This is a genomic window from Butyricimonas sp. (assembly GCF_019423355.1).
Taxonomy (GTDB): domain Bacteria; phylum Bacteroidota; class Bacteroidia; order Bacteroidales; family Marinifilaceae; genus Butyricimonas; species Butyricimonas faecihominis.
In genome coordinates, this window is sequence record NZ_JAHZBP010000005.1 from 57,672 (window position 1) to 115,342 (window position 57,671).

The window sequence follows — 57,671 nt, forward strand, 5'->3', positions numbered from 1 at the left end:
ATTAAGTCAGCTATTCCCTTCGGCTATCGTGGGGATGTTCACGGATAATCACGAGTTGATGGAATTATCTAAATTCGGCTTACGAGTGACTTGCCTGATGTTTCCTCTTGCGGGATGCCAGATTATTATCACGAACTTTTTTCAATCTATCGGGAAAGCTAAAGTCTCCATATTTTTGTCTCTTTCCCGACAATTACTATTTTTGATACCGTTTTTGTTAATATTGCCTCGTTTCTGGGGAATTACAGGCGTGTGGAGTAGTATGCCTATGGCAGATTTTATTTCTTTCATGACCACGATAGGTACGTTCATGTATTTTGTCAGAAAAGGGCTTTTGTTTAAAACCAATAAAATAGTGGAATGAAAATAGTTAAATTATTACTTGGCGTGTGGGTAGGGTTATGTTTTGGGGCGTGTGACAAAAAATCCGATTTTTTTACCGGGGAGGAACGGGAACGTATCGGGCATTCGGAAGAGGCGGGAATCATGCCCCTGTTTCTTGTCACAGACCGGGCCGATTCATTGTTTTTGCGTTTACAGGCAAAGGAATTCGGGAAAGAAGATATCGAGACGGAAACTTTTCGTGTTTTAAGGTCACGTATGCTTGCTACCGTGAGGGATTCTTTGAACGAGGGAGTGGGTATTGCGGCTCCTCAAGTCGGTATATCACGTCAATTAGTTGCCGTGCAGCGTTTGGATAAAGTGGGAGAGCCTTTTGAATTTTACGTGAACCCGGAAATCGTTTATTTTTCTCAAGATTCAGTTTTAGGAGAGGAAGGTTGCTTGTCGATCCCGGATCGGACGGGGGCGGTATATCGGTCTAAAGAGATTATCGTGCGCTATCGGGATGAACTTTCTTTCGAGTGGAGACAAGATACGGTGAGAGAATTTACAGCCCGTATTTTTCAACATGAGATCGATCATTTGAATGGAATCCTGTACACAGATTATCTTCTGTAAGTTTTAAGGATATAAATAATAAACGGGTTCTCGATTTTCGGGAACCCGTTTATTAAAAAAATGTCTATTCGTCGAGCGTTACGGCTCCTGAAAGAGCCACAGCCTCTTTATTACGGAAAGTCATGATCGGTGATACAGCCTCGTAAGCTGACATGATGTACTCGAAGAGTTGTGCCGTCACCAGTTTTCCGCGTTCAGCTAATGAGAGTTTCAATTTAATACCCGTGTCCTCGTCTTCTGAACTTTGTAATTCGGAGAGTTCCCCGAATTGTTTGGTTTCTAATAGATATTGCACCCGGTGCAATTCATCTGATTCGAAAAATAACTCGTAATTTTTCTCGTCCCGGTTCTTACTGAATAAAGTTGTTTTCATCTTCTTGTGTTGTGTGTGTGTATATATATATACAACGTTCCCAGCGTTGCTCTGTTTTTTATATCAAAGGATAACACTTAATCGTGTAAACATCTTGTATTAGTACAAGATACGTGCCATATTTTCGAGAAGTTTTAAATAATTAACAAACAGAGTTCATGGAAATATCGCTTGGGGTGCGATATGAATACTTCGTGTATTCCCGTGTGATCTGTTTCCTTGTTAATGGTAAGACTTTCATTTGCCTGTTTGTAGACTCCGTCCAGCATCACTCGAACCCGGCAGGGTAACTCTGATCTTGTCATGCTGACAAGTGAAGTCCGAATTAACGGGCTGGGATATTGACTCTGAAAATCAAGGCTTTGTCCCTTGTTTATGGAGTCATGTAATTGTGCTAGTTGGTAGGTCACTGCCGTATGTTGAGATTCAGTCATGATCAGTCCCATGGCAACATTACTGAGTTGTGTTACCACAAGAATAAGAATACTATGCAATATGAATCTTATCATACTTAGTGTTTGTTTCAAATTTAAAGAATATAAATTGCATTTGCAATGTTTTTCTTCTTTTTTTCTATCGATCTATATAAAAATAAGTATTTTTACTACCGGAAATTGTTTTTTTGTTTCGAAAAGGTTACAAATTAACATTTTATATACCCCATTATTCTACAATTTATGTGGATTTATTACTCATTTATAATCTTTTTTACGATAGACGTTGAAAAAAGATATAGAATAATAAATAATTTTGAAATTTGGATTGCATTATAAAGCGGACTTAATGGAAATAAGAAGTAAACAGGAAAATTTTAGGTTACGGGAGTGGAAGTTGACGGATATAGACTCGTTAGCGAAACATATTAATAACGTGAAAATATGGAATAACGTGCGGGATGGACTTCCATACCCGTATACAATGTTGGATGCCGATAAGTATATCCGGATGGTACAAGCCCAGCCTTATGTCCAAAATTTTGCCATAGAGGTAGTGGGAGAGGCCGTGGGTGGGGTAGGGATCGTACCCTTGACTGATGTGGAGCGTCTTAGTGCGGAGGTCGGTTATTGGCTGGGTGAGGACTATTGGGGGCGGGGAATAATGGGCGAGGCTGTTGCGTTGCTGGTTGATTACGTGTTTCGGGAAACCGGAATTATTCGTTTGTTTGCCTCTGTTTACGAGTATAATCCTGCCTCGATGAAAGTGTTGGAAAAAGTTGGTTTTACCAGACAGGCTATTTTGCGTGATGCAGCGATTAAAAACGGACGGGTGATAGATATGTATTATTATGATTTAGTAAAGCGTGAGGTATGAAAAAGCGAGTGTTGATCACCGGCGCCGCGGGAAATTTGGGAGGATTGCTCGCCCGTCATTTGTTGAAAGACGAGATGTTGTTGCATCTTCTCGTTCATTGTAAAGATGTAAGTCAGGAATTAAAGACGAAAGATAATGTGAACGTGTTCCGGGCGGATCTTGCTGTGCGGGAGAGTTTGAGGGATGCTTTGAATGGGGTCGATACTATCGTTCATTTTGCCGGGGTGCTTTTCAAGCATAATCCGGAAAAGTTTTTAAAGACGACAAATACCCTATATTTTAAAAATTTATTGGATGTGGCCGTTCAAAAAGGGGTAAAGCGGGTTATTTTAATTAGTTTCCCGCACGTGGAGGGTGAGACAACCCCGGATCATCCCGCTAGGGGAAGATTGGACGGAAATCCTATTTCGATGCATGCCCGGACTCGCTTGGAAGAGGAAAGGTTACTATTCGAGTATGGGGAGCGAAGAGGTTTTGAACCTGTCGCTTTAAGAGTCGGGATGGTTTACGGGAAAGGGATCTTGATGATTGATGCGGCCCGTTGGTTTTCTCGTCATGCCCTGCTGGGAGTTTGGAGAAAGCCTACTTGTATTCATTTGATCTCCACGGATGACTTTTTGGAGGCGACGAGGGCGGCAATCATGAATGAAGGGGTACGTGGAATTTATCATGTTGGGGATGAGGGTATTCAGACCTTGCAAGAATTCTTGGACGAGGCTACAAAATACTGGCACACGTGTAGGCCTTGGCGAATGCCTTTATGGATGATTAACACAGCGGCACGAGTGTTCGAGTTGGTTTCCCGACTGTTCGGGGTTAGAAGCCCGTTAACTATCGATTTTATCCGGATTGGGCGAGTGTCATATTACGGTGATACTTCCCGGATGAGGGAGGAGCTATTACCTCGTTTGAAATACAAGAATTTCAGAGAAGGATTGGAAACACTATGAAATAAGAATCATGATAAAGTACGGCGTTTTATTGATTTTAGTGGTGATGGCTGTTTCGTGTGCTACTCCCAGTTATATGCATTTATATGAGTCCCCGAAAAGTTTGGATTTCACGACTGGCAAATGGTTGGTGACGAACGTGGAAACTCAGTTACCTCTCATGTACAGGGAAGGGTTGACACGTGATCTATTAAAGGAATTGAAAAAGATGGGAGGGGATTCTATTTATTTTTTGAATGATATATCCTTGAAATACTTGTCTCATGACAAGCTCTCTTTCGAGTTGTCTCCCGAAGTGATGGAGACGTTGAAGAAAACAACGGATTACAAGTATGTGGTGACTGCCACGGCTCGAAAAGTGCGTAATGAGGTCAGTGATTTGATTTATCCCGGGGGACCACTTTCTTACCAGAAGAGCGAGTCGGAAGTCTGTATTGCCGTGTATGATGTCTTCTTGGGAGCCCGGATTTATTTTCAGCGAATAATAGCATCCGTGACACTGGATGCGGGAGACGAGCAAGTTGTGTTTGCTCGTTCGGCTGGTACATTATTATATAATGCGATGAAAAAAGGGCTGAAGGATATAAAAAAGAATTCCCGGAAGGTAAAAAAAGAACGAGGTGGGAAGTAGTGGTATTGACAGTCTATTTCGCCCGTGTCTTGCCGTAGTCTCGTTAATATGATGATTGTATGAGAACATGATGTCAGGAACAAATTAATTCCCCGTATCGTTGACCTATCGTTAATCTATCGTTAACCTATCGTTAACCTCTTAGCGAGACATAGGTGGGATACCGGTGTATTTACCTTGAGATATAGTGAGATCCAAATGCAAGATTACCGTGAAATCTCGTGATAGACTAAATACTAATTAACAAATAAAAAAAGACCGCAATCCATGTTGCGGTCTCTTTGTATATTTAGAAAGTCTTATTACCAAGCGAACATAGGTCTGTCACTCATCATGGCGTTTACTTCTTTCTTTACTTGTGCGATCACGGCTTCATCGTCCGGGGCGCTCAATACTCTGTCGATCATGTCCACGATGATAGGCATATGCTCCTCTTTCAAACCACGAGTGGTGATTGCTGGAGTTCCTACACGAAGACCTGAAGTAGAGAACGGGGTGCGGGTATCAAATGGAACCATGTTCTTGTTGATTGTGATGTCAGCTTTAACAAGCGTGTTTTCAGCTTTCTTACCAGTTAATTCCGGGAATTTGGTTCTCAGGTCAATCAACATGGAATGGTTGTCGGTACCGCCGGAAACCACTTTATAACCTTTGTCCACGAATGCTTTGGCCATCGCTCTGGCGTTTGCTAACATTTGTTTTGCGTATTCCGAGTACTCGTCAGACAATGCCTCGCCGAAAGCAACAGCTTTAGCGGCAATCACGTGTTCAAGCGGTCCACCTTGTTGGCCCGGGAACACGGCAAAGTTGATCACTTGTGACATCATCTTGATCTCTCCCTTCGGAGTTTTCAATCCCCAAGGATTCGGGAAATCTTTCGGAAGAAGGATCATACCCCCACGAGGTCCGCGAAGGGTTTTGTGAGTGGTGGTTGTCACGATGTGGCAATATTCCATCGGGTTGTTCAACAAACCTTTGGCAATCAATCCGGCAGGGTGAGACATATCGCACATTAGCAAAGCACCTACTTTATCAGCGATTTCGCGCATACGTTTGTAATCCCAATCGCGAGAATAAGCGGATGCTCCAGACACGATTAATTTCGGTTTGTGTTCCAAAGCCAGTTGTTCCATCTCGTCATAGTCAACCATCCCGGTTTCTTCTTTCACGTGGTAAGCTACCGGGTGATAGTTAATACCGGAAAGGTTCACGGGTGATCCGTGTGAAAGGTGACCGCCATGAGCCAAGTCAAGACCTAAGAACGTGTCGCCGGGTTTCATGCAAGCAAAGAACACGGCAGCGTTAGCTTGTGCGCCGGAATGCGGTTGCACGTTAGCAAATTCGGCACCGAATAGCTGGCAAGCCCGGTCGATAGCCAGTTGTTCCGTCTGGTCAACGATTTGGCAACCACCGTAATAACGGGCCCCGGGGTATCCCTCTGCATATTTATTGGTCAGGCAAGATCCCATAGCCTGCATTACTTGCTCGCTCACGAAGTTTTCAGATGCGATTAATTCAAGTCCTTCTTTTTGACGATGACATTCTTTGTCAATCAGGTCGAAAATTTGAGTGTCTCTTTTCATTATTTAGATTTTTAATACTATAGACGTTTATAAATCTAGGCCAAAATTATACTAATCGTGCATGTAAACAAAGTATTTGTCAACTTTTTTTCATCTCTTGTTTTTTAATTTTCGAATATTTGTGTACGTTTGTTGTGTATAAAATTAACTTGATTATGGAAAATCCTTTTAACGTAGAGAAACCGGTCAGACCGACTTTTCTAACTGTACTTTGCATCTTGACATTTATTGGTAGTGGTTGGGGTTTAATTAACAATTTATTCCAATTAGCGATGTTTACACCGGAACGATTGGTTGCTCAAATTCAACAGATAACGACGATGGCCGGGACCGAAACGCAACCTTCTTGGGTTTCTTCCATGCTGAGTTCATCCTTGGAGGTGTTACAAACTACCATCATGCACGGGAAAGCAATCTACTCGTTGGCAGCCTTGTGTGCCGTGATCAGTTTGATAGGAGCTTTCATGATGTACAAGCTAAAAAGGAATGGTTTCTATTTGTACGCGGTTGCGCAGATCGGGCAATTATTTATCATGCCGATTTACTCCGGTTGGAACAGTGCCGTGATAGTTTCCATGGCAATGTCCGGGTTCTTTGCTCTCTTGTTTATTATTCTATATGGACTGAATTATAGTAAGTTAAAATATTAATATTTTGAAGTAAAACTCCTATCAATAGGGGTTTTTGTCTGATGTAATGGATGTCAATAAACGATCGTTTATTGACATCCATTTTATTTGCTCACAAGGAGGTGGGAAAAAGAATTAAATAATTGAGAATGAATTTTTAAGAAAATGATTGAAAAGTCGATTTAATGCTTTTTATTTGCAACTATTATATGATCATTTCTTAATACAATCGTTTATGACATTTAATGATTCTAAATCAATGGTTTACGCTGGGAAAGTGAATTATTTGAAGAGGGGGTTTCTGTTATATATGTGTGCCTCTTGCCTGTTACTCGTTCAATTTGTGATTTATCTCGTGAATAGTAATTACTGGGAATCCTTGAATTTCGTCGGGGGTTTTTATTATTTGATAGCGGCACTGGGACAAGCTTTTCTTTTCAATTTGATTCCTTGGGTTGTTTTATATCTTCCCTTCGCGTGGTGGCGGCAGATGCGGAAGGTCGGTACCATGCTGTTTACTTGTGCTATATTTTTATTGAACGTGTTGGCCTATCTGAACGGGATTGTTTTCCAGTTGTATAAATTCCATATTAACGGGTTCGTGCTAGATCTGGCTTTTGGCGGGGGAGGAAACCAAGTATTCGTGTTTAATGATACCTTGGTCCTGCACGGGGTTTTTATCGGGTTACTTATTTTATTGTTTACTTTGGTGGTTATTTTTATTGCTTATCGATATGCCCGGTATGTTACTTCGAAACAGGTGAAAATCGGGATTTATCTGTTTCTGTTTTCCTGTATCGCACCCCAGTTAACCCATGCTTATGCAGCGGCAGCTAACGTGAATTCGATCACGGAAGTATCGGCTTGTTTACCGCAATATTACCCTTTGACGGCCAACCGTTTGATGTTGAAGTTGGGAGTGGTCAAAAAGGAAGATTTGTATGTGAATAACCCGGATAAGGGGAAAGGGCATGGTTTCGTGTATCCTCTGCATCCGCTGGAAAAAACGGATAGCGTGAAACCGTTGAATATCATTTATCTTATTTTGGATTCGTGGAATTTTAGGACTTTTACACGGGAGTGTTGTCCTAACATCCGGGCTTTTGGCGATCGTTCTGCGGTGTTCAATCGTCACCTGAGTTCCAGTAATGGTACGCGGGGTGGGATATTCGGTTTGTTTTTCGGTATTTCCGCGACGTACTGGCAAGATTTTGAACGTACGGGAGTACAACCTTTATTTATCGAGAACTTACTGGAAAATGGGTATGATATAGAGACGTTCGCCAGTGCGACGCTTGTTAATCCTCCTTTTTATCGCATCGTCTTCGGGAACGTGAAAGATATTCGCAAGGAAACACCGGGGGCAACTCCGTTTGACCGGGATAACAGGATCACGGAAGATTTTCTGAATTATCTGGATGAACGAAAAGAAGTGGATCAACCTTTCTTTTCGTTCGTGTTCTACGATTTGTTGCACGCGATAGATATTCCGGCTCCCTATCGTAAGAAATTTCAGCCTTCGTGGGATTATGCCAATTATTTGGCTTTAAATAATAATCTGGATCCGGAACCATTCTTTAACCTGTATCGAAATTGTGCCTATTATGTCGATTCGCTTGTGGGAAAGGTGGTGAATAAACTGGAGGCGAACGGGTTGTTGGATAATTCCGTGATTGTCATTACCGGGGACCACGGGCAAGAGTTTAACGAGAATAAAAAGAATTTCTGGGGGCATGGAAGTGATTTCTCGAACGCACAGGTGCATGTTCCGTTTATCCTGTACTATCCGGGAAATACTCCCGGTGTGTACTCGCACAGGACATCTCATTATGACGTGACACCGACTTTAATGAAACGGGTGCTGGGAGTGAAGAATCCGGCGGAAGATTATTCCATGGGAAGGGATTTGTTTGATCCTGAACGCCCGCCTTTTCATCTGGCCGGGGATCCGCAGAATTATGCTTTTATCATGGATAACGTGATCTACGAGAAGAAGGTGGCCGGGAACATCCAGATGACGGATTCTCTGTTGAATCGTCTTCCCCGGAATCAAGTAAATTCGGGATTACTGCTTGAAGCGATTGAATTTAAGAATATGTTTTTGAAAAAGTAATTTGTCATTTGAAATAAAAAAAGCTGCTTGTAAAAGCAGCTTTTTTTATTTTGATTATCCTCCGAAGTTATCGTACATTACGTTTTCATCCGGAACTCCAAGGTCGTACAGCATTTTGGTTACTGCCGAGATCATCATGGGAGGACCGCAGAGGTAGTATTCAATATCTTCCGGGTTTTCATGATTCTTCAAATAATTCTCGAAGATTACCTGATGAACGAAACCCGGTTTGTAAGCCACTCCGGCTGCGTCAGCCACGGGATCCGGTCTGTCGAGAGCCAGCGTCCAGTGGAAGTTCGGGTTCTCTTCTTGAATCTTGTTGAACTCGTCCACGTAAGGAGCCTCTTGCAAAGCACGCGCACCGTACCAGAAGGTAACTTTACGATTGGTATGCATCGTGTGGAAGAGGTTAAAGATGTGTGAACGCATGGGGGCCATACCGGCACCACCACCGATGAACATCATCTCGTTGTTCGTGTCTCTCAAGAAGAACTCTCCGTAAGGTCCGGAAATACTTACCTTATCTCCCGGCTTGCGAGAGAAGATGTAAGAAGAACAGATACCGGGATTCACGTTGGCAAAACCACCGATAGCTTTGTCAAACGGGGGAGTCGCGATACGAATGTTCAACATGATAATGTTACCTTCTGCCGGGGAGTTGGCCATGGAGTAAGCACGGTAGGTTGCTTCCGGGTTGTGCATTTTAAGATCGAACATTTTCATGCGTTCCCAGTCAGCCTTGTACTTCTCGTCAATATCGAACGTCTTGAAGTCAACGTCGATTGCAGGCACGTCAATCTGGATATATCCTCCGGATTTGAATTTCAGGTTTTCGCCTTCTGGTAATTTTACCACGAATTCTTTCAAGAAAGTAGAGATATTTCTGTTGGAAACCACTTCGCACTCCCATTTCTTGATTCCGAGAACTTCTTCCGGAATGTGCATCTCGATATTCTCTTTCACTTTTACCTGACAAGCCAAGCGCCAGTTGTCGTGTTGTTGTTTGTAGGAGAAGAATCCCGTTTCTGTTGGTAGGATAGACCCTGCTCCGGATTCAACCTGACAACGACACATACCGCATGAACCTTTACCTCCACAAGCCGAGGGGAGGAAGATTTTGTTGTTTCCAAGGGTGGCCAACAGCGTGGACCCCGGTTCGGTTACCAATTCCTTTTCGCCATGATTAATGTCAACTTTCACCTCTCCTTTGGGAGTCAGTTTGGCCTTGGCGAACAAAAGCATGCCCACGAGAATCAGTGTTACGATGAGGAACACGATGACCCCTGACATGACAATTGTTGTATTTATTGCTAATAACATCATTTTTTAATTTTAGATTTTATGATTTTAAATTTTAAATTGAGGACTCCAGAGAAATTTACAATCTAAAATTTACAATTTAAAATTATTTTACAGGTTAATTCCCAAGAAACTCATGAATGAAATAGCCATCAATCCGGTCACGATAAAGGTAATACCGATACCTCTAAGCGGGGCGGGGATATTTGAATATTTCAGTTTCTCACGAATAGCGGCAATACCCACGATGGCGAGCATCCAACCGATACCTGAACCCAAACCGAAAGCCGTTGCCTCTCCAATGTTAGCGTATCCTCTTTCTTGCATGAACAGGGATGCTCCCATGATGGCGCAGTTTACCGCGATCAACGGAAGAAAGATTCCTAACTGGTTGTAAAGTGCGGGGGCAAATTTCTCAACGACCATTTCCACGAGTTGCACGATAGCGGCGATAACTGCGATGAACATGATGAAACTCAAGAAACTTAAATCGATGTTTGCCGCACTTTCACCCAGTAACCAGCTTAAAGCTCCAGCTTTTAGCACGAAGTTATCCAGCAAGTAGTTTACCGGGACGGTGATTAATAACACGAACACGACGGCAATACCTAATCCGAATGATGTTTTCACGGTCTTTGATACAGCAAGGTATGAACACATACCCAAGAAGTAAGCAAAGATCATGTTGTCAATGAATACGGACCGTACAAATATATTTAATAGATTTTCCATATCGTTATTTCACTTTTAGTTGACTATTTCTGTTCTATTAAATCCTTGTTCTTGGAACGGTGAACCCAAATGATCAGCCCCACCAGCATCAATGCCATCGGGGGAAGAATCATTAAACCGTTGTTTTGATAACCCCAATCGTAGAATATTTGTGGGATTACTTTTACCCCGAACAAAGTTCCGGACCCCAGTAATTCACGGAAGAAAGCTACGATCACGAGGACTAACCCGTATCCGAGACCGTTACCGATACCGTCCAGTAATGAAGGCCACGGTTTGTTACCCAAGGCGAAAGCCTCGATACGTCCCATGATGATACAGTTCGTGATGATCAACCCGACGAACACGGATAACTGTTTACTTACCTCGTAGGCGAATGCTTTCAGTACCTGATCGACGATGATTACCAATGCAGCAACCACGACCAACTGCACGATGATACGTATACGTGTCGGGATTGTATTCCTCAGTAGCGAAAGAATCACGTTAGAGAATGCCGTTACGGCTGTAACCGAAAGAGCCATCACGATGGCCGGTTCCATTTTCGCGGTTACGGCGAGAGCAGAACATATACCCAGAATCTGTACCAGAACGGGGTTATTTTTGCTCAAGGGACCGAGCAACAACTCTCGGTTCTTAGCTGAAAATAATGTTTCTTTATCGCTCATTATTGTATTTGTTTTAAGAATTGTTCGTAACATTTTAAGTAGTCGGCGATCATCGTCTCAACTGCTTTTGACGTGATGGTACCCCCGGAGATTCCGTCAACTTCGTGTACTCCGGTTGCGTTACCGCCTTTCTTCACCGTGATGGCTTTTAAAGAGGAGTTTTCAAAAACGGTCTTTCCGCTGAATTGCTTCTGGAAAAACGGTTGGGTGATCTCGGCTCCAAGTCCGGGAGTTTCTCCTTTGTGGTCGAACAGAACCCCGTAAACGGTATTTTTGTCCTCATTTAAAGAAATATAACCCCATACCGGACCCCAAAGTCCAACCCCGTATGTCGGCAGGATGTATTTGGTGGCTCCGTCAATGTCGGCCACGAATACAGGGAATTTAATGTCCGCTAATGCTTTGTCATCTTTGATTGTTTCTGAAAGCAATTTTCCGTCCTTTAACGCTTTTTGAAGTTCGGGGTTTTTCATTGCTTTCTGAAGTTTCTTACCTTCGGTCGGGATGTCCACGGCGAAAGCGTTTCCTTCGATAGCCTCACCCTTGTAGTTCAGAATGAATTGTTTTGTGATGATTTTGTTGAACAATTCAGCCGAAGTTTCCGGGGTAGAACTAACATTTACAGAACTCAGAATGTTTTGTCTCTTCTCGTTCTCAATATTCTCATCTTGGTATGGCTTTAGTGAAAGAGACACTATCGCCAGAATGGCTGCAACTACGACAACCAAAACGATGGAATAGATAAAGGTATATGTATTTCCTTGTTTGTTCATCTCATTAAAGATTTAGTGATTTACGATTTATGATTTACGATTGTTTTTAGGTAATCTGAAATCATGAAATCTTAAATCTGAAATTGTTTAGCTCTTTTCAGTCTGCGCTTGATGTTACCTTGAACGACAAACCAGTCAATAAGCGGAGCAAAGGTGTTCATTAACAGGATGGCTAGCATCATACCTTCCGGGTAACCGGGGTTAAGCGTACGAATGAGGATGGCCATGACTCCTAAAATGAAACCGTATATCCATTTCCCTCTTTCCGTTTGTGCCGATGTTACAGGGTCTGTTGCCATGAATACGGCTCCGAAAGCAAAACCTCCCATGATTAAATGAGTAATCGGGGTGATTGCCGCGTACGGGTTGGTTGCGGGTAACGTGTAGTTCAGTAATAAAGCCATGCAGTAACCTCCGATGAAGGTGGAAAGCATGATTTTCCAGCTCCCGATTCCGGTGGCAATTAACAAGATGGCTCCGAGCAATATACAGAAGGTTGATGTCTCACCCACGGATCCCGGGATCAATCCCCAGAACATGGAAGACATATCATAGGTCGTGGGCAGGCCTTGGGCAGCCTCGGCAAGCGGGGTTGCTTGCGAGAACCCGTCGGGCATTCCGGCGATCCATACTTTATCCCCCGAAATCATGGAAGGGTAGGAGAAGAAGAAGAACGCACGGGCTAATAAGGCCGGGTTCCAGATGTTCATTCCTGTACCACCGAAGATTTCTTTACCGATAATCACAGCGAAGGCGGTGGAAACTCCCACCATCCAAAGGGGTGCGTTAATCGGCATAATCATTGGGATTAATAAACCGGATACGAGGAATCCCTCGTTGATCTCGTGTCCCCTGATTTGTGCTGCAGCAAACTCAATACCCAATCCGACCACGTAGGAAACGACGATCATGGGTAACACTCTCCACAGTCCATAGAAGAATAACTCGAAGAAGCCGGTATCGGCCAGAGTACCCATAGCATTGAAATGCTGGTATCCCACATTATAAATACCGAATAAAAGGGCCGGAATCAAGGCCATCACGACAATGATCATGGTTCTTTTCAGATCAATTGCGTCCCGGATATTACAGCCTGAAGATGTCGTGCGGTTAGGCACGAAAAGAAAAGACTCAAAACCCGTGAAAACGGAATGCAACTTGTATAGTTTGCCTCCCTTTTCAAATTTTGGCTTTTGCTTATCTAGATAGTTGCGTAAAAAATTCATCTTTATAATTTTAAATTTTAGATTTTAGATTTTAAATTTTGAATCGTGTCCCATCAAGGAATTGACAATTTAAAATTTGCAATTTAAAATTAGCTTAGTTCTTTTATCATTAACTCTATACCTTTGTCCAGTATTTCCTGTACCGGAGTTTTAGAGGTACAAACGAACTCGCATAAAGCCATATCTTCCGGGGCAACCTCGTACATACCGAGTTGTTCCATCTTGTCCAGGTCCTCAGCCAGTACCGCTTTTAGCAGGTAAACGGGAAGGATGTCCATGGGAAGAACTTTCTCGTATTGTCCGGTCACCACGAAGGCTCTTTCTTCCCCGTGATAGTTGGCATCAAGAGTGTACTTCTTGTTCGGGCATAAGAAAGAGGGGAAAGTTTTTGATATGGAGAATTTGTTGAAACCGGGAGTTGCCCAACCCAAAAATTCGTAATTATCACCCTCAGGAATAACGGTTACCATATTATTATAGTATCCGAGATAGTTTTCTTCAGTTACTTTGTAGCCCGTGAGTACGTTACCGGAAATAATGCGTTGATGAACTTGATTCTTCAGTTTTCCGTTCACGATACAACCGATTTTTGCCCCCAGAATGGTTTTGTAGTAAGCAGGCTTTTCAACTTCCGAACCTGCGAGAGCGATCGTCTTGCGAGCGTCGAATTTTCCGGAAGTGAATAATCGTCCGATAATGGCAAGATCCATTGCGTTTACCACCCAAACGATTTCCCCTTTGTTGATCGGGTTCAGATGGTGAATCTGGATTCCTGCATTTCCTGCCGGGTGTGGTCCCGCAAAATAATTCACATCCACGTTTTTCAACTTGGCGAACACGGATGTTGAAGGCGTCCCTTCTTTCAAGTTCAAATTCACGTTTTTACCGCATAATTTTTTTAAGCAATCGATTCCGGATTGGAGTGCGGTTAGCTCGTCTGCAAGAGTAATGTCGAAATCCGGAGCGAGAGGAGCGGAATCAAAACCGGACACGAATATCGCCTTCGGCATATCAGCCGGGGTAGCGATGATGTCGTACGGACGTTGTTTGATCATGGGCCAAACACCGCTGTCAAGTAATTTTTCGATGATTTCGTCTCTGGAAAGTTTGTTCACGTCTGCTGCCCCGAAATCCTTGTATTGGATTTGGGCATCCGCTTTAACCACGACCTCCAGCAATTTCCTTCTTTCTCCTCTGTTTACGGTTTCGACTGTACCGCTAACAGGTGATGTGAATTTGACTTCAGGTCTGTACTTGTCGATAAACAACACGTCACCCGCTTTCACTTGATCGCCTGCCTTTACTGCAAGTTTGGGAGTAAGTAGACGGAAATCTGTCGGTTTTACCGCATAAGAATCACATCTCTCGATGTTTTTCACCAGATTTTCGGCTTCTCCTTTTAACTTGATATCAAGGCCTTTTTTCAGTTTTATAACCTTGGACATTGTTCTATTATGTTTTTGATATGTAGATAATTATTTCTAATTCACCCTGTAATTGTTTATTTTAAAAACACGTGCAAATATATAATCAATTATTGAATTTATTCAGTAATTCAAAAGTTAATTCATCCCTTTAGATGTTTTTTTTTACTGCTTGATTTTTCAAATAAATGAATGTTTGAATGAGGTGAGGTTTATTGATGAAATTCCCTTTTGGCATGGTATTTGTAGAAAAGAATGAGAAAACTAATGAGTACTAATTATCCAAAATGGTGATTGAATTATGAAAGGAATATTTTTTTATTGTGTATTAGCAATATGGATGACTTCGTGCAAGTCGGCAAAGGAGAGCGTTTCTCTGACCGGGGTGAAATGGGTTGCGGAGAGTTTGAACGGGAAAGAGATTAAGTTCAAGGAAGGTGGGAGCGAGGTGTTCATCACGCTTGAAAGCAGTGATAAGAAAGTATTTGGAAGGGCGGGATGTAATCGCTTTTTTGGAGTTTACGAACAAAACGAGTCGCAATTAACTTTTAGCGGTATGGGAGCAACCAAGATGGCTTGCCCTGATATGGATATTGAAACAAGTTTTTTCAAGGTTCTGGAAGATACGAAGAGTTTTATCATAAAGAATGATAAGTTGACGTTGAAAGATAGTAATAACGTGATTGCGGTATTTAAAGCGCAAAAAGAAACTCCTAAAAAGGAATAAGACAAAGTTTATAGTTTGATTTTTCGTGTAGTAAAAAGAGTGTCAAAATTTGTTTTGACACTCTTTAGTTTATAAGTTTTTTTAAACCACTTCCGCGACGACAAAAGTGCTTCCCCCGATGTATATCATATCCCGGTTGCTGGCGGCTTCACGAGCGGCTTGATAAGCAGCTGCAACTGTCGGGAAGGTTTCCCCGTGGAGATGATTTGCCCGGGCTTTCTCGGCTAAAGTTTTCTCATCCATGGCTCTGGGTATGGATGCTTTGCAGAAATAATAAATAGCGTCTTTTGGCAGGATGTGCAACACGCTGTCCACGTCCTTGTCGTTTACCATACCGATCACGAAATGGAGTTTTTCATACGTGCAGGTTTTTAATTGGGCGACAATCTCGGTCAGTCCATCGATGTTGTGTCCGGTGTCGCATACCGTATAGGGCGTTTGTGATAATTCTTGCCAACGTCCAAGTAATCCCGTGTTGCGAATCGTGTTGGCTATGCCGTTATATATGTTTTGATCGGAGATATGTAAACCATTGTTTCTTAAGCTTAGAACCGTTTCCAGAACGGCCGGAATGTTTTTTCGTTGATAAAGTCCTTTCAAGTCTGCTTGCACGGGGACAAACACGATCCCGTTTTTGTTTTCCAGCCGGTAGGCGTTTTCATTATCCCGTGTTACTTGCCAGTTTTCGGATGCAAATTCAAGGGTGGTTTCACACTCTTTTGCTTTTTCAATGAAGACAAAATCACTGGCAGGGTCTTTCGTTCCGATGATCGCGGGAACACCGGGTTTGATAATCCCCGCTTTTTCGTGTGCGATTTTTTCAAGCGTGTCACCGAGAAGGGCCATGTGATCGAATGAAATATTCGTGATCACCGAGGCCAGAGGGGTAATGATATTCGTGGAGTCCAGTCGTCCGCCAAGTCCGACTTCGATAACAGCAATATCAACTTGCTGGTCTGCGAAATATTGAAAGGCCATGGCCACTGTCATCTCGAAGAAGGACGGTTTGATCCCGGCGAAAAGGGATTTATTCTCTTCCACGAAATTGATCACGTATTGTTCCGTGATCATCTCCCCGTTTATTTTGATACGTTCGCGGAAATCTTTCAAGTGCGGTGACGTGTATAGTCCGGTTTTATACCCGGCTTCCTGTAATATGGAGGCTAGCATGTGAGACACCGAACCCTTACCGTTTGTACCCCCCACGTGGATGGTCTTGAATTGTTTGTGCGGAGAACCGAAGTGTTCATCCAGTTTTAACGTGTTGTCCAGATTGGCTTTGTACGCGGCCTTACCTTCTCTTTGATACATGGGAAGTTGGGCAAACAACCATTCTAATGTTTCCTTGTAGTTCATGTATATTCTTTTAAATAAACTGGTTCATTCTATTGAGCGGGCAAAAATAGTAAAAATATACGGTGGGTGTGAGTTCAGGCTTTGATATTTCTTTTCAGTGGAAAAAGGCGTGTGTTTGAGGATGAAAATGTTAATAATATATAAGAAGCATGGGTTTTTGATTGCGTGCAAATGTGGAATAAATTTGAGAAATGTAGGCTGTGTGGTGTATTCTTTTCGTCTATTTCATCTGACGAGCGTGGGGCGTGAGGTGAAGAGTGAGTGTGTGTCGGAAGAGATGGTGTATGTATTTGACGAAATTTCACTAACTTTAAACCCGGAATTAGTATGTCATGATAAGAAAACGTGCTAATTATCGAAGTAACGTATGTGTCGCATTTGGGAAATAAAATGAAATAAAAATATGGGAAAGGAAGTACAGGCAATCTTGAATCTTTTGAATGAAGGTGTCGTCGTGGAGGGAGATATTCAAACGCCAAGGGATATACGGATTGACGGCACGCTTGTCGGGACAGTTCGTACTGATGGGCGTTTGGTGCTCGGGCCTTCTTCTCGTGTTTCGGGAAAAGTTAATTCTCCGAATATTGACGTGTTCGGGAACGTGGAGGGGGATATCGTTTCAACCGGTATTGTCGTGTTAAGGGCAAAATCAAACGTGAAGGGAACGATCTCTGCGGCAACCATGGTTGTTGAAGTCGGGGCGGTGTTTAACGGGGAGTGTAGTATGGTTGTGTCTGCCAAAGGTATTGGTCGCCCGGAAACGGCAGAAAAGAAATAATGCAAATTCTTTGTGTCGGATTTCGCCGAAAAGATATAACTTTGCAGAAATTATAGAACGTTATATGGCTAATGATAGTAAAGTTGTTCCAGTTCCGGTCTTGAGACGGATGCCCGCGTATCTTTCTTTCGTGAAGACATTGCAAAAGCAGGGAGAGAAATACGTCTCATCGACAAGGATTGCCGAATACATGGAAATAGACGCCACGCAAGTGACGAAAGATTTGTCGCATACCGGTATCTCCGGTAAAACTCGTGTGGGTTACGAGGTGGATAATTTCGTGGAGATACTGGATGACTTTCTTGGTTTCAACAAGATTAATAACGCTTTTCTGGTTGGGGCAGGTTCGTTAGGATGTGCCTTGTTGCAGGATAAGGGATTGAGAAATTTTGGGTTGAATATACAGAAGGCTTTCGACGTGGACAAGTCTAAAATCGGGACCAAGATTAATGATGTCGAGATTTTTCACGTGGACCAGTTCCGGGGAATGCCGGGAGAATGTAACGTGGCGATAGGTATCATTACCGTTCCGGCCGAATGTGCCCAGAACGTGGCCGATTTAATGGTTGCTTGGGGGATTAAGGCTATTTGGAATTTTACCCCGGCCCGGATTAAAGTGCCTGCCCATATTGCCGTGCAGAACACGACGATATACACGAACTTGGCCATTTTATTTAATAAATTACATGGGCAGGAATAGCTTTGTCAATTTTAGATTCCAGTGTGCGAGCCGACACCTTTTATCTTTTAGTTTTTAATTTCCTCTTACACAGGGGAAGGGTTGATTACCAAGCGGTTCCCTCTTCCGAGTAAGGAGGGATTAGGGAAGGTTGCCGCTTTGAGCATGACTTTTGAGTTCGTCTCTCATTTTTTCCCGAGCTAACATCTACACGTTACCTTTTTTTAGAAAAATACAAATATTGTTAGGCAATATATTGTAAATCAATTATTTATATTTTATGTATTTACTTGTTGTCATACATTAACCAGCTCGTTTGTATATTATATTATAATTTAATATATTTTCAATATTAATAGGAGGGGAATAGGGGAGGGATGGGAGTGGAATGGGAGCGGGTCACAATGTGAATGCAATAAAGTAGATAAATAATAGCGAATATTTACATTTATTAAATAACATCCGGGGTCGTTCTCGAACATGCCTCGTGTCTGTTTCTTTTTCAAGACAAGAGACGTGTTTAAGCCGGGCTTTTTCTTTGATATTCCGATGTTTTTTTATAATTTTGCGGTTCGTAAATTACAAAAAGTAATAACTAAAAGAAAGCAGAATGGTAAAGATTAAATTTCCCGATGGGAATGTAAAAGAGTTCGAGTCCGGGGTAACCGGCATGGACATAGCTAAGTCGATTAGCCATAAGCTGGCTAAGGAAGTGTTGTCTATATCCGTAAATGGCGTCACGTGGGATTTGATGCGCGGTATAACAACAGACTCCGAGATTAAGCTATATACATGGGACGATGAAGAGGGACGCCATGCTTTCTGGCACTCATCTGCACACCTTATGGCAGAAGCTTTGCAGGCTATTTACCCGAATATCAAGTTCGGTATCGGTCCGGCAATTGAAAATGGTTTCTACTATGACGTGGATCCGGGAGAAGGTGTTGCTATCCAAGAGAAAGATTTGGTGGAGATCGAGAAGAAAATGTTGGAATTGGCAAGAAAAAACGAGGAGTATTGCAGGATAGACGTTAGTAAGCAAGAGGCGTTGAATCATTTTTCATCGCTCAATGAAACATATAAAGTAGAGTTAATCAACGATTTGGAAGACGGAACAATCACGTATTACCGTCAAGGTGACTTCACGGACTTGTGCCGCGGACCGCACTTGCCCAATACATCCTATATCAAGGCTATCAAGTTGACTTCTGTTGCCGGGGCATACTGGAGAGGGAACGAACATAACAAGATGTTAACCCGTATATACGGTATCACTTTCCCGAAACAAAAAATGCTGGACGAATGGCTGGTATTGATGGAGGAGGCAAAACAACGCGATCACCGTAAGATTGGTAAGGAGATGGAGTTGTTCATGTTCTCGCAAGCAGTTGGTTCGGGACTTCCGATGTGGTTGCCGAAGGGAGCCATGTTGAGAGATCGTCTGGAAGCCTTCTTGCGCAAGGTACAGAAGAAGTACGGTTACGAGCAGGTGATCACCCCGCATATCGGTAACGTGAATTTGTACAAGACTTCGGGACACTTCCAGAAGTACGGTAAGGATAGTTTTCAGGTCATCACGACCCCGCAAGAAGGGGAGGAATTCATGTTGAAACCGATGAACTGCCCGCACCACTGCGAGATGTACAAATTCAAACCGCGGTCTTATAAAGATCTTCCGGTTCGTTTTGCAGAATTCGGTACGGTATATCGCTACGAGCAGAGCGGGGAATTGCACGGGTTGACAAGGGTTCGCGGGTTTACGCAGGATGATGCCCACTTATTCTGTACGCCCGATCAGTTGAAAGAGGAATTCAAGAAAGTAATCGACATTATTTTCACGATATTCAAAGCGTTGAGTTTCGAGAATTTCACCGCGCAGGTGTCCTTGAGAGATCCGAATAACAAGGAGAAATACATCGGAACCGATGAAAACTGGGAGAAAGCCGAGAGTGCCATTATCGAGGCGGCAGCCGAGAAAGGTTTGAAAACAACGGTAGAGTTGGGTGAGGCCGCTTTCTACGGTCCGAAACTGGATTTCATGGTGAAGGATGCCATCGGGCGGAAGTGGCAGTTAGGAACGATCCAAGTGGATTATAACTTGCCGGAACGTTTCGAGTTGGAATACACGGGTGCTGATAACCAGAAACATCGTCCGGTAATGATTCACCGGGCACCGTTCGGAAGTATGGAGCGTTTCGTGGCCGTGTTGATCGAACATACGGGTGGAAAATTCCCTTTGTGGTTGACTCCGGATCAGGTCGTGGTACTCCCGATCAGTGAAAAATACAACGATTATGCTCAAAAAGTTGTAAATTTCTTAAATAATTCCGACATTCGCACCGTTTTAGACGATCGTAACGAAAAGATTGGTCGTAAGATACGTGATAACGAGTTGAAAAAGATTCCTTATATGTTGATTGTCGGAGAGCAGGAAATGAACGAAAATAAAGTTTCTGTTCGTCGTCAAGGAGAGGGAGACAAAGGATCCATGACAACGGAAGAATTTGCGGAAATGATAAATAAAGAGGTAGAAGCTCAGTTGAACTCTATCTACAATGAATAATAATAAAAGGAGGATTAATTATAGCAAGAACAATGGAAATTAGGGGCAGAGGTCAAAATGACAAGCCACAGCACAGAGTGAACGAGCAAATTCGGGCTGCTTCTGTGAGAGTCGTTGGTGAAAATGTAGAAGCGGGTGTTTATCCTTTAAAAGAGGCTTTAGCCATGGCTGAAGCTGCCGGAGCTGATCTGGTAGAGATATCCCCCAATGCCGATCCACCTGTATGCAGGATCATTGATTACAGCAAGTTCCTGTATCAGTTGAAGAAAAAGCAGAAAGAGATTAAAGCCAAGAGCGTGAAGGTCGTTGTAAAGGAGATCCGTTTTGGGCCTCAAACAGATGATCATGATTTCAATTTCAAGTTGAAACACGCGATCGGGTTCCTGCAAGAGGGGGCGAAGGTGAGAGCCTACGTGTTCTTCAAAGGGCGTTCGATTCTGTTTAAAGACCAAGGGGCTGACTTGTTGGAACGCTTTGTCAATGCGTTGGAAGATTACGGGAAACTGGAATCCGCTCCCATGCTTGAGGGAAAGAAAATGATCGTGGTGATTGCTCCTAAGAAATAGTGGAAGTTTAGAATTTAAAGTTTAGAATTTAGAATGAATAGATCTGTGAATCTAAAATCATTCCATCATTGGATTTTTCAATCTGAAATCTGAAATCATTAAATCTAAAATTGATACTGGATATTTTATAATTACATATATTCTGAAACAAATTAAAATTAGAACAAATGCCAAAGATGAAGAGTGTGAGCAGTGCAAAGAAAAGATTTACTTTGACTGCGACCGGGAAGATCAAGAGAAAACATGCTTTTAAAAGTCATATTTTGACCAAAAAAGCAACCAAGAGAAAAAGAAATTTGACTCATACAGCTATCGTTGACGTGGCTAACGACGCAACAGTGAGAAAAATGCTTTGTATCTAAGAAATTAAAAAAACAGTAATTAACCAGGATGTTACGCTAGTTAAGTTCCTTGAGGGACGCTAACATTCAAAAAACAAAAGATTATGCCAAGAGCTAAAAATGCCGTTGCTTCAAGAGCACGTAGAAAAAAGGTTTTAAGTCAAACCAGAGGTAACTTTGGTGCAAGAAAAAATGTCTGGACGGTTGCCAAAAACACGTATGAAAAAGGCTTAACGTACGCGTACCGTGACAGAAAGAAGAAAAAATCAGAATTTAGAGCGTTGTGGATTCAGAGAATTAACGCCGCAGTTAGAATGGAAGGTTTGTCTTACTCTAAGTTTATGGGCTTAGTTCATAAAGCCGAGGTAAACATGAACCGTAAAGTTCTGGCTGATCTGGCTATGAATCAACCGGAAGCTTTCAAAGCAATCGTTGCGAAAGTGAAAGAGTTAGCTTAGTAATTATAAAATATCAGAAAAGGCTGCCCGCGGGTGGCCTTTTTTTATTTTTAAATATTACCTTTGTAAAATAGTGGTACATTATTTTTAATTCAATATAATGAAGATTGCATTACTTGGATACGGGAAAATGGGGAAAACGATAGAGCGTGTGGCTCGTAATCGCGGGCATGAAGTCGTGTTGATCGTGGATGAGAATAACCGGGCAGCGTGTACGGATGATCAATTGAAACAGGCTGATGTTGCGATTGAATTTACAACCCCGATCGTGGCAGTCGATAATTACAATTGGTGTTTCCGTAATCATGTTCCGGTGGTATCCGGTACGACGGGATGGCTGGAAAGATGGAGCGAAGTGATGATGTCACGCGAGCAATTGGGGGGAGCATTCTTTTACGCGTCCAATTATAGTATCGGGGTGAATATATTTTTTCATTTGAATCGCTGGTTGGCTCAGACCATGGCTCGATTTTCCGATTATAAAGTTTCTATCGAGGAAACCCATCACATTCACAAGCTGGATGCTCCCAGTGGAACAGCTATTACTTTGGTAAAAGATATTTTGAAAGAGCATCCGGAATACTCGTCTTGGGTACTGGATGAAGGGGCGGTTGGTGCGGGAGAGTTGCCCATAAAAGCCAAAAGAGAAGGAGAAGTTCCGGGGATCCATACGGTAACTTATAAATCGAACGTGGACGAAATTCAGATATACCATTCCGCTTATTCCCGGGATGGCTTTGCCCAGGGAGCCGTGATGGCAGCTGAATTCCTGATGGGGAAAAAAGGTGTTTTTGGAATGGAAGACTTGTTGAAAATTTAGAGTTTAAAGTAGTTTAGAATTTAAAATTTAGAATTTAGAATGAAAGGACTACCCCCTCCGGCTCCCCCTTACACAAGGGGAGAGACGGACGCAAGAAGGCACTACGATGTAACAGTGTGGCGGTATCCTCCCCCTGTGTAAGGGGGAGTTAGAGGGGGTAGTTAAAACGTTGGTCTTGTGCGGTTGAAATCTAAAATCTAAAATCATAAATCAAGAAATATATGAGTAGGATATTGACAAATAAATGGTTTAAATTAGGGTGCGTTCTTTTCGTGTACCTGCTGTGGACATTATGGATCGGGAGCTGGTGGTTGTTATTAGGTGTGCCTATTCTGTTTGATATTTATATCACGAAGAAAGTGCATTGGGCTTTCTGGAAGAAGAAAGGTGTGGAAAAACAGACTAAGACGGTGGAGTGGATCGATGCTTTGATCTTCGCTATTATCGCGGCAACGTTGATTCGTATGTTTTTTTTCGAGGCGTACACGATCCCGACTTCCTCGATGGAGAAGTCCATGCTGGTCGGGGATTATCTTTTCGTGAGTAAGGTGGCTTACGGACCGAAATTACCTAATACCCCGTTGTCAGTACCATTTACTCATCATACCTTGCCTTTCACCCAGTCAACGAAAGCTTATTCAGACTTGATTCAATGGCCTTACAAACGGATTGCCGGGTTGGGAGAGATTAAACGTGAAGATATTGTCGTGTTTAACTTTCCGGCGGGGGATACGGTAGTAGTCGGAAGGGAAAACCCGGATTACTATTCGCAAATCAGGGGACAGGAGGCTGCTATTCGGTACGTGGCACAAGAGAAGGGGTTGAGTGTAACCCCGGAGGAGGCTTGGTCTATCGCTCGTAAACAGATTTGGCGGGAGAACGAGATTATTGCTCGCCCGGTAGATAAGCGGGAGAATTACATCAAGCGGTGTGTCGGGATTCCGGGGGATGTTCTGGAAATGAAGGATGCTGTACTTTACGTGAACGGGAAGAAGTTAGAGGATAAAGATAAGATGCAATATAATTATGATATTATCGTGAATTCTCCCTTTAATAAGGTAAAGTTGCAAGAGATGGGGATTTCCATGGAAGATATTAATGGGGGGGATATGGGGAATAATCATTACGTGTTGCCTCTGACGGTTGAAATGGTAGAGAAGATCAAGAAAATGCCGAATGTTTTATCCGTGAATCATCAAGAGGATGATGGACAAATATTCCCGTATAGCCCGAATTACCCGTGGACCCGTGATAATTTTGGACCGTTACCGATCCCGAAGAAAGGGGAAACTATTGACCTGACGTTGGAGAATTTACCGCTTTATGACCGTATTATCGGGGCATACGAGGAGAATAAACTGGAGGTCAAGGATTCCGTTATATATATTAACGGCGCCCCGGTAGATAAATATACTTTCAAGATGGATTATTACTGGATGATGGGGGATAACCGTCACAATTCGGCTGACTCCCGTTACTGGGGATTTGTTCCTGAAGATCATATTGTCGGGAAAGCTTATTTTATCTGGCTTTCTCTGGATAAAGATAAATCTTTCTTGGGTAAGATACGTTGGAACAGGATATTCCGGTTCATACATTAAAAAAAGCGGCATGTGCCGCTTTTTTTGTTATTATATTTTGTAACTTGTCATTGTTTTAAAAAATTACATTATGGCTAAAACTAAAAATAAGAAAACATTTGTATTAGATACGAATGTGATTTTACACGATTACAGATCCATCTACAATTTCGAGGATAATGATATTGTTATTCCAATCACGGTATTGGAGGAATTAGATAAGTTTAAACGCGGGAATGACCAGATTAATTACCATGCCCGTGAGTTTGTCCGGGAACTGGATCAGATTTCCGGATCAGATTTTTTTCAAAAAGGAGCGCCGTTAGGTAAGGGGAGAGGGCGTTTGTTTATCCAGACGGGAGTGCCTTTCTCTCCCAAAATGAATGATTCTTTTAGCGAGGATATACCCGATCATCGGATATTGGCAATTGCCGAATATGTAACAGAGAAGAGAGAAGGAGAAAAGGTCGTTTTGGTGTCGAAAGATATGAATTTGAGGATGAAAGCGAGGTCTCTGGGAATTTTGGCAGAGGACTACAAGACCGATCAGGTGAAGGACTTGGAAGTGTCGTTAAACAAGTGTATAGAAACAAAAGAGGATTTCTCTCAAGAGTTGATCGCAAAGCTTTACGAAAGCGGGGAGGCAGGAGTTCCGGTAGAGACGTTTTTCCCGAAGGAAGAAATTAAAGGAAATAATTACTATATATTGAAGAATGGTAGTAATTCGGTATTGGCTTGTTATGATCCCGTCCGGAAAGTGGTGCGAAAAGTGGAGAAACTAAATACTTTCGGTATTTACCCGAAGAACTCGGAGCAGGCGTTTGCTCTGGATGCCTTGATGAATCCGAATATCTCGTTGGTAGCATTGAGCGGTAAGGCCGGTACGGGAAAGACGTTATTGGCTTTGGCGGCAGCTTTGCAACAAAACAAAGCATTCGAGCAAATTTACCTTGCACGTCCGATCGTGGCCTTGTCAAACAAGGATTTGGGGTATTTGCCGGGGGATGTAAACGAGAAAGTTAGCCCGTACATGCAGCCTTTGTTTGATAATCTGGCCGTGATCAAGCATCGTTATAATATGCATAGTCAGGAGAATCGGTTGATTGAGGATATGTTGAAAGATGAACGTCTGGTGATTTCGGCGCTGGCCTATATCAGGGGGCGGAGTTTGTCAAATGTCTTTTTCATCGTGGATGAAGCGCAAAATCTTACGCCACATGAAGTAAAGACGATTATCACCCGTGCGGGAGAGGGCGTGAAGATGGTATTCACGGGAGATATTGACCAGATAGACTCTCCTTACTTGGATCGACAATCGAATGGTTTATCGCATTTGTTTGACCGTATGCAGGGGCAGGATATTTTTGCCCACGTGCATCTGGAGAAGGGAGAGAGAAGTTACCTAGCAGAAGTGGCAAGTAACTTGCTGTAAAGATAAAAACTAAAAGATAAAAGCTAAAAGTTCAATGATTTAGGATTGTTAGCTTTTATCTTTTGGGTTAAACTTTTATCTTTTAGTTTTCAACTTTTAGTTTTTTCAAGTGAATATACTGGGTTTTTTAAGTGCGGCCATTTTATTGACTTTGATGCCGGGGCCGGATATTTTATTCGTGATCACGCAAAGTATTACCCGGGGAAAGAAAGCGGGAATTATTTTTGCTTGCGGGTTGTGTACGGGGTTAATTGCTCACACGGCGGCTGTGAGTCTGGGACTTTCTTTGATTTTATATAATTCTCCGGTGGCATTCAGCGTACTGAAATACATGGGGGCGGCTTACTTGATTTATTTGGGCGTGAAATCATATATCCACCGGAAGGAAAATTCGTTAGCTTTGCCGACTGCTGCCGGGGTAGAATATAAACTGTACCGGAAGGGAATTCTGATGAATATACTAAATCCGAAGGTGCTGTTGTTCTTTATTGCATTCTTTCCCCAGTTTGTAAGTCCTGCCACGGAGAATCCGGCAGGAGAGTTACTGGTGCTGGGATTGCTTTTTATGGCGCAGGCCATTGTTATATTCTCGTTGATAGCCTTGCTGGCAGACCGATTATCACGTCGGTTGATGCAAAATGCTCGATTCTCGTTGATCATGCATATCATCGAATCGTTGGTCTATTTTGCCATCGGAATCAGTCTGATTTTCGTGACTGTTTGATCAGAATTTTCTTAATCGAAGTATTCGAGGTATATAGGTCGAGATGTGGCGGGCTTTCTTGGTTTCGTATACATCTGCAATCTTGATCAAAATTGCTGTTTCTTCCACACCACCAAAGCCCGGGTTTATGGCTGTCCCAAAGGATTTCATGGAAGGTGACAGGCTCATGTAGGCATTTACAAGCGGGGGGATATTTTCCCCGTGTTCCCGGACGTAACGAGAAAGGATTCGATAATCCTCGTCATAATTATTTCCGCAGAGTATTTTCCCGAGTTTATTGTCATCAATATGAATTTCCAACGGAGTAATCGGCTCGACAAGTCGTTCCGTGTCTTTGAAATACTTTCGCATGAAATACAGGATCATGTCACGGGCCTCTATGTTGAAACTGGTGTACATGGTTACTTTCCCGAAGAAGTATTCCATACCCGGATTCTCCACGGTAAGAGCGCCCAGACCGTCCCACAAGTTATCCAAGGCGAACAGGGATTTGCGTCCCATTTTTGTAGACTGGTACAAAGGTTGTACGAAAGAACGCCCCAACTCGATCATTTTAGTGAGATATTGCTTTTTGAAAGCCTCAGAGAAACGGAATAATTCAGTCGTGGCCAAGTTGGGTTCTCCCTCTTGATTTAAAGGAAGGTTGTCACATAAAATATACCGGTACCCGCCCAAGATTTCCTGCTCTTTCGGGTCCCACACGATTAATTGCTGGTAGGGAACCTGTTCGTCAACATCAAACGGATCAATGTCGACCTCTTTTCCAGTACCACCCCCGGCAGTCCTGAAGGTTAATTCCCGTAATCTTCCAACCTCTTTCATCAAGTTAGGGCTGTTGAAAGCATTAAACGAATAGATCTCGTTTCCCCCTTTGTTGGTTTTACGAATGAATCTTTCTTCTGTCAGTTCTGCTAATAATTTCGCTTTGTTTACAGGATAGATGACTGGTTGCATAGTTTATGTAGACTATAATTGATAGACAATATTCTTTATCTCTTCCGCCCACTCTTTCGGGGTTTTGCTCTTGTCCAGCGTTTCCCATTTAATGGGTTTCCCGATGACAAGGGTAAAAGTTGAACCTTTTTTGTTGAATGTTTCCTTGGGAAGATACATCATTTCCAGATTAACCTTTAGCCCTATTTTGGTACGAAAGTTTGCTAAATTATAAAAGAATTTTGAATTTTCCGCTTTTACCCGTATCGGAATAATGTCCCGTTGGTATTTGACTGCTTTAACCACGAAACTTTTTTGCCATTCTAGATCTTGAATCACACCTTTAACTTTGCGGCTTACCATTCCAGCAGGGAAAGTGATGATCTGGGCATCGGAGGCAAATGCGTTTTCCAAATCCACGGCAGCTTCTTTGGCCAAGGCTCCATGCTTGTTAACCGGTAAAAAGATATTATTCAGATTCTTGAGGTTCATCAACAAATCGTTTACCGGGAATTTAAGTTTTTTATATATTTTCCCTAAGAAAGAGATCAGAATGATGCCATCCGGCCCTCCCAGTGCATGGTTGGCGGCGAAAATGTAGCGTCCGTTGGGATCGGGTAAATTCTCTTTACCTTCGATGATGTAAGAAATATCAAGATATTCTAAGATGCCTTCGGCAAAATCCAAACCTTTTTGATCCCCATATTTAGAGATAAAGTCGTTAATCTGGTCTTGGCAGATCACACGTTTTAAAAATGAATAGACGAATTTCGGAATCCAGCGGGCTAACTTCGGATTCTTACTTTTAAAAAGCTGTTCAATATATATCGGTTTAACCGTTTCTTCCATAATAAATGTGAATTGAATCTCCTTGTTTCAAAACTTTTGACAAAGATAAAAAACCTTATTCAATAAAATTCGTTAGAGAGGATATGAATTGAAAAATATGAACATTTTTAATGGATAGAATAAGTTAAACGCAAAAAAAGAGAACTATGAGAAAATTATCTTTGATAACGAGTGGAGTTATTTTGATGCTCTCTTTCTTGATGGTGGGGTGTAATACCATGAAGAAGTTGGAGAGAGAGGCCATCGAAACGGCAATTGTGGGGAAAGTTTCTCCTCAGCAGTTGACTGCGGTGGATGGGGTTGTGAATTTTAATTATAATATTGCTTTTGCTCCCAAGCAGTTTTATAAAAAGTTAATTTTGAAAGTGACTCCTAAAATGCAATATCCCGGTGGGGAAGAAGCGATGGAACCGCTTTATTTCCAAGGTGAGAAGGTGAAGGGAACAAATTATCCGGTGGTGGAATATAAAGGAAACACGCTGGGAACTTATAATTTATCATTCCCTTATCGTGACGGTATGCAAAAAGGGGTACTAATCGCTGATATTGAGGCGATCATGGGAAATAAAACTGTTGAGTTTACTCCGGCTATATTAAATACGAATGGGGTAAAGGAATGGAAAACATATATGTATTCTCTACCGAACAATCCGGATGCAATTCCTTTGTTTACTGAAACTTTTGTGAAAGATGTTCCGGCAACAGGTGTGGGAATCATTAGCGGGTATGTGTTATTCCCGTTATCTAAATCAGTGATTACAGATGCGCAGAAAAAATCGTCTGTCATGGCACAGGCTGCTCAAGAAATGAAGAAAATTCTGGCAGACAAAAATGCCAAGATTACCAATATGTTAATGTACGTTTCCAGCTCCCCGGAAGGACCGGAAAGATTAAACAAGAACTTGACCACGAATCGTTTCAATACGGCCAAGGCTTATTTCATGAAAGATTTAGGATTGGCTAACACGCCGATGGCAAAAGATACTAAATTTATCGTTTCCAATACGGTGAGCGAGAATTGGGAAGGTCTGTATATGTTGTTGAATGATTCCAACTTAAAGAATAAAGCACAAATCGTGAAGGATTTGCAGAATGCCCCGAATTTACAGAAACGGGAGGCTGTTTTGGAATCATATATTAAGACTGTACCGGAATTGAAAGATGTGATTCTTCCGACATTGCGGCGGGCTGATTTCTACGTTTTCTATACCGTGCCCGAAGTGATGCAGGTGGAGGATCAGGTGACAACTTATTACGTACCTCAATTACAAGAGATTTCAGTTTTGTCAGCTCGTACGGATGTAAATTTGTTGAATGATTTGGCTGTCATCGCTATCCGTAACAAGGATTACAGAAAAGCTAAAAAGTTACTGGAATCGGCAGCTGTAATTAATCAAAAACCGGAAGTGCTGAATAATCTTGGGATTGTTTATCAAAATGAAGGGAATAATACTCAGGCTAAAGATATGTATACGAAAGCGTCTATAAAGAATGAGGCGAAGTATAACTTGGGTATGTTGTTATTGAAAGATAAAGAGTATAATAAAGCTATTCCTTACTTGAAAGCGATGCCGAATGTGAATCTGGCTTACGCTCAGTTGATGGCTAATGATAATCGTGCTGCCTTGGAGACTTTGAAGAAGTTGAATCTGACAGAAGGGTACGAGTATTACATGATGGCCGTGGCTGCAGCAAGAGTAAAAGATGTACAGGCAATGGCTGTTGCTTTACAGAAAGCTATACAACTTGACCCGCAATTGAAAGAGAGGGCAAGTACTGATAAAGAATTTTATCCTTACGCTCAAGAAAGTATTTATTTGGATATTGTTGATTAAAATTGTTTGACTTTGCATTTTAAATCGGGCCGTAGCGAGAGCTACGGCCCGATTTGTTACAAGTTTGCAAGTTACAAGTTATGGCGAACCTGTAACCTGTTAACTTGTAACTTTGTGAAACAATTTATTGTTTTACAAAACCTTGTCCGGATTCTGTTTGATGAAGTCACCCCAGTCCTTGCATTTGGAGTTTCCCGTGGTGGGTAAGTTGCCTTGTAGGTGGTGGCAATAGGCGATGGCGATGGCATCCGTTTCATCCAAGGTGGAAATGGTGGTCGGTATAGTCATGAATTTGCCTAGCAAAAGGGCGATCTGCTCTTTGGAGGCCTCTCCTGTTCCCGTGATGCTCATTTTAATTTTCTTCGGGGCATATTCGAAAATGGGAATATTCCGTTGTAGAGCGGCTGCGATGGCTACACCTTGTGCCCGTCCGAGTTTCAGCATAGACTGGATGTTCTTACCGTAGAATTGTGATTCGATGGCCAATTCGTCCGGATGGTAAGAATCAATGACTTGCAGTGTGCGTTGAAATACTCTTTGCAGTTTGAGATACGGATCGGTCATTTTTTTCATGTCAACGACTCCCGACACGACAAGTTCCGGTTTGCAATTCTTTCCGGTTGTCCTAAGAATTGCATATCCCATGAAGTTTGTACCGGGGTCTATCCCCATGATTAGTTTTTCCATCTATCAGTTTTAGATTACAAATATAGCGAAAATTTGCCTGAATCTTGATTATTCTATCTCTTCGAGTGTCGTGCTGAAATATAAAAGGTTCTCTCCGAACACATCTACCAGCATGTGCAATAACCTGTCCTTGTAGTTTTCTATAAAGATGGCGTATTCTTCGGCAGAAGGGAATATGAGTTGTAGAGATAGGGACAGGCCTTCTCCTTCACGAATCATGACACGGGTAAATAGTATGTCATTACAAAGGTTTTTACCTTTGAGATAAGCGATGTACCCACCCCGGATGACCTGAATGAATTCTTCTGCAATGTTTTCGTCAATACTGAATGTCGTGTTGTATATAAAGCGCATATTAAGCTAAAAGATAAAAACTAAGGGCTAAAGGATAAAGTTAAAAACTAAAAGATAAAAGATCCGTGAAGGATTAACTTTTATCTTTTAGTTTTCAGTTTTTATCTTATATAGTCGGTACCCATAAACCCACGGAGTACATCCGGTACCCGGATACCTTCCGGAGTCTGGTTGTTCTCCAGCAAGGAGGCCACGATTCTCGGTAATGCTAGGGCGCTACCGTTCAGTGTGTGTACCATGGTCGTTTTCTTGTCTCCCTTATCCCGGAAACGTAGTTTCAGACGGTTTGCCTGATACTCTTCGAAATTGGAAACAGAACTGACTTCCAGCCAACGATCCTGTGCTTTTGAATATACTTCAAAATCGAAGGTTAGGGCAGAGGTGAAGCTCAAATCACCACCGCATAGACGTACGATACGATAAGGTAATCCTAACTTGATTAACAGTCCTTCCACGTGTTTTACCATACCGTCGAGAGCCTCGTAAGACATTTCCGGGCGGGTGATCTGCACGATCTCTACTTTATCGAACTGGTGCAGGCGGTTCAACCCGCGTACGTCTTTTCCGTATGATCCGGCTTCCCGGCGGAAACAGGCGGAGTAAGCCGTGTTCTTGATCGGTAACTGGTCTGCATCCACGATCATATCCCGGTAAAGGTTGGTTACAGGCACTTCTGCCGTGGGGATAAGATATAGTTTGTCCTCGTTCACGTAATACATCTGTCCGTCTTTATCGGGCAACTGACCGGTACCGAAGCCAGAATCTTCATTAACGACAAGCGGGGGCTGCACTTCTTGATAGCCCGCTTTGGTGTTTTCTTCCAAGAAGAAGTAGATCAAGGCTCTTTGTAAACGGGCTCCCAACCCTTTGTAGACGGGGAATCCGGCACCCGTGATCTTCACACCTACTTCGAAATCAATCAACTGATACTTTTTCGCCAGATCCCAGTGGGGAAGTTGTCCTTCTTCATGGGCAGGCACGTTATCACAGATTTTCACGATCACGTTGTCCGCATCACTCTTTCCGGGAGGTACGGAGTCATGTGGTAAATTCGGTAAACGAACGATGAGTGAGTTCAACTCGTTCTGGGTGCTATTATGTTGGGCAGTCAAGGCTGCAATCTCTTCTTTCAGACGGGTTGTATTAGCCCTTGCTTGCTCGGCTTCCTTTTTTTTCCCTTCTTTCATCAAGGAACCGATTTGCTTGGAGATGCTATTCATTTCGGATTGCTTGTTATCCGATTCTTTTTGTAAATTCTTTCTCTCGTTGTCGAGAGCGATAATCTTCTCAACTAATTCCTTGGCATCAAAGTTTTTCACGGCTAATTTCCGAATGACCGTGTCTTTGTTTTCCTGAATAAATTTAAGGTTTAGCATCTCTGGTAATTTTAAATTTTAGATTTTAATTTTAAATCATCGAAACGGGAACACGGATGTTCTTGTTTCGAGGCGTAAAAATAAAAAAAACTCCTGTACTTTGTAAGGACAGGAGCTTAAATATATTCATTTTTCTACTTATTCAGCGATAGCCTCAATAGAAACGTAAGATTTGTTGTCTTGTTTTTTTCTGAAAACAACTTTTCCGTCGATCAATGCGAATAAGGTATGATCTCTACCGATACCCACGTTTAATCCCGGGTTGTGTACTGTTCCTCTTTGACGAACGATGATATTACCTGCTTTAGCAAATTGTCCGCCGAATACCTTTACTCCTAATCGTTTACTTTCTGATTCACGACCGTTCTTAGAGCTACCGACTCCTTTCTTGTGTGCCATATCGTTTTAAATTTTAGAAGTTACAAAATAAATTAAGCGTTGATAGCTTCGATTTGAATCTGGGTCATACATTGACGATGACCGTTTTTCTTACAATATCCTTTTCTTCTCTTTTTCTTGAAAACTATTACTTTGTCAGCTTTCAGGTGAGATAATACTTTTGCCGTAACTTTAGCTCCTTCTACAACCGGAGTTCCGATTTTGATGTCACCTTCGTTGTCTACTAAAAGCACCTTGTCGAATTCAACTTGAGCGCCTTCTTCTGCAGTCAGTCTGTGAACATAGACTTTACGGTCTTTTTCAACTTTGAATTGTTGTCCTGCGATTTCTACAATTGCGTACATTGTTCTATTTCATTATTAAGTTAATACCGTGGGGTGGGATTCTTCCACTTGTTGTACCCCTGAGGTTAAATTTTCGCTCGGCAAAAGTAATAATTGTTTTTGTACGAACCAATAGTTTACCGAAGTTTTATCAATAATTTTATCTTTCCTCAAAAAACACTAACTTTGACGGGATTTCAGAAAACAGAATGGTTATGAAATATATTGCACGGCTGATATTGAAGATATTCGGGTGGAAACTCAAGGGTGGTTTGCCTGAGGATAAAAAAGCGGTGGTTATATCCGTACCGCACACTTCCATCATGGATTTTATCTGGGGAAAGCTGACTTTTATAAGTCAAGGAGTTCCTACTTATATTTTGATGAAAAAGGAGTTTTTCTTTTTCCCGTTGGGACCGATATTGAGGGCTTTGAACGTGATTCCTGTTGATCGGGGAAATAAGGAGAATCATATCGTGGAGAGAATGGTGGAGGAATTCAAAAAACGGGATGTAATGTATTTGACCATAACCCCGGAGGGAAGCCGGAAGAAACGGAAGAAATGGAAAAAGGGATTTCTGGTGATTGCTAAGGAGGCCGGGGTTCCGGTGTATCTGGGACGTATTGATTACAAGGATAAATATTGCACGTGGGGCCCCCGGTTTGAACCGACGGGTGATCCGGATGCGGATTTGAAATACATCATGTCAACATACAAGGATGCGAACCCGCGTCACCCGGAAAACTTTTCCGCGGGTGATTAAAAGAAATTAGTATTATAAATAAATAGTATATATGAATGTTGCGATCGTACAGGCACACTTGGAATGGGAGAATGTGCCGGTGAACCTGAAGCTTTTTAACAAGCGGATAGCGGCGATAGAAGGAGCTAACGTGATCGTTTTACCCGAGATGTTCGCATCGGGGTTTACCATGAAAGGGAAAGAGCGGGTGGCACCTTTTTACGAGGCTGTTTACCAGTGTATGCAGGAATGGGCCAGAGAAAAGGATGCGTTGATCATGGGATCGACTGTTTATTTCGAGGATGAACATTACTACAACCGTCTGCTGGTGGCTTTCCCGGATGGTAAAATCTTGCATTATGACAAGAAACACTTGTTCACGATGGGAGAGGAGAAAGAGCATTTCACGGCAGGAGACGAGTTGTTGGTGTTTGATTATCAGGGGGTGAGAATAGCTCCATTTATTTGTTATGATTTGCGTTTCCCCGTGTGGAGTCGTAACACGTGCGGGTACGATCTGGCCGTGTACGTGGCCAACTGGCCGGAAGCGAGAAGACAACCGTGGCAGATCTTGTTGATGGCTAGGGCAATTGAGAATCAATGTTACGTGATCGGGGTGAACCGAGTGGGCGAGGACGGGGTTGGCTTGAGTTACTCCGGTGATTCAGCGGTCATCTCTCCTAAAGGGGACGTGCTGGTCGCTTGCGAACCTTTTGCCGACGAGGTGAAACAGGTGGATATTGATTTGAAAGCTTTACGGGAATTTCGTGAGAAGTTCCCCGTGTTGGAAGATCGGGATGAATTTACAATTGAAGATTAATAATAACAGCTAAAAGTAAAGCATGAAAAGGATGTTTTTGGCAATAATCGGATTAAGTATGATGTTCGATTTAAGCGCTCAAAAGAAGGTTTTAACCATGGAAGAGGCCGTGGTAGGGTATCATTTATATCCCCGGTCCAAGTATATTCAATGGCAAGGCGACAAGAATCAGTTGACCTATCTGGACCGGGAAGGTTTGATGGGTGAGTCTGTTAATAAAGGTGAAAAGAGTGTGCTGCTCACTGTGGCGGAATTGAATAGTATTTTGGGAGCCGAGTTGAGAGGATTCCCTAATTTTTCTTGGTTGGATGATAACACTTTGGTGATAGCTCGTCAAGGGAGTATCTACCATATTGATGTTGCTAAGAAACAAGTGAAACAGAAATTTACTTTCCCGAAAGGGGCTGCTAACGAGACTTATTCTAAAGCGGGTAATATGTATGCTTACACGATCGATAATAACTTGTATTACATGGACGAACGTGGGAATAGTTATACCGTTACCGCAGACGAGGACAAGAATATCGTGAACGGGCAGGTGGTTAGCCGGAATGAATTCGGAATTACGGGTGGTATTTTTTGGTCTCCGGACGGAAAGAAACTGGGATTTTACCGTAAAGACGAAAGTCAGGTAACGAATTTCCCGTTGCTAGATATCAATACCCGCACGGGCGAGTTAAAGGAGATTAAGTATCCCATGGCAGGAATGAAATCCGAGTTGGTGAGTCTTGGGGTTTATGATATAGCTTCTGCTAAGACGACTTTTTTGGATGCGAATGATTTTGGTCGTGAACAATACCTGACGGGAATTACTTGGGCTCCGGAGTCTGATATGGTATATGTTCAGGTGCTTAACCGGGGACAAAATCATATGCGTTTGAATAAATATGATGCGTCAACGGGTAAATTGATCGCTACCTTATTCGAGGAAAAGTCCAATACTTACGTGGAACCGCAAAGCGGTTTGGTATTCTTGGCTAACAACCCGAAACAATTTATTTATTCTACGAATAACCGGGATGGATTCATGAACCTTTACCTGCACGATGTGAACGGTAAATTAATTCGTCGTCTAACAGATGTGGATGCAGACGTGGAATTCGTGGCTATTGATCCTGCTGGGAGATATGTATATTATCTTTCATCGGAAATCTCTCCGGTGGAGAAACAACTTTTCCGGGTAGAGGTAAAGAGCGGGAAGAAAAACCGTTTGACAACGGAAGAAGGATGGCACAATATCACGATGAGTGGTGACTGTGCTTATTTCGTTGATAATTATAATAGCATCAAAGTACCTCGTAACGTGGATCTGACGATGAATACCGGAAAGGTTGTACGTCGTTTGCAGGAAGTGGAGAACCCGAATAAGGATTATAATTTCGGGGAGATCACGTTGGGTAAGATTAAGGCAGATGATGGTAGTGATTTATACTATCGTTTGATTAAACCGATGGATTTTGACCCGAACAAGAAATATCCCGTGATTCATTACGTGTATGGTGGGCCTCATTCACAGTTGGTAACCAATACGTGGAATGCTTCCTTGCGGATGTGGGAAATGTATATGGCTCAACATGGTTACGTGGTATTCGTGATCGATAATCATGGTACGCCGAACCGCGGTAAGGCTTTCGAGGATGTTATTCACCGTCAATGCGGACAGGTTGAAATGAAAGATCAGGTGAAGGGAATCGAGTGGTTGAAATCTTTCCCGTGGGTGGACGCGAATCGTATCGGGGTTCATGGTTGGAGTTACGGTGGTTTCATGACCATTTCGTTGATTACTAATTATCCTGACATTTATAAAGTGGCCGTTGCCGGAGGTCCCGTAATCGACTGGAAATGGTATGAAGTGATGTACGGGGAACGTTACATGGATACCCCGCAGGAGAACCCGGAAGGATATGCTAAAACGAGCTTAATCGCCAAGGCAAAAGATCTGAAAGGTAAGTTGTTGATCTGCCAGGGAGCTGTTGACCCGGTTGTGGTTTGGGAACAGAGTTTGAGCTTTATCCGGGAGTGTATCAAGAATAACGTGCAGGTGGATTACTTCCCTTACCCGTGTGCCGAGCATAACGTGATGGGACGGGATCGGATTCATCTGATGCAGAAAGTAACGAATTATTTCGAGGATTATTTGAAATAATTGAAAATGGAGAATTGAAAATGGGAGGGTGTGTCAAAAGGTATTTCAGCTCTCCCTCTGTTTATAGAGGGAGTACCCCGAAGGGGGGAGGGAGTTTGAAAAATGCCTTTTGACACACCCTCTCCATTTATAGTATCTTTTCGTAAAGGCAGAATTTGTGTAGTCCGTAGTCACCCAAGCCTAAATCAACTGTGTCGATATAGTTAAAGCCGAATTTTTCATATAGTTTGATGGCGGGAATGTTGTTCTCGTATACATCGAGCCGGATCGCTTTCATGTGTAGCTTTTTTCCTAGCTCACAGGCAAAAGAGATTAGTTTTTTTCCTACACCCGCTTTTAGGAAATCGGGGTGAACCACGAGTGTGTGAATCACGAATATTTTGCTGTAATCTGACTCTATTCCCCAAGGTGCTTGACCGTATGCCGGTTCCGGATGATGATTTAAAATGATTGAACCGATAATTCGTCCTTCCAGCCTTACCACGTAAAGGTGCTGTTCGTTAATTCCAGTTTCTGCGATTTGCCGAACGGGATATACCCCTTTGATCCATCCGGGGTGATTTATATCCGAGTCCAGAAAATCATTTAAATCATCGTATAGCCGTGCCAGTTCATCAATATCTGCGTGTACACCTTTTTCAATAACCATTTTCGTCGTTTTTAAATATACAGACAAAGATAAATAAATTACTATCTTTGTACCGAATTTGAAAAGTCATTTTCAATTTTCATTTTTCAACTTTCAATTGTTTAGTCATGCGTATCGATATATTAAGTGTAGTGCCGGAATTGCTGGAAAGCCCTTTGAATCACTCGATTATTAAACGGGCGAAAGAAAAGGGAATCGTGGAAATCCATATTCACAACATTCGGGATTGGTCGAAAGATAAACACCGGAAGGTGGATGATTATTCTTTCGGGGGTGATGCCGGGTTAGTGATGGCAGTTCAGCCTATTTTTGATTGTATCAACGAGTTGACTTCCCAGCGGCATTATGACGAGATTATCTATACGGCTCCGGATGCTCCTGTTTTTAACCAGAAGACGGCAAACGAATTGTCGTTGAAAGAGAATATCATGATTCTTTGCGGACACTACAAGGGGGTGGACCACCGGGTGCGTGAACATCTAATTACGAGGGAAATATCCGTGGGTGATTACGTGTTGACGGGCGGTGAGTTACCTGCCTGTATCATGACGGATGCCGTTGTACGCCTGTTGCCGGGAGCCATGGGGGATGAAACTTCTGCCTTGACCGATTCTTTTCAAGATAACTTGTTAGCCCCGCCTGTATACACGCGTCCTGCTGAATTTAACGGGTGGCGGGTACCGGAAGTTCTGTTATCCGGTAATCATGCCTTGATTGACGAATGGCAGGAGCAACAAGCATTGGAACGGACGAGGGCTTTGCGTCCGGATTTGCTGGATGAATAGTTGTGGGCTTTGTGTGTAAATCCCGCTTATTTTGGCAGAGGTCGTCTATATTAAGGAGTACTATTGTATCAAAATGAACGTTTTTACACAATAGTACCCCCTCTGGTAAACTCTAATAATAATCCATTTATTTAATGATAACTATAATCATAGAGTCCAGCACAACACTATAACCTTCATTGCTGATTCGTAAGGATATGATATACTTACCTTGAGGAACGGTGTGATTCCATGGTAATTGAATAATCCCTTTCTGAACCGCGGAAAACTGGCTTAGAATTTCCGGGCCATTATGATCCGAGTCGATTCTTTCAATCGAATAACGGATGGGGTTCGTGCCTTGTACTCCTTCAAGAGATTGGCTTTGCCAAGGGATCTCAAATTTCTTCCTGTGAGCGTCGTCATCATTGGCCTCATCGAGATATGCCTTGAACACCACTGAATCGGGATTGTATTTTGCATTATGCGTGAACAAGTACCCGACTTTTACGTCTTTACACCCGCCATATAATAGGGCGGAAAGTAATATCATTATCCATATATATTTCATACGATTCGTTTTATAGTTCAACCCATGTAAATCTGTTTGACAGGGAATGTACCACCCCGTTATTTGTCTCTATGTCAGCCGAAGCAATGCTTGCCATCTGCCCGCTGATTTCGGCATGAATTTTTAGCCCCTCCGCTCCGATGTCGGGGATTCCGTTAAACTCGGATTGGGTACGATATACCCGGAGCTTGACGTTATTCAAGGAATACACTTCCGTTCCTCCCGTGAGTGTCCATTTTACCTCGTAATCGAACGTCTCTTTCATCTTTTTCCCTTCGACTAGGTAAGCGAGAATCATATCCCTGACCAGTTCAACGGGTATTTCCCGGATGGAATGATAGATTGTCTCTCCGGTCTGTTCGAGAAAGAATTTTCGGATACTCATGTTCGTGGGGCCGAAAAACGTGATTTCCTTGTAATCAGGATTTGTTCCCTCGAAAATATCGGTTAATCCCGCGTATTCAATGGCAACGACGATCGAATCCCAGTTGTTGTGATCACTTCTCAAATAGTCCATCATCGAGCAATCGTGATAACCGTCCGCCAGTCCGGTGTCATGCTGGTAATCTTTTTCACAGCTCGCGAGAAGGGTGACGGTAATGCATATTAGTAGTATTGTTCTCATCTTATTTTGTTTAAATTGCGAATCCATTTCTTTTCCAGTAAATATTTTGCGTCATTTTGGTGTTGTTTTGGAAGGCATCAAAAGAGATCGGGAAGAATAAAGCCCCGTCTTTCACGTCTTGGTCGGAGAGGGTTTTGAATTTACCCCTGAGTTTTTCACGGAATGTCCTGTTACGGACAATATCAAAATATCTCGTGCATATCCCTTCGAGAAATAATTCTTTGTCTCTTTCTAGTGCAATTGCCTCTTCCAAGTTTTCATCCGGGGTATATTCTTTTGCCCCGGCTCGTTTCCTGATCACGTTCAAGTCGGCTATTGCTCCCGGAATATCACCGGATTTCGCTCTCATTTCAGCCCGGAGCAGGTATATATCCGCGAGACGAATCAGGATTTCATTCAGGTCATATCCCAAGAGTTTACCGAGTTGGCTGCCACTCGTGTGCAGTAGCGGTCTTCTGAACTTGTAAATATACGCCGCACCTTGTGTGATCGAGGTTTTTATTTCTGCCATGGAATCCAGCTTGTAGAAATATTCTTCCCGTCTTTTGTCATTCCTATCCGGAAACATGGCCATGGCGCTCTCGTTATTCAAACGGAGCAAGGTTCTCCTTGTCGAGGGGGTGGCGTTCGGGTCTGCCGGCCATTTTTGTGTGATACCCGGCAAACCATTCCCGGACCGATTGACCGCTTCGGGGTTTAGGAAATCGATTTCAAGAATACCTTCTTGACTATTGCCGGGTAACACGATTTCGCAGATTTCATGAGGATTGTTTACTAGCGAGTAGTCACCGGATTGGATGACCTCGGTTGCTGCCTCGATACCTTTCTGGTAATATTCCGTTTCCTCCCCGAATCCGGCCAGCCAAGCGTAAGCATGAGCGAGAATGGCAAATGCCGTTCCTCTTGAGGGGATTTGTTTGCTTGTCACTGGGATGTTATTGGCATCCTTCATCTCGTTCACCGGGGGTAATAATTTCGTGGCCTCAACGAGATCATCTATCACGACTTCCATGATTTCCCGCCACGGGGTTACGGCTTTTTCACCAACATCTTCTTCGTTCGTGATTAACACGGCATCGCCCCACGTGCGTAGAACATAGAAATACAGGTAAGCCCGTATCGTCAGCGCTTGTCCTTTGTAGTAATTGATGCGTTCTTCGGGTATCTTTGCCCGGTGAATGTTGCCTAAAATGAAATTGCACATCCCGATCGCTTGGTACTCGCCACGCCAGCTTGGAGCTGTTGTTATGTCCATATCCTTCTGTAACTCGTTGTCCGAGATATTTCTCCAGATCAAACCGAGATAATCAAACGGGAGACCCCTGTCCCGGTAAAGTCGTGTTTCAACGTATCCTCCCCAAGATCTGAACATGACGTGAAGTTCATACACGGCAGACGCGACGTCTTTTTCCGTTTTCCAGAAATTCGTGTTCGTGACGAGAGTTTCGGGCTCTTCGTTCAAGAAATTCTTGAACATATCATTGCAACTCGCTAACGGGAGCAATAGCAAAATTATATATATCCGTTTTTTCATGTGTTTATAAATTTAAAGTTAACCCTAGTGTATATCTTGTCGCTAGGGGGTAGTTGTTGTTCGAGTCAACCCCGGTAACGATGTCTATGGATTCCGGATCGGGGCTTGAAGAATTGGTGATGGTAAACACGTTCTCCACGGACATGAACACACGGGCGTAATGTTTGGATTGTTTCGGGAATACGGGTAGCGTGTACCCGATTGAGATACTTTTTAGTTTCAAATAATTGATTTTTTCCACGTTACTTTTCAAATTCGTGGCGAAATTATTCTTCCCGTTCTCTAGTTCGTTGATCGGAAAATCGGTATTGTCACCGGGTTTCTGCCAGAAAGAAACCTTGTCAAGATCGGCTAGAATCGGGACCATCATTTCTGCCGTGTTTGCTCTCAGGATCGTACCGACAGAAGCTCCTCTTCCCGCGTTCAAAACGTGTCTTCCCAGCTTGTAAGAGAATAACAGGTTTACATCAATCCCTTTCCATTTGAGTGTCGTGGCAATCCCTCCAAATGCGAGCGGGAGAGGGGACCCCCCGTATACCCGGTCTTCCAAAAGCGGAACCATGGTTGCAACCTGTCCATTCCCGTCGACATCCTGTATTCGTCGGTCACCGGGAGTGTAAATCTGGTTTCCCAAGGACGATAGATATTTCCGTCTGCCGTTGACATAGTAGAGTGGCACTTCATCTTGTGAATTATAGTATCCTTGGTCGTTATAGACGTAAATTCCATTCAACGGTTTCCCGATGATGTTTAGATTATGTTTGCTTGCTAGATTCGTGAAGTCCATGCCATTGTTACTTTTTTCAAATCGGTTCCAGTTGCGGGCAATATTAAAACTGAAATCCCAGTGCAGTTTTTCCGATCGAACGAAGTCTGCCTTGATTTGTAGTTCAATTCCTTGATTCGAGATCGCGTAAGCATTTTGCCATTGGGATATGTAGGCATTATAATCTCCCGGTAGGGTGACTTGCGCCAATAGCTTGTCCGTGTATCGATAGTAATAGTCAAGTTCGAAACTCAGCCTGTTACCGAAAAACTCCAAGTCCAGTCCCGCGTCAAATTGTTTGGTTTCCTCCCAGCTTAATTTGGGATTTATTAATCCGTCCGGCCAGTAAGGGGTTATGGTTTGGTTCCCGTGAAAAGGAACGTTGTTGACTATTAACACCCCGAAAGCGAAATAAGGATATTCAAATTGTTTCCCGGATTTCCCGTAACTTAATCGGACTTTCCCGAAATCCAGAAAATCTCGGGCCCAATCCATGTACGGTTCCTCGGTGAACGTGTAGGCAATAGCGTATGATGGGAATGTTCCCCAGCGTGTGTTTTCCCCGAACTTTGAGCTGGCATCCCTTCTGAGCGTGACGGAGAGGAAATACTTCTGTTTGTAGTTGTAGGCTACCCGTCCGAACATACCTACCATCGTGCTTCTTTCTAGGCTGGAATTGAAATCCTTTAATTGCAGGTCTTTCTCGGTGTCATACACGTTACCGCTCCACGTGACGTATTGTATCAGGTTACTTGGTGCGCCTTTGCCGTATCCGCTCTTGTCCTTGGCGATGTCTCCTTGGAACGAGAGACCGAAAAGGAGGTCAACACTATGATTGTCAGCGAAAATCTTGTTGTAGGAGAGTAGATTCTCGTTTAACCACATCATCTTGATCGTGTTGTTGCCTGCCGAGTAGCTGTTGAGATCCGTGTTCAGGTCGGAGGGAATGAATATATTTTGGTCTTGCATGGAGAAATCGACAGCGAGAGACGATTTCAGTTTCAAGCCTTCCACGATCGTGTACGCCAGATCGAACGACGATCTTAACCTGTAAGATTCATTTTTCTCCTTAATCTCGTTGAAACGTCGGACCGTTTCATCAAAAGCCTTCGTTCCCGGACCGGGCATGAGGGTAGAGGTCGAGAGCAATTCATCCGGAATGGTTTCCAAGTCACTCCTGTCATTGGAGAAATTGTAGGCATCATGCCCTTTGCCCGCCCTGTTTCGTCCGGTACGAGCCAAGTAAAAACGGATGTTACTTTCAACGCTCTCGGAGGGTTTGATAAACAAGTTGGTGATGAGTTTAACCCTGTTAAATCCCGTGTTTCGCAGCACGCCTGTTTCCGAGTAATATCCTAGTCCGACGTGATAAGCGATCGTGTTGGAGCCTCCCGATATTTGGATATTGGCATCGGTTACTTTCCCGGTTCTGAAATAGTAATCGAACAAGTTCGTGGAATTGTTGTAGAATTTGTTCAAACTATCTTGCACGATGGGAAGATCCAGTCCATCACCGTTGTTCCAGAATAAATTGTAGTTCTTGTTGTTTTTGTAAGAATCTTCGTAGGATTGAACAGGGCGGTACATGTTCGTTTCTTCATCATAAACGGACTCCCGGTAATTTTCCATGGCTTGCATCCTGTGTCTTCGTTCCCTGTTTCCCGTGGTAATATCCGGTAACGAGGGGCGAGTAACCCATGTTTGGGATATATTTACCGTGAACGTGGGAGCTTGATTCCGGTGTCCTTTTTTGGTGGTCACGATAATTACCCCGTTTGCCGCACGAGAACCGTAAATTGCCGCGGAGGCAGCATCTTTTAATATTTGGATGGACTCGATGTCCTTGGTGTCGATCTCGGCAATCGTGTTTAGCCCGGTAAGCTCGGAGGTGTAGCTGAACATGGGAACCCCGTCAATAATCCATAACGGGTCTGAGGTGATACGTTCTTTCTCTACAGCCAACGAGTTATATCCCCGGATAACGATGGGGGAACCGCCACCACCGGGGGCTCCTGTCATGTTCGTGACATCCACCCCGGCCGCCCGGCCTTGTAAAAGGTTATTGATAGAAGGGGAGGGGAGATCCTTGATCTCGTCAGCCTTCACGACAGACATGGAACCGACACGATTACGGCGTGATTGTTCCCCGTAGGCGATGACTTGTACTTCATCAAGCTCGGACACGTCCTCTTCTAGAATGACATTCAGTAACGTGTCTGCCTTACTGAAAGGAAGCGTTTTTGTTTTATACCCGATAAAAGAAAAAACAAGACGTCCCTTGTTGAGCGGGAGGAATATCCGGTAATTCCCGTTATTATCCGAGGAGGTTCCTATCAGAGTGCTATCCAGTCGCACGGTGACACCGGGCAACGGTCCTTTTTTCTTGTTTAGGATTTTCCCCTTTATAAGATGTTTGACAATAGAATCCTGTTGGATCGGATTCGCTTGCAAAGGCTCGCTTTTTACCATCAAAGGGACGTAAGCGAAGAACGCAAAAAACATAATACTGGCTACACGCAAATTCAGGATAGATTTGCGCCGACAATCCATTTTTTTCATACTTTTGTATTTAAGTTAAGTGACAGGCGAATACGCTTGTCTCGTTTTTGTAAGAGGGTGTTCGAGCACCCTCTTTTTTAATTCAGAGTGAGATCTTACCCTCGTTTGGTGGTGGGCGTATTTTTAAAGATTTTGACAATTTGTGTTGATACTGCATTTTATGTAATATTTGAGTAAATAATTAATTCATATTAAGTTAAAACTTCTATATAATATCTTGTTGCTTCTTAATTAAATCGACAATACTCCCTAATAGCTGGGTGGATGGAGTCTAAAATATCCCTTTATTCGTACGTTAATTTCAAAATATGAAAACAGAGATAGATTTATATGTAATTGCTAAGGTACGTGAATATAGATTGATGGCTAAGCATACCCAAGAATCTCTTTCTTATACTTTAGGATATACTCGAACATTTATTAGTAATTTCGAAAATGGTCCTAAAAAATATAATATCAATCAACTAAATAAGATTGCTAAAGTTCTTAAATGTTCTCCTAAAGATTTTCTGCCACAAGACCCATTATAATTTATCAATAAAAAAAGAACTGTTATACCATTCTGTAAGTAGGTATCGGCAGACCCTTTCCAGCAGTTTGAATACAACAGTTCATACCAAAGTATGAAACTACTGTTACAACCCGCTGAAAAGTATTATTTTGCCGATTTTACTTACTAGGTCGATACAATAACTTCAAATATATTATGCGGACTCATCCGCACTTGATTTCTCAACTTCTGCAAATATATAATATATTTTTACAAAAATCAAATATTCTGCCATTTTATAGCTATGATGGTGTTGATCGGCTTGTAACTTTGGGTTCAGAGATGGTCAATACTTTCGCTAAAGTTGAACTATCCTTTCTTTTGATCATGAACATAGCATGAACATACCAAGTACATAGTATGAACTCTGATGTATGTATATGCTATGTTAGTGCCGTGTCTGTATTCCCTTGATGTCTTAGTGTAAGGATAGAGAAAGGTGGGCTGAAAGTTAAGTTTACGATAGGTTGGGGAAGGAGTTATCTAAAGTACATATCCATTCTTATTGAGCAGTTGTATAAAACCGTAAGAGAAATTATGGAAATGCTCTTGAGAAACTGCCTCTTTTTCGTTGATCTCTCGAAGATTATTCAGAGTTTATTCATACGGGCATGGATGAGCAACGTTTGATCTTCGAATGAACTCTGAATGAGGGGTATTATTTGGTACTTATCTGTACTTTATTTGGGGTATATTTGTATATGAATTCCGCAAAATTAAAACTTCCTCTAGAATTTCCAGAGGAAGGTAAAAGTTTAAAGGGTAGGTTTATTCCTCTTGGGAACGTAATGTCACATTCATATCATCTATGTCATTACTAGAAGACACTATTTTGTCTTGTGGAACATAGTTAGCGTGGCTAAAACTTAGCGTACAAGACTCTGATTGTCTTACTTGAATAGAGTAATACCCTTCTGGATCAGTTTTTGTTCTACTTAACAGGGCGTTGTTACTGTTTAAAGTACAAGTCACATCAACCTGACTTATAACATCTCCATCGGTGTTGTCAACATAGCCGGAAACAGTTATCCATTTCACATCACTTTTCATCGTGAAGCTACACGTGATCACTGCAATCATAACGCTTGTTATTAATACGATTAATGATTTTGTTTTCATGATAATAAGTTTTAAATTTTTACTAACAAACACCTGGCGTTTTCTTTCTTTAATGCATGCATATCAAATTTATGATAATTAATCCGTAAAACAAAATTTTGACGTAAGTATTTCTATATTGCAAGATATATGATTTTTAAAAATTCGTTACTTGTAGGAGATATTAATATTTCAGTTTTCATGCTTATTGCTTACGTAATTATTGTCGAATACGCAAAAAAATCGTGTAATTATTCCTGTATGTATTACGAGCAACTAATATTTACACGATGATATAAAAGACATATAAAAAATGCTTTCACCTTGCTATTTAGCTTTGGTAGTTTATATAGATTATAAATAGTTTTCGTGATGGATTAGAGATGTGCTATTTTTCGATGCTGTATATTAGATGAATTGATTATCAATAGTTTACCGCTTAAAAGATAGGTACCTCAAAAATTTACTTGTTTTCTTGTTAAAAATCGCAAATTTAACGCTTTCCTTCGTTGCTTGTCTCAAAACGGAGGGTAAATGGGGGAAATCGCTCTCTTTTGTCCCGAAACCTCCATTCCGCAAAGATCATATCGGGGATAATTTTGCCGATTAGGGCTACAAAATGGAAGGCTAATTCACGGATTTTTTATTTGAGCGATAAACTGTATTCACGTCGTATTCGCTCTAACTCATTTTTTAGATCATTTATTGATAAAACTGTTAGGTAAATGTTGTCTAAATCTGTTATTTCATGTATTTGTTCGAGTGAATATAATGGCCTTAAAAACTTTTTCACCTTCATTCGTTCTTTTCTTGCAGAATTAGTCGATTCTTTGCACTTGGTTTCTCTTAGTAGTTGAGACGTTAAATCTTCGTCAGACCTATTGCCAAAATTGACAATAGCAATTATCTTAATATAATCTTTTGTGTCTTGAATACTTTTACTTGCCTTTATATGTCGAGATGATTCTAACCGTAATTTTCTAGCATCTTCAAGAATTGCATTGATTTGTGCAGCACCAAATTTTTTGTTGTGGATTAGAGAATTACATTTGACTTCTACTAATATTTTTACAGGAGAGTCAATTTTTATGTCGAACCCATTTGTGTTTGGCTTTTGTTTATCAATATCATTAAATATTTGTTCTCTATCTTCATTTTTAAATGATAATATGTCTGATAACTTTGTTGCAATTGAACGAGTCGATATTAATGTCATTATGTTATTAATATCGGACAGTATTGATTTTAGTTCTATTAATTTATCTAATGTAAGATTGTTATCAATAATTTCGGTGTTAATAGACTTGATAAACTTTGTGTACTTATCTAGTAAACTAATGGTTCTATTATATGTTTCTACTGTTTCCATAATTTTGTTTCTTTGGAGGACAAAAATATGAATAAAAGTTCATATATGAAATTTTGTTAGGCTTGTTAGTCGGGATTTCGTATTCTTTTGCAGTCAAAAGAGAAAGTCGCCAGATTTAGTTTAGTGCCGGTCTTGGCGAAGCCATCTTTTTTCTCCCTCTGTTAGCTTTGCTTTAATACACGTATATATGAATACGGAGATAAGGTAAAGTTACTTTTCATTTGAATAGCCAAACTAACCTTGAATATATGCTGTAGGGAGGAATGGTTTTACCCATATAACAAATAGTATGTTGTTTGTTGTATTGTGCATATAGCACTAATGAACAATATGATAGCGTTTGCATTTTTCTAAAGCAAAATCACTTGTTTTCCGTACTTATCCAAAATACTTGTCGGAAGTTGCTACCAAGACATTGGATTCGCTTGGAAAAGTGTTGTGTAATGGGGCGATTAGTTGAAAAAGTGTAGAATCCTTATATTTGTACTTGTTTTAGCCGTAATATTTGCAGCTCAAAATCCCTATAAATTATACCCATACTGATATAATATCGAATATTTGTACCAACTTTGTACCCGAAAAGGTATAAAGAGATTCTACGTCATCAAACTGAATAACATTTAAAGGTATTATGCTATGGATATATTAAGTCTCACTAAAGTAGCATCATTGTTCATCCTAACTTTAATAGAAAGAGACGATGGACAAAAGAAACAAATTTTGGAGACGCCAACAAATGGCTCGTGTGTTTAAGGCTCGCATGCTTCTTTATGCCGCTTATGGTCATTGCATCATTTGTGAGGATGGAAGCTATTATGAACATCCTCATTGGTTTGAATTGGCTAAAGACAAATGGGCGCAAGTTTATAAAACTACAGGAACTCCGTGTAGCTGTTGGATGTGCAGGGGATTTGAATATGACCGCAAGGTGTATAAGAAAGAAACTTTGCGAATTATTCAAGAATCAATGGAGTCGTCAAAATGAACAGAAACTGAATCTGTGTATTATAGCATAGATTCAGTTTTCTAATTTTTCGGGTAGGGTTTGTCATTATCAAATGATTGAGGAACACTACCGATATTCCGAATAAATAAGTGGTGTAAAATAATGGTGTGCGTTCTACATCTCGTTCTCCTTCCGATTGAACTATCCTAATTTTTCAGATAGTTGCCTTTTGGGTAAGCTCGCCTGATTCATAAATCTGCCCAAGATGGTAGCTGATAGGTCGTATATCCACTCCAAACAAATCAGCTATACGTTTTGTGACATTCAGAATGTTTCATTGTTGAAGATGACTTCAATACGTGTTTCTCCTTGCTTTGTTTTGTAGAGTACAATATTGGATGATAAACTGTTGCTGAGTAATTTAGTAGTAGGCGTTTCCTGTCTGAAATATTCCCTTGCCATTTGTACTTGTGGTTTCTTTCCGTCTGCATTTTCTGCAATCATCAGACACGCCATACGTGATAAATACATATTCTCTACTTTACGGAAAGAGCCGGAACCTAATTTGACCATTTCAACCGTATGGTTAAAATGCTCTACTGTATTAAGTCCTTTATGGTTGGCTTTCGCAATGGCTTTGTTTATTGTACGTGTGAATTTTTGATAGGTACTATAACCTAATGCAACGCACAAATCACGAGAAGTCCAATACTCTGAACCGCTTTCATACTGCTTTTTTATCTGCTCAAAATTAGAGCGGATAGGGGATATATTATTTTCTTCCATCCTCTTGATACTTTTTTAGAATTATAGATGGCTAAGCCATTAACCGTTAATAGATACTTTTGGCGATTGAGGCTTGTACAGCATGGTAACAAAACCTTCTTTTATGACAGGATTAAGCGAGTATTCCATAAAATTCTCACGGTTCTTTAGTCCTACGACAGCCATCATTTCTGAATAAGATACTCAGAGGGCTTCAAGTCATCTACAGCTTGACGTCTTATCACCGTTTGCCACGCATAGCCTTTTTCACGTTTTTGTGGCTTCCCTTGTTGGATGTATTCATCGAAATTTAGCATATTACAAATCTAATTTATCAAATAGCTCTTCATATGGTTCTTTAAGATACGTATAAGATTGTGGAGCGCAAATATTATTGCCTAAGCACATTAAAGACTTTGGCGTCTTTAATCTTAATACGGTTTTAAATTTAATTGCATAAGAATCCTGATGATTTGTAAAATAGTTTATGAAGAAATCTTTGGAGATTCCTGCATGTTTTTTTGTTTTATTCCATATAACATCAGGTGTACCTTTGATAATAGATTCTACCTCAATAACAGCAACAATCATCTTGATTGGTGTTGTTGCATACACGACAATATACCGTATATTCATAGGAATGCGTTTCCTGTATTCATATAGTTTTTCTCCGGATAATATTTTCTCAATATGTCTTGGATGAATAGATAATATAATTGTTTCAGTTTTCATGTATCAATTCTGAATATTGTTCATTGTTAATTTGTCTAATACTCTGTATATATCCCTTTATACTAGCATTGATTATTGCTCGATTGGATATTTCTTTTTTAAGAGCTACGTATCGGAATAATATTACTAAAGTTTTTTTCTTAAGTATGTTCTGTAAATCCGAGTAATTGTAGACGGTTCTCTTGGCTATAGTGGGAAATACTTCGTCAATATTCTCTGAAAATATGACATTTTCAACTATACCCATACATTGAATAGATTTGCGGTCTTTGCTCCTGTAGAATAGAATAATATCGCCTTTCTGAATAGATTTGATTCGAGAATGACATAAATAGGCTTTCTTTATTGTGTTACCCTGACAAGAGTATAAAGATTGATCCTTCTCGAACAAAGAGCCTTTCATGCTACTAAAGTCTGGGAAAAGATCTTCGTGATATTTAGGTTGAATAGGAACTATAAATTTTTGAACGAATTCATTATCCTTGAAGTAAGGATAATACTTTATCAAAGAATCCAAACTGTTGCAATCATCATCCAATAATTTCATTGGCTTGATGTAAACATCATCTTGTTTATATTTGCCTAGACAATAAAAGCCATAGTCTAGGCAAAGTCCTACAAGCGTCTTTTGTTCCTCTCCAAATGTATGTAAATATACCCAATCCAAATTATTTTTGACGCAGTAATCGAATGCAATGTACAAGAGTCGTTCTCCCAACTTTTTCCCTCTAGCTGTTACATCAACTTTGAAAGTACAAAGCTTCAAGATACGTCCGTGAATCACCTCTCCATCATCAGTAAGACGAGCATCCAGCTCGTGTTTATAGATACAGATAGCAACGATTTTATTGCTTCCATCTTCTATACACCAACATTTACGCTTGTCTTGAGCACACTTTTGGAACCATTCATCAAAACCATCATACGATTTTCTCAAAGATTCGAAGAAAGATTGTTTTTTGTCTATTTCATATAAAAAACGCTCTTTTACACCGGTATAATCAAAAGAAAATGGGAGAGACGTATATCGTTGTAGTAAAAGTAAAAACTGCTCTAATCGATATACTTTATCCTGCAAACCAATTCGCAAAGCTTTCTTGTGTATACCTTCATCATTTGTAACGAGAAGATGTACGGCTCCACGATATAAGGCGAACAAAATATGATTATCTACCTTATCATTGTCATTGGATTGCGATAAACCAAGCTCGTTACATTCTTTGTCGGAAAGAATCGGAGGATTCTCTATTTGTAAGTATTGTCTTAATCGTGATAATACAATTTCTCGTCTCTCTTGATTTTTGTCCCGGTTGATATCTTCAAACTGCATTGGATGAATATACAGACAATGTTGCTGTTCCGTAGATCGTTTACGCAACTCAGCAAATGAAGAATCCAATATCTTATTGGTGTCTTCTAAAGGAATAATGATATTTGTGTCTAATAGTATATTCATCACGATAACTATTTAATAAATATGTTTTTAACCATAATTTAAATTTCTGGCAATCCCAATTCTTTCAAGAACTTATTATGTAGATTACGAGCATTCTCTATCCGCTCATCTATCTTTTTCAATTCTTTGTTCACTGCCAGCAAATCTATCTGTTCTTCCTCTTTTGAAAGGTTTACATAGCGGGTAATGTTTAGGTTGTATTCATTTTCCTTGATTTCCTGCAGCGAGACTTGGCGTGAATAACGTGTCTCCTCCTTGCAATACTGGTAAGTAGAAACAATTTTATCCACATCCTCATTGCGAAGATAGTTCTGCCGCTTGCCTTTCTCATAATGTTCCTCCGAACTGGCATTGATGAAAAGCACCTTGTCATTCTTACGACATTTTTTCAATACTATCAGGCAGACAGGTATGCCGGTTGAATAGAAAAGATTGGCGGGCAGCCCTATTACAGCATCTATGTTGTCATCTTCAATCAATTTTTTTCTTATTGCAAGTTCTTTACCACCACGGAACAACACACCATGCGGTAAGATAATAGCCATTGTTCCTTCTTCGCTTAGGAAATGAAAGCCATGCAATAGGAAGGCTAAGTCTGCTGCTGACTTTGGTGCCACTCCATATCTATTGAAACGGAAATCTTTTGCTGTCTCTTCTGTCGGTTCCCAGCGCAATGAGAATGGCGGATTTGCCACAACTGCATCAAATGTTATCTTTTTCGACGGATTCTGTTCATTCAAGATGTTCCAATCATTGATAAGCGAATCACCGTGGAAAATCTCAAACTCTGTATCTTTCACCCCGTGCAGAAGCATGTTCATGCGGGCAAGGTTGTAAGTGGTTATATTTTTTTCCTGCCCATATATTTTGCCTATACCATTGTCGCCCATCTCATGACGTACATTCAGCAGTAGAGACCCCGAACCGCAGGCAAAGTCCAAGACCCTGTTTATCCTATTTTTCTTCCCCATTGTAGGATCTTGACAATCCAAGGTTACGATGCGTGACAAAATAGTAGAAATCATCTGTGGCGTATAAAATTCTCCCGCTTTCTGGCCTCCACCTGCCGCAAACTGCCCGATAAGATATTCGTACGCATCACCAAGCGAATCCGAATCTGAGGTGAATTCCATTAGTCCATCGGCAATAGTCTTGATAACCTTGGAAAGAAGATTATTCCTTTCTGTATAGTTTTTGCCTAACTTTTCGGAATCAAGATTGATTTCAGAGAACAAACCTTTGAAAGAACTTTCAAAAGATTCGTTTTCTATATATTTGAAACCATCCTGCAAGGTACTAAGCAAATCATTGCTCTGTATTCTTGCCAGTTCTACAATATTGTCCCACAAATATTTCGGTTTGATTACATAATGAACCTTACGTCGCATCTGTTTTTCAAACAGGGATATGTCATCCTTATATTCTTCATACCAGATATGCAATGAGGTCATTACTTTCCATTTCTTCAGTTTTTCTTCTGTAGCTATTGGATAATCAGTGCCAAGTTCTTTCTGTGCAGCCTTTATATAGTTGTCTGAAAGATACTTCCAAAAGAGAAACGACAACATATAGTCACGGAAATCATCCGCCATCATTGAGCCACGCAGGTTGTTGGCTATATTCCAAAGGGTCTTGCCCAATTCACTTTGTTTGCTTGTTGTCATTAACTTAATTGTTAGAATGAATTATAAATCTGTATTTTGACATAAGGGTGTGATAAACCTCTCTGACAATCTGTTTATTGTCATCAACCATTGCTTCCATTTGCGGATAATACACTTTCTGGTGAGTCAGAGCATTGACAATGGTAGATACTCGGTCTGTATTTGTTATTCCAATCTGTTTAATGACATATTTTAATTGCCCTGTGCCTAAAAACGATGCGATGTTCTCTAGTACTTGTCTCAAAAGAGCAATGTGATAAATCTCCAGTTCGTCTTTTACAACGGCATCATCTAAAATCTGGAGAAGCCGCAGATGATACAACAGCACATCGTTTTTAGGATTAGCCAATACATATCCATCATCCGTTCGCTCCAATAATTGAATTTTTGACTTCTTTTTATATCTATCCGATTTTTCTCCTTTAAACAGACAATCGCTTAATATTGTCGCAAACCCGATGTGGTGGGTTGTTATTATTATCTTCTTTTTGTCACAATATTTGTCTATCAATTCCAATAGGGTAAATATCGTAACGAATATATTATGGTCATCAAGGCTTGAAACAGGGTCATCAACAAAAATATATTCATTCTGTTCATCTTGCCACCCCTCTGTATCAAACAGTGCAAGGAAAAAGCACCAGATGAAAATACGTTCCTCCCCTCTGGAAATCTTGATAGGATTCTTATCCTCAGCATCTTTCAGATAGAAAATTATTTCTTCAATGCCGTCTTCAGGGTGTTCTTCGTTTGTGTGAAAATCAAAGTCATACTTTACATTATATGGCTTTAGCTTTTCCCTTACTTTTGTTTCATCTATATAAGAATGCAAGTCGTTCAAACTGCTCTTGACAATCCGCATCCTTATGTTTTCCTCTGCATTTTCTATATCATTATTCCACACGAAAAGGTCTTCGCTGAAGGCATTGTAATAGACACCTGTCTGTTTATGCTCTTCGTTCCTGCACAATTCCTTATATTCTACAGAAAGTCTTGTCTTTCCTGTAGCATTGAATGCGTACAAAAGAAATATTTGCTCTTTTGTATCTTTGATTGCTTTGGCTATATCTTGTAATTCCATTTTCTTCTTATTATAATTTGAGAAATAATTGTTGCATTAATCCTTTCTTATGCTGCTCCAACAAAATCACTTTTCCCTCATACAAACTAATCAGTTCATCTATTGACGAGAGGCATCCTGCTATTTTACTTTGCTCGTCTGGAGAGGGGAATGGTATCAATAACTGTTTGAAAGCTGGCATATTCACAGAAATCAAACCACCACTATTTGTATTCTTTTTGCACCATTCATCAATTACAAACATATAATGGTGAAAGTACATCATATCTATTTTGTCTTCAAACGATTTACGTTTTGTTAAAAACGTAAATCGTTGATTCGCTAGCGAATCAACGATGATCAATGCGTGTTCGCCAATCGTTGCTGTTGTTGCAACTATAATAGAATAAGCAGGGAAAAGACCGGAATTTTTTATCGCTTGCGGAGTCACATGCTGTATCGAATCAGATAAAATATGTCCATTTTTACGTATGTCATCCATACGAAACCATGGTATCGTTCCATCATTCCAATATTCAGGATTTGACTTTGAGGGAGTATATCCATTCTTCATGTCGAATATATTTTGCATAAAATCTACTTCCCAATTTGTACTAAAGTCATGAAAACGAACCTCTGGTAGAAACTTTCCTATAATAGGAAAAAGTTTCTGCACAAGCCCTTTCTTATGTGTCTTTAATTCTTCCACCTTTTCTTTCATAGCATTAATTTCTTCATCTATTGACGAGAGGCATCCTGCTATTTTACTTTGCTCGTCTGGAGAGGGGAATGGTATCAATAACTGTTTGAAAGCTGGCATATTCACAGAAATCAAACCACCACTATTTGTATTCTTTTTGCACCATTCATCAATTACAAACATATAATGGTGAAAGTACATCATATCTATTTTGTCTTCAAACGATTTACGTTTTGTTAAAAACGTAAATCGTTGATTCGCTAGCGAATCAACGATGATCAATGCGTGTTCGCCAATCGTTGCTGTTGTTGCAACTATAATAGAATAAGCAGGGAAAAGACTGGAATTTTTTATCGCTTGCGGAGTTACATGCTGTATCGAATCAGACAAAATATGTCCGTTTTTACGTATGTCCTCCAAACGAAACCATGGTATCGTTCCATCATTCCAATATTCAGAGTTTGACTTTGAAGGAGTATATCCATTCTTCATGTCGAACATACTCTGCATCATATCAATTTCCCATTCCTTCTTAAATTCTGGAAAACGAAGGACAGGAACAAGGCCTTTTCCCCCTATCCATTTTGTATCACATCCTTTAGCCATATCACTCCTCATACGCTGATAACCCTGATATTTCCTGACCTGTAGCCATTTTCTTCAATAACGGTATCAGGTCATTCATTAATGCCATTTCTTCTTTTGCCCGTGCTTTCCAGCCCAACTCTAGTGGTTCAAGCAGTTCGTTCAGTTTCTCACCATCAAATATTTTCCGTTCCACAATATCATTGACAAAGTATTGCAGAGAGACAACATTCAATTTATGAGCATCTGCTATACTTGACATATCGGAAGCATATTTTTCCGTCTTGAACACTTCATATTCCTCTTTGATTTCCTGTACGGTCTTTCCGTTCAAACTGTCAGAGTCGTGACTGTTTATAAAGGCTATGATATCATCGCATTCGTCAAGCATATTTGAACTTGAACAAATCAGACTTATCAGTTGCTCTTTAGTCATCTTGGCCATGGACGGAACACCGCTGTAATAGCGTGCTATAAGTTCCATGATATAGTCGTAATCGACGATGGCAGATGCAAACAGGACAAACTCGAAATCCAAATCATCTATCGTATCGGATACTTCATCACTCTTCTTCTGTCGTTTATCCCGAAGTTCCTTTGCCAAATCCAGGTATGCGCCACGGAACGCTACCAAATCATTATCGGTAAAGCCATAAGATACAATCGGCTCACTGACTATACCCGATTCATTGCTTCCCGTATCAATAATATCTGTATATTGGTCCAATTGGGTCTTATATCTCTGTACTTCCTTAAAATGATTAATAAACTTGGCTTTGGCATCATCACCTCTAAGATTAGCCACTTCTTCTGCTTTAAATTCCAAATCGTGCAGATTCATAAATTCACGCAGACTCCTGACAGCATCCTTATACTTCTTTATAATGGCAGACGCAGGCTCAACCAGCCAGACTTGCCGAGCCCTTTCATCTTTCTCTCCGGAGAACAGTACTATTGCCTCGTCCACAGCGGCTTGTTGTCCACGAAAATCAAGAATGTTTCCGTATGGTTTTGTATCGTTCAGAATACGATTTGTACGTGAAAAAGCTTGTACCAATCCATGCCACTTCAAATTCTTATCGACATATAGTGTATTTAGGAACTTGGAATCAAAACCGGTAAGCAACATATCCACCACGATGGTAATGTCTATCTTGTTGTGATGCGGATAGTCCTTATTGGTATATATTTGGTCTTTTATACGCTGTTGCACATCCTGATAGTAGGTATCAAACTCTGTAATCGAATGGTTCGTACCATATTGTCCATTATAATCATCTATAATTTCTTCCAGAGCCTTTTTCTTTTGATCCGGCTCTTTTTCGTTGTCCAAACGTTCCTGCTGTAAATCCTCCTGAATCTGTATTATATCCTTGTTTCCTTCTGCCGGAGGCGAGAAGACACAGGCAATATTCAGTTTAACGTAATTCTCATCTTCCTCTGCCCGTTTGTTTTGTTCTGTTTTGAAAAGATTGTAATATTCAATCGCCTCATTGATTGAGCTGGTGGCAAACAGGGCATTAAACCGCATATCGTTGGTAGCAGCCCGATGCTTGTTTAGAATGGCATCGACAACGGCTTGTTTCTTCATCTTTCCGCCAACTACCTGTATGACATTCTCGTCAGGCTTGAAATAGTCAATATGGAAACGCAATACATTCTTGTCGTCAATTGCATTCGTTATTGTGTACGAATGTAATTCCTTCTGAAATATATCCACCGTTGTTTTGTAGTGTCCTTCTTCTCCCGTCGCTTGCACGTATGTGGCATTCTTGTCAAATATGGGTGTACCGGTAAAGCCAAACAATTGTGCTTTAGGAAAGAAATCCTTTATGGCTTTATGATTATCGCCAAACTGTGAACGATGGCACTCATCGAATATGAAGACAATCCTTTCGTCCCTCAAATCCTCCAGTTCCTCCTGATAATTCTTTCGGTTTTCCGGATCCAATGCTATTCCTAATTTCTGAATGGTGGTGACGATAATCTTGTCTTTATAGTCTTCTGACAACATCCTGCGTACAAGAGAATCCGTATTGGTGTTTTCCTCCACACAGTTTTCCTGAAACCTGTTGAATTCTTCGCGTGTCTGTCGGTCAAGATCTTTTCGGTCCACA

56 protein-coding genes and 2 pseudogenes (2 of these 58 cut by a window edge) are annotated in these 57,671 nt (G+C 41.4%); 25 read left to right on the top strand and 33 right to left on the bottom strand.

The genetic code is table 11. The features are described from left to right. Positions 1-364 carry the 3' portion of an MATE family efflux transporter gene (locus QVC79_RS08210; RefSeq protein ID WP_270593332.1) on the top strand. It extends 1,004 nt beyond the left edge of the window, so 364 of the gene's 1,368 nt are visible here — the last part of the coding sequence; its start codon lies off the left edge, out of view; its stop codon occupies positions 362-364. Next, positions 361-960, top strand: coding sequence for a peptide deformylase (gene def, locus QVC79_RS08215; protein WP_221230315.1), 600 nt, complete (start codon positions 361-363; stop codon positions 958-960). Before QVC79_RS08210 ends, def begins: the two co-directional genes overlap by 4 nt. Before the next feature lie 64 nt (positions 961-1,024). On the opposite strand, the gene QVC79_RS08220 is transcribed toward def, so the two are convergent. Both QVC79_RS08220 and QVC79_RS08225 read right to left on the bottom strand, forming a co-directional pair. Then, positions 1,025-1,333, bottom strand: coding sequence for a hypothetical protein (locus QVC79_RS08220; protein ID WP_027201130.1), 309 nt, complete (start codon positions 1,331-1,333; stop codon positions 1,025-1,027). Positions 1,334-1,467: 134 nt separating this feature from the next. Then, on the bottom strand, positions 1,468-1,842 hold the full coding sequence (locus QVC79_RS08225; RefSeq protein WP_270593335.1) for a hypothetical protein: 375 nt from the start codon (positions 1,840-1,842) through the stop codon (positions 1,468-1,470). A 274-nt stretch (positions 1,843-2,116) separates the two neighbouring features. On the opposite strand from QVC79_RS08225, the gene QVC79_RS08230 reads away from it, so the two are divergent. From QVC79_RS08230 to QVC79_RS08240, 3 genes are read left to right on the top strand one after another with little or no spacing between them, the layout of a single operon-like run. Further along, a complete protein-coding gene (locus tag QVC79_RS08230) occupies positions 2,117-2,644 on the top strand; it encodes a GNAT family N-acetyltransferase (protein WP_270593337.1) in 528 nt (175 codons plus the stop codon). After that, on the top strand, positions 2,641-3,594 hold the full coding sequence (locus tag QVC79_RS08235; RefSeq protein ID WP_270593338.1) for an NAD-dependent epimerase/dehydratase family protein: 954 nt from the start codon (positions 2,641-2,643) through the stop codon (positions 3,592-3,594). The genes QVC79_RS08230 and QVC79_RS08235 overlap by 4 nt, the downstream gene beginning before the upstream one ends. Positions 3,595-3,604: 10 nt before the next feature. Further along, positions 3,605-4,225 carry a hypothetical protein gene (locus tag QVC79_RS08240; RefSeq protein ID WP_270593339.1) on the top strand — a complete coding sequence of 207 codons (621 nt, stop codon included), beginning with the start codon at positions 3,605-3,607 and terminating at the stop codon, positions 4,223-4,225. A 302-nt stretch (positions 4,226-4,527) separates the two neighbouring features. On the opposite strand, the gene glyA is transcribed toward QVC79_RS08240, so the two are convergent. After that, entirely contained in the window at positions 4,528-5,808 is a 1,281-nt protein-coding gene (glyA, locus tag QVC79_RS08245) for a serine hydroxymethyltransferase (RefSeq protein ID WP_270593341.1), read from the bottom strand. A 155-nt stretch (positions 5,809-5,963) separates the two neighbouring features. Between glyA and QVC79_RS08250 the strand changes: the two genes are divergently transcribed. Together QVC79_RS08250 and QVC79_RS08255 are read left to right on the top strand one after the other, a co-directional pair. Continuing rightward, entirely contained in the window at positions 5,964-6,458 is a 495-nt protein-coding gene (locus QVC79_RS08250; protein WP_124317239.1) for a hypothetical protein, read from the top strand. A 214-nt stretch (positions 6,459-6,672) separates the two neighbouring features. Then, positions 6,673-8,550 carry a DUF3413 domain-containing protein gene (locus QVC79_RS08255; protein ID WP_270593343.1) on the top strand — a complete coding sequence of 626 codons (1,878 nt, stop codon included), beginning with the start codon at positions 6,673-6,675 and terminating at the stop codon, positions 8,548-8,550. 54 nt (positions 8,551-8,604) lie between these two features. Here the strand turns inward: QVC79_RS08255 and nqrF are convergent, their stop codons facing one another. From nqrF to QVC79_RS08285, 6 genes are all read right to left on the bottom strand, one after another. Further along, positions 8,605-9,873, bottom strand: coding sequence for an NADH:ubiquinone reductase (Na(+)-transporting) subunit F (gene nqrF, locus QVC79_RS08260; protein ID WP_124317241.1), 1,269 nt, complete (start codon positions 9,871-9,873; stop codon positions 8,605-8,607). A gap of 87 nt (positions 9,874-9,960) precedes the next feature. After that, a complete protein-coding gene (gene nqrE / locus QVC79_RS08265) occupies positions 9,961-10,581 on the bottom strand; it encodes an NADH:ubiquinone reductase (Na(+)-transporting) subunit E (protein WP_124317242.1) in 621 nt (206 codons plus the stop codon). 23 nt (positions 10,582-10,604) lie between these two features. Continuing rightward, positions 10,605-11,249, bottom strand: a complete 645-nt coding sequence (locus QVC79_RS08270) for an NADH:ubiquinone reductase (Na(+)-transporting) subunit D (RefSeq protein WP_124317243.1) — start codon at positions 11,247-11,249, stop codon at positions 10,605-10,607. Next, on the bottom strand, positions 11,249-12,022 hold the full coding sequence (gene nqrC / locus QVC79_RS08275) for an NADH:ubiquinone reductase (Na(+)-transporting) subunit C (RefSeq protein ID WP_124317244.1): 774 nt from the start codon (positions 12,020-12,022) through the stop codon (positions 11,249-11,251). Before nqrC ends, QVC79_RS08270 begins: the two co-directional genes overlap by 1 nt. A 71-nt stretch (positions 12,023-12,093) precedes the next feature. Further along, positions 12,094-13,248, bottom strand: coding sequence for an NADH:ubiquinone reductase (Na(+)-transporting) subunit B (locus tag QVC79_RS08280; RefSeq protein WP_124318442.1), 1,155 nt, complete (start codon positions 13,246-13,248; stop codon positions 12,094-12,096). An 89-nt stretch (positions 13,249-13,337) separates the two neighbouring features. Continuing rightward, on the bottom strand, positions 13,338-14,693 hold the full coding sequence (locus QVC79_RS08285; protein ID WP_270593349.1) for a Na(+)-translocating NADH-quinone reductase subunit A: 1,356 nt from the start codon (positions 14,691-14,693) through the stop codon (positions 13,338-13,340). A gap of 280 nt (positions 14,694-14,973) precedes the next feature. Here QVC79_RS08285 and QVC79_RS08290 point away from each other — a divergent pair, with 280 nt between their 5' ends. Beyond that, positions 14,974-15,399, top strand: a complete 426-nt coding sequence (locus QVC79_RS08290; protein ID WP_221230316.1) for an META domain-containing protein — start codon at positions 14,974-14,976, stop codon at positions 15,397-15,399. A gap of 81 nt (positions 15,400-15,480) precedes the next feature. Here the strand turns inward: QVC79_RS08290 and QVC79_RS08295 are convergent, their stop codons facing one another. Then, positions 15,481-16,755 carry a bifunctional folylpolyglutamate synthase/dihydrofolate synthase gene (locus QVC79_RS08295; protein ID WP_124318172.1) on the bottom strand — a complete coding sequence of 425 codons (1,275 nt, stop codon included), beginning with the start codon at positions 16,753-16,755 and terminating at the stop codon, positions 15,481-15,483. A gap of 403 nt (positions 16,756-17,158) precedes the next feature. On the opposite strand from QVC79_RS08295, the gene QVC79_RS08300 reads away from it, so the two are divergent. From QVC79_RS08300 to QVC79_RS08345, 10 genes are all read left to right on the top strand, one after another. Next, on the top strand, positions 17,159-17,533 hold the full coding sequence (locus tag QVC79_RS08300) for a bactofilin family protein (protein ID WP_124318173.1): 375 nt from the start codon (positions 17,159-17,161) through the stop codon (positions 17,531-17,533). A gap of 64 nt (positions 17,534-17,597) precedes the next feature. After that, entirely contained in the window at positions 17,598-18,233 is a 636-nt protein-coding gene (locus QVC79_RS08305; protein WP_087420432.1) for a redox-sensing transcriptional repressor Rex, read from the top strand. A gap of 589 nt (positions 18,234-18,822) precedes the next feature. Further along, positions 18,823-20,775, top strand: a complete 1,953-nt coding sequence (gene thrS / locus QVC79_RS08310; RefSeq protein ID WP_027200083.1) for a threonine--tRNA ligase — start codon at positions 18,823-18,825, stop codon at positions 20,773-20,775. 32 nt (positions 20,776-20,807) lie between these two features. Then, on the top strand, positions 20,808-21,341 hold the full coding sequence (infC, locus tag QVC79_RS08315; protein ID WP_027200084.1) for a translation initiation factor IF-3: 534 nt from the start codon (positions 20,808-20,810) through the stop codon (positions 21,339-21,341). Between the two features lie 167 nt (positions 21,342-21,508). Beyond that, positions 21,509-21,703: a 50S ribosomal protein L35 gene (gene rpmI / locus QVC79_RS08320; protein WP_027200085.1), complete on the top strand. Its 195-nt coding sequence runs from the start codon at positions 21,509-21,511 to the stop codon at positions 21,701-21,703. An 83-nt stretch (positions 21,704-21,786) separates the two neighbouring features. Continuing rightward, a complete protein-coding gene (rplT, locus tag QVC79_RS08325) occupies positions 21,787-22,140 on the top strand; it encodes a 50S ribosomal protein L20 (protein ID WP_027200086.1) in 354 nt (117 codons plus the stop codon). A gap of 100 nt (positions 22,141-22,240) precedes the next feature. Beyond that, positions 22,241-22,960, top strand: a complete 720-nt coding sequence (dapB, locus tag QVC79_RS08330) for a 4-hydroxy-tetrahydrodipicolinate reductase (protein WP_124318062.1) — start codon at positions 22,241-22,243, stop codon at positions 22,958-22,960. Positions 22,961-23,181: 221 nt separating this feature from the next. Then, on the top strand, positions 23,182-24,561 hold the full coding sequence (lepB, locus tag QVC79_RS08335) for a signal peptidase I (RefSeq protein WP_287642463.1): 1,380 nt from the start codon (positions 23,182-23,184) through the stop codon (positions 24,559-24,561). A 70-nt stretch (positions 24,562-24,631) separates the two neighbouring features. Continuing rightward, the gene (locus tag QVC79_RS08340; RefSeq protein ID WP_270593353.1) at positions 24,632-25,972 is read left to right on the top strand and encodes a PhoH family protein; all 1,341 of its coding nucleotides are present in this window, start codon (positions 24,632-24,634) and stop codon (positions 25,970-25,972) included. 109 nt (positions 25,973-26,081) lie between these two features. Further along, positions 26,082-26,696: a LysE family translocator gene (locus tag QVC79_RS08345; RefSeq protein ID WP_151411743.1), complete on the top strand. Its 615-nt coding sequence runs from the start codon at positions 26,082-26,084 to the stop codon at positions 26,694-26,696. Here the strand turns inward: QVC79_RS08345 and glsB are convergent, their stop codons facing one another. After that, on the bottom strand, positions 26,697-27,650 hold the full coding sequence (gene glsB / locus QVC79_RS08350; RefSeq protein WP_124318309.1) for a glycine N(alpha)-acyltransferase GlsB: 954 nt from the start codon (positions 27,648-27,650) through the stop codon (positions 26,697-26,699). A gap of 12 nt (positions 27,651-27,662) precedes the next feature. Continuing rightward, entirely contained in the window at positions 27,663-28,478 is an 816-nt protein-coding gene (gene glsA, locus QVC79_RS08355) for a lyso-glycine lipid O-acyltransferase GlsA (RefSeq protein ID WP_124318308.1), read from the bottom strand. Positions 28,479-28,624: 146 nt separating this feature from the next. Between glsA and QVC79_RS08360 the strand changes: the two genes are divergently transcribed. Then, positions 28,625-30,313 (top strand): tetratricopeptide repeat protein, encoded by a 1,689-nt coding sequence (locus QVC79_RS08360; RefSeq protein WP_270593355.1) that lies wholly within the window; start codon positions 28,625-28,627, stop codon positions 30,311-30,313. A gap of 132 nt (positions 30,314-30,445) precedes the next feature. On the opposite strand, the gene ruvC is transcribed toward QVC79_RS08360, so the two are convergent. The 5 genes from ruvC to rplU form a co-directional block, all read right to left on the bottom strand. Then, positions 30,446-31,000, bottom strand: coding sequence for a crossover junction endodeoxyribonuclease RuvC (gene ruvC / locus QVC79_RS08365; RefSeq protein ID WP_124318258.1), 555 nt, complete (start codon positions 30,998-31,000; stop codon positions 30,446-30,448). A gap of 48 nt (positions 31,001-31,048) precedes the next feature. Further along, complete coding sequence (locus QVC79_RS08370; protein ID WP_270593356.1) at positions 31,049-31,354, bottom strand: DUF4286 family protein; 306 nt, start codon at positions 31,352-31,354, stop codon at positions 31,049-31,051. 101 nt (positions 31,355-31,455) lie between these two features. Beyond that, positions 31,456-32,730 carry a serine--tRNA ligase gene (gene serS, locus QVC79_RS08375; RefSeq protein ID WP_270593357.1) on the bottom strand — a complete coding sequence of 425 codons (1,275 nt, stop codon included), beginning with the start codon at positions 32,728-32,730 and terminating at the stop codon, positions 31,456-31,458. Positions 32,731-32,868: 138 nt separating this feature from the next. Then, positions 32,869-33,129 carry a 50S ribosomal protein L27 gene (rpmA, locus tag QVC79_RS08380; RefSeq protein ID WP_027200097.1) on the bottom strand — a complete coding sequence of 87 codons (261 nt, stop codon included), beginning with the start codon at positions 33,127-33,129 and terminating at the stop codon, positions 32,869-32,871. A gap of 32 nt (positions 33,130-33,161) precedes the next feature. Further along, the gene (gene rplU / locus QVC79_RS08385) at positions 33,162-33,473 is read right to left on the bottom strand and encodes a 50S ribosomal protein L21 (protein ID WP_270593358.1); all 312 of its coding nucleotides are present in this window, start codon (positions 33,471-33,473) and stop codon (positions 33,162-33,164) included. Positions 33,474-33,667: 194 nt separating this feature from the next. On the opposite strand from rplU, the gene QVC79_RS08390 reads away from it, so the two are divergent. From QVC79_RS08390 to QVC79_RS08400, 3 genes are read left to right on the top strand one after another with little or no spacing between them, the layout of a single operon-like run. Beyond that, on the top strand, positions 33,668-34,216 hold the full coding sequence (locus tag QVC79_RS08390) for a 1-acyl-sn-glycerol-3-phosphate acyltransferase (protein ID WP_270593359.1): 549 nt from the start codon (positions 33,668-33,670) through the stop codon (positions 34,214-34,216). Between the two features lie 31 nt (positions 34,217-34,247). Next, complete coding sequence (locus tag QVC79_RS08395; protein ID WP_124317054.1) at positions 34,248-35,015, top strand: amidohydrolase; 768 nt, start codon at positions 34,248-34,250, stop codon at positions 35,013-35,015. Positions 35,016-35,037: 22 nt separating this feature from the next. Beyond that, positions 35,038-37,161 carry a S9 family peptidase gene (locus QVC79_RS08400; protein WP_270593361.1) on the top strand — a complete coding sequence of 708 codons (2,124 nt, stop codon included), beginning with the start codon at positions 35,038-35,040 and terminating at the stop codon, positions 37,159-37,161. A 127-nt stretch (positions 37,162-37,288) separates the two neighbouring features. On the opposite strand, the gene QVC79_RS08405 is transcribed toward QVC79_RS08400, so the two are convergent. Continuing rightward, positions 37,289-37,810 carry a GNAT family N-acetyltransferase gene (locus QVC79_RS08405; RefSeq protein WP_270593362.1) on the bottom strand — a complete coding sequence of 174 codons (522 nt, stop codon included), beginning with the start codon at positions 37,808-37,810 and terminating at the stop codon, positions 37,289-37,291. Positions 37,811-37,917: 107 nt separating this feature from the next. Between QVC79_RS08405 and trmD the strand changes: the two genes are divergently transcribed. Beyond that, positions 37,918-38,595 (top strand): tRNA (guanosine(37)-N1)-methyltransferase TrmD, encoded by a 678-nt coding sequence (trmD, locus tag QVC79_RS08410; RefSeq protein ID WP_087420418.1) that lies wholly within the window; start codon positions 37,918-37,920, stop codon positions 38,593-38,595. Between the two features lie 127 nt (positions 38,596-38,722). Here the strand turns inward: trmD and QVC79_RS08415 are convergent, their stop codons facing one another. The 4 genes from QVC79_RS08415 to QVC79_RS08430 are packed head-to-tail and all read right to left on the bottom strand — an operon-like array spanning position 38,723 to position 44,629. Continuing rightward, a complete protein-coding gene (locus tag QVC79_RS08415; RefSeq protein WP_270593364.1) occupies positions 38,723-39,145 on the bottom strand; it encodes a hypothetical protein in 423 nt (140 codons plus the stop codon). Positions 39,146-39,155: 10 nt separating this feature from the next. Continuing rightward, complete coding sequence (locus QVC79_RS08420) at positions 39,156-39,770, bottom strand: fasciclin domain-containing protein (RefSeq protein ID WP_270593365.1); 615 nt, start codon at positions 39,768-39,770, stop codon at positions 39,156-39,158. Between the two features lie 10 nt (positions 39,771-39,780). Then, entirely contained in the window at positions 39,781-41,304 is a 1,524-nt protein-coding gene (locus QVC79_RS08425; RefSeq protein WP_270593366.1) for a RagB/SusD family nutrient uptake outer membrane protein, read from the bottom strand. A 4-nt stretch (positions 41,305-41,308) separates the two neighbouring features. After that, positions 41,309-44,629 carry a SusC/RagA family TonB-linked outer membrane protein gene (locus QVC79_RS08430; protein WP_270593368.1) on the bottom strand — a complete coding sequence of 1,107 codons (3,321 nt, stop codon included), beginning with the start codon at positions 44,627-44,629 and terminating at the stop codon, positions 41,309-41,311. Positions 44,630-44,937: 308 nt separating this feature from the next. On the opposite strand from QVC79_RS08430, the gene QVC79_RS08435 reads away from it, so the two are divergent. Then, positions 44,938-45,159 carry a helix-turn-helix domain-containing protein gene (locus QVC79_RS08435; RefSeq protein ID WP_124317061.1) on the top strand — a complete coding sequence of 74 codons (222 nt, stop codon included), beginning with the start codon at positions 44,938-44,940 and terminating at the stop codon, positions 45,157-45,159. A gap of 788 nt (positions 45,160-45,947) precedes the next feature. On the opposite strand, the gene QVC79_RS08440 is transcribed toward QVC79_RS08435, so the two are convergent. Then, positions 45,948-46,298: a carboxypeptidase-like regulatory domain-containing protein gene (locus QVC79_RS08440; protein WP_270593369.1), complete on the bottom strand. Its 351-nt coding sequence runs from the start codon at positions 46,296-46,298 to the stop codon at positions 45,948-45,950. Positions 46,299-46,920: 622 nt separating this feature from the next. Beyond that, complete coding sequence (locus QVC79_RS08445) at positions 46,921-47,646, bottom strand: hypothetical protein (protein ID WP_270593370.1); 726 nt, start codon at positions 47,644-47,646, stop codon at positions 46,921-46,923. Between the two features lie 700 nt (positions 47,647-48,346). Here QVC79_RS08445 and QVC79_RS08450 point away from each other — a divergent pair. Further along, entirely contained in the window at positions 48,347-48,631 is a 285-nt protein-coding gene (locus QVC79_RS08450) for a hypothetical protein (protein ID WP_270593371.1), read from the top strand. A gap of 115 nt (positions 48,632-48,746) precedes the next feature. On the opposite strand, the pseudogene QVC79_RS08455 reads toward QVC79_RS08450, so the two are convergent. The 9 genes and pseudogenes from QVC79_RS08455 to QVC79_RS08490 form a co-directional block, all read right to left on the bottom strand. After that, a pseudogene (locus tag QVC79_RS08455) lies at positions 48,747-49,378 on the bottom strand (RhuM family protein); the annotation flags it as partial. A gap of 39 nt (positions 49,379-49,417) precedes the next feature. After that, positions 49,418-49,546 carry a Fic family protein gene (locus tag QVC79_RS17765; protein ID WP_333562705.1) on the bottom strand — a complete coding sequence of 43 codons (129 nt, stop codon included), beginning with the start codon at positions 49,544-49,546 and terminating at the stop codon, positions 49,418-49,420. A gap of 2 nt (positions 49,547-49,548) precedes the next feature. Further along, a pseudogene (locus QVC79_RS08460) lies at positions 49,549-49,674 on the bottom strand (Fic family protein); the annotation flags it as partial. Between the two features lies 1 nt (position 49,675). Further along, positions 49,676-50,089 (bottom strand): ASCH domain-containing protein, encoded by a 414-nt coding sequence (locus QVC79_RS08465; protein ID WP_270593372.1) that lies wholly within the window; start codon positions 50,087-50,089, stop codon positions 49,676-49,678. Next, entirely contained in the window at positions 50,079-51,545 is a 1,467-nt protein-coding gene (locus QVC79_RS08470) for a GNAT family N-acetyltransferase (RefSeq protein WP_270593373.1), read from the bottom strand. Before QVC79_RS08470 ends, QVC79_RS08465 begins: the two co-directional genes overlap by 11 nt. A 38-nt stretch (positions 51,546-51,583) precedes the next feature. Then, positions 51,584-53,209, bottom strand: a complete 1,626-nt coding sequence (locus tag QVC79_RS08475) for a type I restriction-modification system subunit M (protein WP_270593374.1) — start codon at positions 53,207-53,209, stop codon at positions 51,584-51,586. A gap of 4 nt (positions 53,210-53,213) precedes the next feature. Next, on the bottom strand, positions 53,214-54,290 hold the full coding sequence (locus QVC79_RS08480) for an AAA family ATPase (protein ID WP_270593375.1): 1,077 nt from the start codon (positions 54,288-54,290) through the stop codon (positions 53,214-53,216). Positions 54,291-54,300: 10 nt separating this feature from the next. Then, positions 54,301-55,575, bottom strand: coding sequence for a restriction endonuclease subunit S (locus tag QVC79_RS08485; RefSeq protein WP_287642464.1), 1,275 nt, complete (start codon positions 55,573-55,575; stop codon positions 54,301-54,303). Position 55,576: 1 nt separating this feature from the next. Next, positions 55,577-57,671, bottom strand: the 3' portion of a protein-coding gene (locus tag QVC79_RS08490) for a type I restriction endonuclease subunit R (protein ID WP_270594156.1). Its footprint extends 905 nt past the window's final position; only the last 2,095 of its 3,000 coding nucleotides appear in the window; its start codon lies off the right edge, out of view; it ends in the stop codon at positions 55,577-55,579.

What these genes read in the sequence shown, in the direction of transcription:
- def (WP_221230315.1), top strand. Translation starts at nt 361, where the DNA reads ATGAAAATAGTTAAATTATTACTTGGCGTGTGGGTAGGGTTATGTTTT.
- QVC79_RS08220 (WP_027201130.1), bottom strand. Translation starts at nt 1,333, where the DNA reads ATGAAAACAACTTTATTCAGTAAGAACCGGGACGAGAAAAATTACGAG.
- QVC79_RS08225 (WP_270593335.1), bottom strand. Translation starts at nt 1,842, where the DNA reads ATGATAAGATTCATATTGCATAGTATTCTTATTCTTGTGGTAACACAA.
- QVC79_RS08230 (WP_270593337.1), top strand. Translation starts at nt 2,117, where the DNA reads ATGGAAATAAGAAGTAAACAGGAAAATTTTAGGTTACGGGAGTGGAAG.
- QVC79_RS08235 (WP_270593338.1), top strand. Translation starts at nt 2,641, where the DNA reads ATGAAAAAGCGAGTGTTGATCACCGGCGCCGCGGGAAATTTGGGAGGA.
- QVC79_RS08240 (WP_270593339.1), top strand. Translation starts at nt 3,605, where the DNA reads ATGATAAAGTACGGCGTTTTATTGATTTTAGTGGTGATGGCTGTTTCG.
- glyA (WP_270593341.1), bottom strand. Translation starts at nt 5,808, where the DNA reads ATGAAAAGAGACACTCAAATTTTCGACCTGATTGACAAAGAATGTCAT.
- QVC79_RS08250 (WP_124317239.1), top strand. Translation starts at nt 5,964, where the DNA reads ATGGAAAATCCTTTTAACGTAGAGAAACCGGTCAGACCGACTTTTCTA.
- QVC79_RS08255 (WP_270593343.1), top strand. Translation starts at nt 6,673, where the DNA reads ATGACATTTAATGATTCTAAATCAATGGTTTACGCTGGGAAAGTGAAT.
- nqrF (WP_124317241.1), bottom strand. Translation starts at nt 9,873, where the DNA reads ATGATGTTATTAGCAATAAATACAACAATTGTCATGTCAGGGGTCATC.
- nqrE (WP_124317242.1), bottom strand. Translation starts at nt 10,581, where the DNA reads ATGGAAAATCTATTAAATATATTTGTACGGTCCGTATTCATTGACAAC.
- QVC79_RS08270 (WP_124317243.1), bottom strand. Translation starts at nt 11,249, where the DNA reads ATGAGCGATAAAGAAACATTATTTTCAGCTAAGAACCGAGAGTTGTTG.
- nqrC (WP_124317244.1), bottom strand. Translation starts at nt 12,022, where the DNA reads ATGAACAAACAAGGAAATACATATACCTTTATCTATTCCATCGTTTTG.
- QVC79_RS08280 (WP_124318442.1), bottom strand. Translation starts at nt 13,248, where the DNA reads ATGAATTTTTTACGCAACTATCTAGATAAGCAAAAGCCAAAATTTGAA.
- QVC79_RS08285 (WP_270593349.1), bottom strand. Translation starts at nt 14,693, where the DNA reads ATGTCCAAGGTTATAAAACTGAAAAAAGGCCTTGATATCAAGTTAAAA.
- QVC79_RS08290 (WP_221230316.1), top strand. Translation starts at nt 14,974, where the DNA reads ATGAAAGGAATATTTTTTTATTGTGTATTAGCAATATGGATGACTTCG.
- QVC79_RS08295 (WP_124318172.1), bottom strand. Translation starts at nt 16,755, where the DNA reads ATGAACTACAAGGAAACATTAGAATGGTTGTTTGCCCAACTTCCCATG.
- QVC79_RS08300 (WP_124318173.1), top strand. Translation starts at nt 17,159, where the DNA reads ATGGGAAAGGAAGTACAGGCAATCTTGAATCTTTTGAATGAAGGTGTC.
- QVC79_RS08305 (WP_087420432.1), top strand. Translation starts at nt 17,598, where the DNA reads ATGGCTAATGATAGTAAAGTTGTTCCAGTTCCGGTCTTGAGACGGATG.
- thrS (WP_027200083.1), top strand. Translation starts at nt 18,823, where the DNA reads ATGGTAAAGATTAAATTTCCCGATGGGAATGTAAAAGAGTTCGAGTCC.
- infC (WP_027200084.1), top strand. Translation starts at nt 20,808, where the DNA reads ATGGAAATTAGGGGCAGAGGTCAAAATGACAAGCCACAGCACAGAGTG.
- rpmI (WP_027200085.1), top strand. Translation starts at nt 21,509, where the DNA reads ATGCCAAAGATGAAGAGTGTGAGCAGTGCAAAGAAAAGATTTACTTTG.
- rplT (WP_027200086.1), top strand. Translation starts at nt 21,787, where the DNA reads ATGCCAAGAGCTAAAAATGCCGTTGCTTCAAGAGCACGTAGAAAAAAG.
- dapB (WP_124318062.1), top strand. Translation starts at nt 22,241, where the DNA reads ATGAAGATTGCATTACTTGGATACGGGAAAATGGGGAAAACGATAGAG.
- lepB (WP_287642463.1), top strand. Translation starts at nt 23,182, where the DNA reads ATGAGTAGGATATTGACAAATAAATGGTTTAAATTAGGGTGCGTTCTT.
- QVC79_RS08340 (WP_270593353.1), top strand. Translation starts at nt 24,632, where the DNA reads ATGGCTAAAACTAAAAATAAGAAAACATTTGTATTAGATACGAATGTG.
- glsB (WP_124318309.1), bottom strand. Translation starts at nt 27,650, where the DNA reads ATGCAACCAGTCATCTATCCTGTAAACAAAGCGAAATTATTAGCAGAA.
- glsA (WP_124318308.1), bottom strand. Translation starts at nt 28,478, where the DNA reads ATGGAAGAAACGGTTAAACCGATATATATTGAACAGCTTTTTAAAAGT.
- QVC79_RS08360 (WP_270593355.1), top strand. Translation starts at nt 28,625, where the DNA reads ATGAGAAAATTATCTTTGATAACGAGTGGAGTTATTTTGATGCTCTCT.
- ruvC (WP_124318258.1), bottom strand. Translation starts at nt 31,000, where the DNA reads ATGGAAAAACTAATCATGGGGATAGACCCCGGTACAAACTTCATGGGA.
- QVC79_RS08370 (WP_270593356.1), bottom strand. Translation starts at nt 31,354, where the DNA reads ATGCGCTTTATATACAACACGACATTCAGTATTGACGAAAACATTGCA.
- serS (WP_270593357.1), bottom strand. Translation starts at nt 32,730, where the DNA reads ATGCTAAACCTTAAATTTATTCAGGAAAACAAAGACACGGTCATTCGG.
- rpmA (WP_027200097.1), bottom strand. Translation starts at nt 33,129, where the DNA reads ATGGCACACAAGAAAGGAGTCGGTAGCTCTAAGAACGGTCGTGAATCA.
- rplU (WP_270593358.1), bottom strand. Translation starts at nt 33,473, where the DNA reads ATGTACGCAATTGTAGAAATCGCAGGACAACAATTCAAAGTTGAAAAA.
- QVC79_RS08390 (WP_270593359.1), top strand. Translation starts at nt 33,668, where the DNA reads ATGAAATATATTGCACGGCTGATATTGAAGATATTCGGGTGGAAACTC.
- QVC79_RS08395 (WP_124317054.1), top strand. Translation starts at nt 34,248, where the DNA reads ATGAATGTTGCGATCGTACAGGCACACTTGGAATGGGAGAATGTGCCG.
- QVC79_RS08400 (WP_270593361.1), top strand. Translation starts at nt 35,038, where the DNA reads ATGAAAAGGATGTTTTTGGCAATAATCGGATTAAGTATGATGTTCGAT.
- QVC79_RS08405 (WP_270593362.1), bottom strand. Translation starts at nt 37,810, where the DNA reads ATGGTTATTGAAAAAGGTGTACACGCAGATATTGATGAACTGGCACGG.
- trmD (WP_087420418.1), top strand. Translation starts at nt 37,918, where the DNA reads ATGCGTATCGATATATTAAGTGTAGTGCCGGAATTGCTGGAAAGCCCT.
- QVC79_RS08415 (WP_270593364.1), bottom strand. Translation starts at nt 39,145, where the DNA reads ATGAAATATATATGGATAATGATATTACTTTCCGCCCTATTATATGGC.
- QVC79_RS08420 (WP_270593365.1), bottom strand. Translation starts at nt 39,770, where the DNA reads ATGAGAACAATACTACTAATATGCATTACCGTCACCCTTCTCGCGAGC.
- QVC79_RS08425 (WP_270593366.1), bottom strand. Translation starts at nt 41,304, where the DNA reads ATGAAAAAACGGATATATATAATTTTGCTATTGCTCCCGTTAGCGAGT.
- QVC79_RS08430 (WP_270593368.1), bottom strand. Translation starts at nt 44,629, where the DNA reads ATGAAAAAAATGGATTGTCGGCGCAAATCTATCCTGAATTTGCGTGTA.
- QVC79_RS08435 (WP_124317061.1), top strand. Translation starts at nt 44,938, where the DNA reads ATGAAAACAGAGATAGATTTATATGTAATTGCTAAGGTACGTGAATAT.
- QVC79_RS08440 (WP_270593369.1), bottom strand. Translation starts at nt 46,298, where the DNA reads ATGAAAACAAAATCATTAATCGTATTAATAACAAGCGTTATGATTGCA.
- QVC79_RS08445 (WP_270593370.1), bottom strand. Translation starts at nt 47,646, where the DNA reads ATGGAAACAGTAGAAACATATAATAGAACCATTAGTTTACTAGATAAG.
- QVC79_RS08450 (WP_270593371.1), top strand. Translation starts at nt 48,347, where the DNA reads ATGGACAAAAGAAACAAATTTTGGAGACGCCAACAAATGGCTCGTGTG.
- QVC79_RS17765 (WP_333562705.1), bottom strand. Translation starts at nt 49,546, where the DNA reads ATGATGGCTGTCGTAGGACTAAAGAACCGTGAGAATTTTATGGAATAC.
- QVC79_RS08465 (WP_270593372.1), bottom strand. Translation starts at nt 50,089, where the DNA reads ATGAAAACTGAAACAATTATATTATCTATTCATCCAAGACATATTGAG.
- QVC79_RS08470 (WP_270593373.1), bottom strand. Translation starts at nt 51,545, where the DNA reads ATGAATATACTATTAGACACAAATATCATTATTCCTTTAGAAGACACC.
- QVC79_RS08475 (WP_270593374.1), bottom strand. Translation starts at nt 53,209, where the DNA reads ATGACAACAAGCAAACAAAGTGAATTGGGCAAGACCCTTTGGAATATA.
- QVC79_RS08480 (WP_270593375.1), bottom strand. Translation starts at nt 54,290, where the DNA reads ATGGAATTACAAGATATAGCCAAAGCAATCAAAGATACAAAAGAGCAA.
- QVC79_RS08485 (WP_287642464.1), bottom strand. Translation starts at nt 55,575, where the DNA reads ATGGCTAAAGGATGTGATACAAAATGGATAGGGGGAAAAGGCCTTGTT.